Below are 57,671 nucleotides of genomic sequence, written 5' to 3'. Positions count from 1 at the left end.
TGAATACCCAATGGGTAAAGGACGCGATGAAGGTTACCCAGTCTGACGAATTCAGGAATAAATTTAACAAGCATTTTAATGGAACTTATATTCTTTATAACAAGCAATAAATAAGGAGTATTTATGGAGTTGGAAAAAATTAAACAGGCGGTAATCAAAGCCAATTGCGCGCTTGAACTTGATCGTAAAATTGTCGGAGTGAAATTTTTGTTCACCGAAGAAGAGTTCTGTCAAGCAGCTGCAATGTCCATCGAAGCTCCTATGCATTACTGTGCTATGGTTAAAGCAGCTACTGCCGGAAATAGCGTAAAAGCCGCCGCAGCAAAATTTGGCTGCCCGGGAGCGGCAAGAGCGCTTGGTATTATGGAACCTGAAGAATTCTTTGTTTCCGGCCAGCATTACAACAGATTAGGACTTTATCAGGATTTGGTGACTGCCAAAAACGCCCGCAATAACATGACCTTCTGCCAGCATAAGGCATATGGCGTTATGGTAAAGCCGTTAGAAGAATTCCAGGAAACACCTGACATTGTTCTTATCATTACCGACCCATATAATGCTATGAGAATATTGCAGGGCTATACCTATATATACGGTATACATACGGCCTATAAATTATCAGGCAATCAAGCTCTCTGTTCCGAATGCACAGCTTATCCTTTTGAAAGTAACAATATAAATATTTCTATGTTGTGCGGCGGTACCAGGAACAAAGCTGGTTGGAGGGACGATGAACTTGCCCTCGGCCTGCCGTTTAATAGATTTATCGCTGTAGTAGACGGTATTTACAAAACAGTAAATATTATGGAGCCAAACCGCAATAAGTCTAAAATAGAAGAAAAGCTCAAGCAAAATGAACTCGCTGATCTGGAAATAGAGTATAATAAAAACTATTTTACAAAACCAACGGCGAAAATGCTTTAATCGTTGTGAACACTTAAGAAACCCACGATCTCCTCCGATATAAATATAAAGAATAGCTCCACTATTTTACAATTCATCTTTTTAATGCGGCAAAAACTGGGTAAAGGACTACCCAGTTTTATTTTTTCAAGGAGGAGATAAAAAGTGAAGATTGTCAGTTCATCCATTTCCATGGCCAGCCAGCATAGCTTGGTTGAGCAGGACATTCAGCAGGAATCGCTGCAATATTGGTCAGATGGCAGGGACATGCCGCAAAATCAGCAAACGCCTACGGCAGTATTAGCGGTGCCAGCCGATGTGGTCGATATTTCTGACCAGGCCAAGCAAATGGCAGAAGTAAAGCCTATGCAGCCTGAACAGTATGAGCTGAGTGAAGGGGATAAACAGAAAATCCGACTTATTCAAGCATTTATGGAGGCTCTATCAGGTAAAAAAATTAAGTTTGTCTTTCCTAGGATAACCCCTGATGAGAAACTGACTTTAACGCCGGGGGCATTACCCAAAGGCGGGTTGGCAATCGCTCAGGCCCAGTCTAACTACGGTTGGGGCTTGAGATACAATGCCTATCAGTTTTATTCAGAAAAAGAGAGTATGTCATTTAGCGCTGCCGGAGTGGTTAAGACAGCGGATGGGCGGGAAATTAATTTTGCTGCTCAATTAAATATGACACGGGAATTTATGTCTGAGCAGAGTATCAGCATTAGGGCCGGGGACGCCTTAAAAGATCCGCTTGCAATTAACTTCGACGCTCCGGCAATAAAACTAACTACTACTAAATACAGTTTTGACATAGATTCTGACGGGACGGCTGAGAAGATTTCCTTTACCGGCCCAGGCAGTGGTTTCTTAGCTCTAGATGTAAACGGAGATGGCATCATTAACAACGGTATAGAGTTATTTGGCCCTGAAAGCGGTAACGGGTTTGACGATTTATCTAAGTATGACAGTGATGGTAATAACTGGATTGATGAAAATGATGCTATCTATGAAAAGCTGCGTATCTGGACCAAAGACTCCCAAGGCAATGACCAGCTGATGGCATTAGGTCAAAAAGGGGTTGGTGCAATATATTTGGGCAATGCTGATACACAGTTTGCCATGAAGGACAGCACCAATGTGCAGCATGGTCAGCTTAGACGCACAGGAGTATTTTTACGGGAGAATGGTACAGTGGGTACTGTGCAGCAGGTTGATTTAGCGGTATAAGTGAAAAATACAGGACGCATTTTGCGCCCTGTATTTTTATACGACTTTTTCTACGTTGGTGCATTGTGCTGAAGGAATAACGAGGATTTATCGCAACTAGTGCCGAATTGAAGTTGTCAATGAAAAGTGTCTTTTATGATGCCAGTGGAGGAACCGCAATTGAAGAAAACAAGTTGTTTCAGGGAATTTCTAACCATTCGTAACACGATTAGTATCATTGTATTGTTTGGCATTTTTTTGCTTTCAGTTATATGGATAGGTCTCCATTATAAAGTACAAAGCGAGCGTCAACTCACAATTTCCGATGCATTTAAGGATACAGCCAATTTTGCCCGTGCGTTCGAAGAACACACTCTGCGCACCATAAAGGGAGCAGATCAGGCAGTGCTATTTTTAAAGTATCAATATGAGCAAGAAGCTCAGACCATTAACATTCCACAATACATAAGAGAGGGCAGGCTTACTAACCAGCCTTTCGTTTTATTGAGCGTAATGGATGAAGCCGGTGATTTAGTAGTTAGCAGTCAAGTTCCGTTTGTTGCTTCCAATCTAAAAGATCGCGAGCATTTTAAGGTTCATGAAGAGAATGACAGTGGGCAGTTATTTATCAGTAAACCTGTACTAGGGCGATCCTCAGGTAAATGGTCAATTCAAATGACACGGCGAGTGAACAAACCTGACGGTTCATTCGGGGGTGTGGTTGTCGTGTCCGTTGACCCGTTCTATTTTACCGGATTCTATAAACAAGTAGATCTGGGGAAAGGTTCGACCATTACCTTGGTAGGGAAGGATGGCATTGTACGGGCACGGGAATCTGGTATTACTTCAGATGTTGGGCAGGATATGAGCCAGAGTGCATTAATGGAGCATTTGGCCGTTAGGGGGTCTGGTAATTATGTCAGTACCAGCACAATTGATGGAGTCAAACGGATTTATGGCTACCGGGCTTTGAACGATTATCCATTTGTGGTGTTAGTCGGGATCAGCGAAGAGGAAGTCTTTCGGGAACTGAATCAACGGGTCAGCAGTTATTATCAGGTAGCCGGGCTGACTACTACTGTGATTGGCATTTTCATTATCATGCTGCTGTTTATTACAGTACGGCAAAGACGTACTGCCGAAGCACTGAAACAAGCCCATGATAATCTAGAGTTAAAAGTTGAATTAAGGACTCAAGAACTGTTTGTCGCCAATAAGGAACTTACGTCGATGAACGAAGAGCATATCGTTATGAACGAGAAACTTCTGCACATTAATCAGGAAGTTATTACAGCTCTAGCAGCTGTTGAACAAACGCAGAGACGGCTTGCTCAGCAAGAAAAGTTGGCTGGAATTGGTCAACTGGCTGCTGGGGTGGCTCATGAGATTAATAACCCCTTGGGCTTCGTTACCGGCAATGTTGAAACCTTAGAAGGATATTTCTCTGCTTTTGGCAGTGTAATTGCAAAGTATCGGGAATTAGGGCGCGAGCTTGCATCGCTTAAGAATACGTCAATAGATGAAAGACTTGATCAGGTACTTATTTATGAAAAGGAGAAGGAGATAGACTACATTCTGACAGATTTCCCTGAACTATTTCAAGACACGCTTGAGGGACTTGGCAGGATGAGCAAGATTGTTAAAGGAATGCGGCTGTTTTCCCACGTTAATCATCAGGTGGTTGAAGAATATAACTTGATTGATGGAGTGGAAACCACTTTATTAGTCGCTCAGAATGAGTTTAAACACTATGCGATAGTGGAGAAAAGCCTCGCACCTATTCCAACTATAGAAGCATTCGGCAGCGAGATTAACCAAGTGTTGCTTAATATTATTGTCAATGCTGCTCAAGCTATAAGGGCTAGGCATGACGCCGGGACGGGGTTAATCAAAATATCTACATGGCATGATGAGCGATTTGTCTACTGCGCCATCAGAGATAATGGCATTGGTATCACCAAGGAAAACGTGAACAATATCTTCAACCCATTTTTCACCACAAAACCTGTTGGACAGGGAACCGGAATGGGACTGAGTATTTCCTATGACATAATTGTTAACAATCACAAGGGTGAGATACTTGTCGACAGCATTGAGGGTGAAGGGACGAAGTTTACCGTGAAGCTGCCGATCAAACATGAAATAACCAGCAGCAGTTGAACTTTTTAATATCTCCAGATGAGTGTGAACAATTGATACAGGAATAATAAAAAAAGCAAAGAGTAGAAAAGACAAGACAACCTTTGATAATCGGGTGTCTTGTCTTTTTTGCTAAAACGGTTAGGTCTGCACTAAACCAAGTGATATTCCTTTCGCAACGACCTTAGTGCGACTATTTACATCCATTTTTCCAAACAGGTTATTCAGATGAGATTTCACTGTTCCAATTGTAATGTTGAGTTCCAGCGAGATTTCTTCATTTGAGAAGCCTTTGGCCAACAACGCAAAAACTTCCTTTTCCTTTACTGTTAATGGCTCATATATTTCAGTAGAGTCTTGTTTTGCTGACTGAAGCTTATCGGCAGTTCTAAGCGTTTCTTTTTCCCGTGCTCCATTGCCGGTATCTAGATTATAGGTACGGATTGCATCACTAATTACAGATCTAATGGATACCGCAGGGGTAGGTTTGGTCAAAAAGGCGGAAATCTTACCATGATTTATGGCGTCAATGGCCATGTACAGTTCCGCATGCCCTGTCAGCATTATTCTTTGGACCTTCTGATCGATGGCAAGTATTCGGGAAAAAAGCTCAACCCCGTTCATGAAGGGCATGCGATAATCTGAAACAACCACCGCAAAGGGGCCCTGATGGACAAAAAGCTTCAAAGCCTGAACCGGATCCTTTGTTGTTACTATTTCAAAATGCCCATGGAGTATGCGCCGCATTGAGGTAAGACACTTATCATCGTCATCAACAACCAATACTCGAGTGATAGGTGTAGAAGGAGCCATTCATTCATCTCCCAAAAAGCGATATATTTCGATTAAAGAGGCTAAATAATAAATATATTACATTGATGACGATTTTTCCTCTAACTTTAGATATATTTTTATTTTCGCTTAAAAGCGAGTTGAAATTAAGTAAACATAACGAATTAATAATGATGATTTATTTTTGTCATGTATACCTTTTGCCAGATGATGGGTTTAATATTATGGCTTAAAATATATCTATAGCTTCAAATATCACACAGATCCATGAATAGGGAGGGGACAGCAGATGAAACGCATGACCATCGGAACTCAATTGAGTGGGATGTTTGGTATTGTTATCGTAATTTTAGTTGTATTGCTGGGGGTCACAATTTATCAGTTTCAAGTCGCGGCGGCAGCTTATCAGAATATGTTGACTGGCTCTGTCACAAGAACAGTAGAACTGCTAAAAGCTCAAGACAATTTCCACAGTGGGCTTGCTGATACCCGCGGCTATTTAGCTTATGGAGCCGAAAACTACGCCAATTCTGCCATAGAAAACTATAATACAAGCCTTGAAGCTGTTACGCAGTTTACGGCAGGGGTAACTTCACTGGAGGCTAGGCGGGAGGGAGAAAAGTTACAAGTAGAGATAAATTCCTATGTTGAGGATAGTAAGAAAGTATTTGCCCTGAAACGAGCAAACGATCCAGGTTTAGGAACAGCACTAAGCGCCCTCAGGGACAAAACCGTAATTGTGGACAAGCAATTTCAAACTACATTTGATGTTCAAAATACTATTCGCAGCAAACGGATAGAGGAGCTCAATGCTAATCAAAACCTTGTATTAAAGACTGTAATCGGGTTGGGCGTAGCTATCATTGTGGTGGCAGTTGTACTCGTTGTTTGGTACAGCCGTAATCTAGCCAGGCGCGTTAATGTTTTAAGGAGCGAACTGATCGCTGTGAGTAATCTTGACATAAGCACAAAGGATGTACATGCAACCCGCAATGATGAAATTGGTGACATGGCCGAGGCTGTTGTGGCTATGAAAAACTCCTTACGGGATATTGTAAGTAATGTCAGACACGGTGCCGATATGCTAGCTGCATCCAGCGAAGAGTTGACATCTACGGTGGAGGAACAGCTACGCACTTCTGAGGTTATTGCTAACGCTACCGGCGAAATCGCTGCCGGCTCTTCGCAAAATACCAACAACATTACAGAGATATCAGCAGTCATAGAGGAAGTGACCGCCGGTGCAGAGCAGATAAGTGCTAGCGCTGCCGAGGTCAACAATACTGCTCTGCGTGCTGCCACCGACGCCAATCAAGGGATGCAGCTAATCCAGAGAGTCGTTTCACAAAATGACACCATTGAAAAATCGATGAAAGACATTACAGAAGTAGCTGCTTCTCTGGTAGACGGATCTGGAAAAATCCAGGAAATTGTCACTGTAATCAGCAGTATAGCTGGACAGACCAATTTACTTGCTCTTAATGCAGCGATTGAGGCCGCCCGCGCCGGTGATGCAGGCCGGGGATTCGCGGTTGTAGCCGAAGAGGTGCGCAAGCTTGCAGAACAGAGTGCAGGTGCAACAAATCATATTGGCGAAATCATCCGCAAGATGACAGCTGATATTGACTTCTCGGTTAGTGTGGTAAGTAAAGCAAACACAGAGGTCGAGGTCGGGAAACTAGCTGCGGCTGATACCCAGAAGGGGTTTGAGAATATTGTTGATAAACTCGGGCAGGTCCAGTCCGGAATGGCGCAGATTAGTCAGGCTGTTGCAGAGACTGCCAAAGGTATGCAAGTAGTAGTAGCTAATGTGCAAAATATCGGTGCAGTAGCGGAAGAGACTAACGCTAGTACCCAGACGGTTGCCGCGGCAGCCGAAGAGCAGAACGCCAGTCTGAGCGAGGTCAACTGTAGCGCAGAGGCGTTGGCAAAAATGGCTACAGAGCTTAATGAGGCAATTCGGAGGTTTAAGGTTTAACTGGTAGTACAATATCATCAATATTGAAAAAATATCCTTGACAAGGATATTTTTTCTGACTACAATTTAATCAAACGATTAATTAGTAAATTTCAAATCTCATTCATATATTTTTGCAATGACAGGAAGGAGTGGATTTGTGGAAAAGGACACTAAGGAGAAATTAATTGAGGCTGGGGAAAAATTGTTTGCTGAAAAGGGATTATCCGGGGTTTCTATCAGAGAATTGTCCAAAGAAGCCGGAGCTAACAGTGCCTTAATTTCTTATCATTTTGGCGGCAAAGAAGGTCTATATTTGGCTGTCCTCGAATTGCAGTTTTCACCAATTAACATACTGATGAATTCGGTTATGGGGATAGAAGCCACACCTACAGAAAAGATCATTAGCTATGCCCGGAGTGTGGCTATTATTCATGGTAAAATGCCTTTTCTGACTAAATTTATAATGGGGGAAATGCTAAACCCCTCCCGATTTTTTGAACCAGTTATTCGTAAGTATATTCAACGAATTTATGCTTTCTTGACTGCAACACTTACAGAAGGGATTGCCTGTGGTGAATTTCGTAAAGATATGGATGTGAATTCAGGTGCTTTGGCATTGGCTGGTATGATGAACTTTTATTTCATCTCTCGACCTATCACGCGGCATTTTCTGTCAGGAGATCCGAATCAGGCTGAAAATTATGTGGTGCAGGCGGTAGAAATATTTTTGAGCGGGGTGAAAAACCATGATGGTCAATAAGAAGTTGCTTGCTGGTTTCCTGGTGGTTGCTATTGCGGCAGGAGCAGCAGGCTACAAATATCTCAGGCCGGCTGAAACTGGTATTACAGCGACCGGTACAATCGAGGTAACCAGAGCCGATATTATGTCAAAAGTAAATGGCTATATGACCGGACTACAGAGTAAAGCTGGTGATACTGTGATATCCGGACAAAAGATTGCTAAGATTGCCAGAGCCGATTTGGAAGCCCAGGTCATCAGGGACGAAGCGGCTTTAGCTAAAGCTGCCGCTCAGCTCCGGGATCTTGAGGCCGGCCCACGCAGCCAGGAGCGGCAGGAACTTGGTGCCATGCTTGCCTCCAATCGTTCGGTGTATGATAAAGCCAGGCAGGACTATGAGCGGTATCAAAGCCTGTATGGGGCCGGCGCTGTCTCAGCGCAACAGCTAGATACAGCGCGTTCCAGTATGGAGGTGGCCTATAACGCCATGGTGGCAGCAGGCCAGCGGTTTAGTCTGGGAGATGAAGGCAGCCGACCTGAGGCCATCGAGGCGCAGCGACTGGAAGTAGAACGGAGCAAGGCAGTGTTGGCAGCAAGTAAGACACTTGTGGAAGACACAGTAGTGGTTAGTCCGATTAACGGATTGGTTATTACTAAAAACTTTGAAAACGGCGAGTATGTCACCCCTGGTGCGGCCATTCTCACGGTAGGAGACATGAGCGACTGCTGGGTCAAGGTCTATGTTCCGTCAACCCTGCTAGGATTGATCAGTGTTGGTCAGGAAGCCAAGGTAAAAGTAGACTCTTTCCCTGGGCGTGTTTTTAGAGGTGAAATCAAGGAAATCAGCCAGAATGCTGAGTTCACGCCGCGTCAGAGTATTACGCAAAGCGAGCGGGCTAACCTGGTATTTGCCGTAAAAGTTAAAATCGACAACGCGGAGGGGATTCTGAAACCAGGCATGCCGGCTGATGTGGTGCTAAAATGATTTGTCTTACCAATGTAACTAGGCGATTTGGCACACTTACTGCGGTGGATCAGCTCAACCTGGAGGTTAAGGCTGGGACTATTTTTGGCTTAGTAGGGCCGGACGGGGCCGGCAAGACTACCACCATCCGCATGATTACCGGGATTATGTCTCTCACATCCGGCAAGATAAGTCTGTTGGGAAGTGAGAATATCGAGTCTGTAAAAGACCAAATTGGTTATGTGCCGCAAAAATTTAGTCTGTATGGCGATCTGACTGTTATGGAAAATATCCGGGTCATTGGTGCTTTATATGGGGCTGATAACAAGCGGGTTGCAGAACTGGGCACCGAGATTTTAGCCTTTACTAACCTACTGCCATTTAAAGATCGTTTGGCCGATAATCTTTCCGGTGGTATGAAACAGAAGCTGGCGCTAGCTGCCGGGCTGATGCACCGGCCCAAAATTTTTTTTCTGGATGAGCCGACTACCGGCGTAGACCCAGTTTCCAGGCGGGAGTTCTGGCAGATGTTATACCGTCTTAATAAAGAAGGGACGACTATATTTGTTTCTACTCCCTATATGGATGAAGCTGAATTGTGCACTCGCGTAGCCTTTATGAGCCAGGGGCGGATTGTAGCCTCTGATACACCGAAAAACCTGAAAGCCGCATATCCTTTCCGGCTGCTGGAGTTAACAGCTGAGAGTAAATCAGTAAAGAGTGCTCTTGCTAAGTGCCCTATTGTGGAGGTAAATGCATTTGGCGACCATTATCATCTTGTTACAGAACATAGCCCGGAGACTGTTCCTAAGGTTGAGGCAGCATTGCAGGCGGCAGGAATAGAGGGGTACTTATTGCGGGATATTCCTCCTACATTAGAAGATGTTTTTGTGCACCTTGCCGGAGAAGGAGGGGCAGCATGTACGCCATAGAAACAGAGGATCTCACTAGAGTTTTTGGCGATTTTGTCGCTGTCAATCAAGTCAATTTGAAGATCCCTCACGGTAGTATTTACGGATTTTTAGGGCCAAACGGTTCAGGTAAGTCGACTACCATTCGCATGCTGTGTGGAATTCTTGCGCCTACTTCCGGTAATGGCCATATTCTTGGACTTGATCTGGCGACAAAGGGAGAAGCCATCAAGGAAAAAATTGGCTATATGTCGCAGAAATTCAGTCTGTATGATGACCTTACTGTCAGTGAAAACCTTGAGTTTTATGCCGGACTCTATAGTTTACATGGTGCTGAGCGGCAAGAGCGGATAGAAACCATGCTGGTAATGGCCGGTCTTACAGAGCGGCGTCATGAAATGACAGCCAATCTTGCTGGCGGCTGGAAGCAGCGATTGGCGCTGGGGTGCTCCATTCTTCATAACCCACCGCTGCTCTTTCTTGATGAGCCGACCGGTGGTGTTGATCCTAAGTCTCGCCGCATGTTTTGGGATATCATTTACCAACTGGCTCACCAGGGAACAACGGTAATGGTGACAACCCATTTTATGGATGAGGCTGAACATTGTGATGCCATTGGTTTTATCTATGAAGGAAACCTGATTGCAGATAATACCCCAGCCAATCTCAAAAAAGAGCTGCCTGGTATGCTTTTAGAAATTCCGTCCCAAGACCCTATGGGAATGTTTACTGAGCTGGCGGCCCGGCAAAGGGATGTCCTTGACATCTACCCCTACGGCACCAGTGTTCATGTTCTTATCCGTGAGGAACGAATTGCCGACTATAAGGACTATGAATATCGAGTAATCACCCCGTCGCTTGAAGACGTTTTCGTGTACTATGTCAAATCAAAGCGTAAGGAGATGGTCGTGTGATTCGTCTTAGAGCCCTCTTAATAAAAGAGTTTATCCAAATGCGGCGAGACCGGCTGACTTTCGCGATGATGGTAGGACTTCCTATTGTTCAACTACTATTGTTTGGATTTGCTATTAATACAGATGTAAAGCATTTATCGACAATTGTGTTTGACCAGTCGCTGCAGCAGGAGGGGCGGGATTTATTAGCCGCTTTTCAAGCCAGTGAATACTTTGATATTAGGTATGTTGCTAACAATTACCAGGAAGTAACGGAGGCCATTGAAAGCGGCAAAAGCAAGGTAGGAATTATCATCCCCCCTGATTATACAGATAATATTAAACATGGCCGTAGTGCGACCGTGCAGGTTATTGTTGATGCCTCTGATTCGATGGCCGCATCTTCGGCGATTGCATCAGCCCAGTTAATTGGCCAAATCCGTTCGCAAGAACTACTTGTTAAACGAATGCAGGGGGCAATGGGAAAACAGGTGACGCAACCCATTGATATCCGCATCCGTCCCTGGTATAATCCAGACTTTATCTCACCTTTTTACATGGTCCCAGGGATTTTGGGTATTGTACTTACCATGACAATGGTTATGATCACCTCAATGGCCATTGTTCGCGAACGGGAACGAGGTACACTGGAGCAGCTGATCGTAACCCCGCTCAAGTCTCATGAGTTAATGTTAGGTAAAATTATCCCCTATATCTTTGTGGGCTATGTCCAGGCAACACTGGCGCTGGCTGTCGGCGTCCTTGTTTTTGATGTGCCCCTCAGGGGCAGTCTGGCGCTGTTATATGGGTTAACCACGTTGTTTATTATTGCTTCCTTATCGCTGGGGGTACTCATCTCAACGATTGCGAAAACTCAAATGCAGGCTATGCAGCTGTCTTTCTTTATCTTTCTTCCCAGTGTCCTGTTATCTGGGTTTATGTTTCCCCGGGAAGCCATGCCGCAGTTTTTTTACCAACTGGGCCATCTGTTGCCGCTGACTTTTTATCTGGAGATTTTACGCGGAATTGTTCTTAAAGGAATTGGCATTAACTTCCTGTGGTCACAGGTATTTGCGTTAATTGTGTATATTATGGCTGCTTTGTCAATTAGTATCATGAAATTCCAAAAGAAGATTGCTTAGGTATTTCGCCACATACATCTCAATTACACTAGTTTGTCAATGTGCACAATGCCCAGTGAAACGCAATTTTTTCTCAATATATGCCCTGGGGTAGATTAAAAGAAAAATGGTACCATTAAAAATAAGAAAAATAAATACATTATTGACAATGGCGTCAGCAAAAGCGGTTGTATCAATCCGCAGTTGGCGCTGTGTCAATGTAGTGGCTAGAAAAAAACAACCGACTTTGGGTCGGTTGTTTTTTTGTTTACAGGGATATCCAATCTAAAGTGAGGATGTGGCAGCTATTGTTGGTCTTTAATAGTTTAACGGAGTTTTCGCTGGCGAAGTGCTAAACGCAGGCTAAATAATAGCTCTCTATTACTAAAATCCAAACTGGTTATATCCTGTATTCTTTCCAGACGATTGGTAAGCGTATTGCGGTGAATATATAATTCTCTAGCCGAGTCAGTTAGATTTTTATCACACTCAAGGTATTTTTCTAAAGTTTTTATAAGCTCAGTACCGTGAACTTTATCAGTATTCTCTAATTTAGCTAGGGTAGCTCCGCAGACATGGGTAAGCAACGAAGTCGTATCAGAATTTATCAATAAAGTATAGCTGGCAATTTCATGAGGATAGGTAATGTGTCCGTCACCTTTAATGATCCGACCTAAAGTCAGGCAGGTTAGTGCGTCCTGATAGCTTTGGCGGACAGAGCTAATATCTGTAGCGGCTGTGCCGACACCAATTGATATTTTTAAAGTATAGCTGTCGTGAAATGATTTTTGCAGTTTGGCATATAGCTCGTGGTCATGATCGGCTAATCCAGTGGATGCTACCAGTACGACAATCTTGCCTGTTCGTTCAGAGACTAATGACAAAGGGTATTTTGTGCTTACCATTTGCTGTGTTGTTTTGTACAGGCGAGTGGAAATAACCGGAAGGTTTACCTCCTTTTCACTTTCGTCTATTTCAATAATTGAGCACTCCAGTAATTTGGCCTGGGCCAACTTGGAGGTAGCTATAATCTCAGTAGTATTTTGATTTGCTAAGTCTCCAAACAAAATATGTTCAAGAATATCTCTGGAGTGAAGACGACGGCTTTCGGCTACGGCTTTCTGTTTTAAGAAATCAAGAGCGGCTACGGTGCAAGTGTGTTCTAAAGCCATACAATTTATATCCAAGAAGGCATCAGTGGGTTGTAATAGTGAGATATGCCCAAAGAATTCGTTATTTGACATGATAGCAAACGATGTGAGTAAGAGCTCATAGCCGTCAATAGTCAAGCGTTGTGTGTAGGGGGATTTAGCTTGTGACAAATTTGCCTGTAAGTGTTCATTGTGCGCAACTTGGTTTAACAGAATATTCTCAAGCTGTTTAAAAACTTGCTTATTTACCCCTGGAATACCTTCAGGGAGCCAATGATTAAGGGCTGAGCAGTTGATGTCATAGCAACCAACAGGGCATTGGGTAAGTTTTCCCAGGCACGCGATAATAGCATTCAGCCCGCCACCTTTAATAGCTACATTCGTAAGTGTTTTGTGTATTTCATTGGAGCGTTGCAGTAGATAGGATTGTCGTGCCGCAATGCTGCTAATAATCGGATTTAAGATTTCGGCGAAAGATAAATTTAAGGGGAGTTCGAGGATCGGCAGGCTAAGTTGGTCAGCTAAGTCTTTGATGATGAGCGGTATTTCAGGAAGAAACCGTTTAGTTTTGATTGCAAGGCCGGCAATACCAACTGCAGCAAGTTCGCGAATGAGCTGCTCTTGTAAGGCTGGGTCGTCTTTAATCGTGTAGCCGGTTGTTAATATTAAATCACCGGGTTTGGCCCAATTGGATATATCGGGTGCGTCCATGATATTAGCTGATAAAACAATATTATCCAGACCATTAGAACCGGCGGCTAAGGTTACCGACTGATCTTGAAAAAGCTGTAAAACATCTTTGATTGTGAGGTGCATGATTATTCCTCAGTTCTACTTTATTTCGCTATTAGCCAAGCAATGGGCTTATTCGACAATAATTTGTAAAATCCTTGCTGAATGCACCATTAATGAATGAAATATATTGTGTAATATGTGCATTAATCCTAAATTTAAAATCCGTAATCTGGCGTTGAAAAAAGATATGCAATGTGCACAGTTGCCTCTGGTTTATTTGCAAACTATGCACTGGTGGAAAAATAAAAAAATTCAGTATAATTAACCTAGCTTACAAGTTAACATGAGTTGTCCCAAAGCACACACTATGATAAAGTGGCGATTGGGTTTCAACAGTTAAAGTTTTTTATGTATTGGCAATTTCAGGTTATGACGGAGGGAAACCATGAGTACGTTTGATTTTGGACAGGAAACCGAGAAACTTTTAAAATGGCTAGGCAGATTTGGCCAAGATGCCAATGGTGGAGTCTCTCGTTTCCTCTATAAGCCCGAGTGGGTGGAAGCGCAAAAGGCGTTAGAGCAGTACATGCAGCAGGCCGGTTTTGTTGTTCAATATGATGACGTCGGCAATTTGTTTGGACGGCTGGAAGGTTCAGAATATAAGGACGAAACTATCTTAACAGGCTCTCATGTGGATACTGTAAAAAATGGTGGTTTATATGATGGTCAATTTGGGATAATCGCTGGAATTATTGCGCTGGAGTATTTGAAAAAAGAGTATGGACAACCTCTGCGTAATATTGAAGTGGTATCCATGGCCGAAGAAGAAGGCAGCCGATTTCCTTATGTCTTCTGGGGAGCAAAAAATATTCTAGGTATCGCCAAGCGTGAAGAAGTTGAAACAATGGTGGATTTTGAAGGCATACCGTTTATTGAGGCCATGCGCAAAGCCGGCTTTGGTTTCCGGCCAGCAGGCAGTACTGTACGTAAAGATCTAAAAGCATTTCTGGAAGTTCATGTAGAACAAGGTGGCGTGTTAGAGGCCGAAAAAAAATCGGTAGGGATCGTTGAGCATATTGTAGGTCAACGACGCTTTACCATTGAGATTACCGGAGAAGCCAATCATGCCGGTACAACGCCAATGAGTTATCGCAAAGATGCTATCCATGCGGCCAGCCTCATTATTTGTGCGATTATGGATATAACGAAAAGCTATGGCGATCCACTGGTGGCCACAGTGGGTAAAGTGGAGATAAAGCCTAATATTGTAAATGTTGTGCCAGGCAAAGCATTGTTTACATTGGATGCACGCCATACACATAAAGATATTTTGGTTAAATTTACCGAAGAAGTAACTGCGAGAATGCAGGGAATTGCTGTTCAAGCAGGTGTAGAACTCCATATTGATATGTGGATGGACGCCGACCCGGTTCCCATGGATACCGGCATTGTAGGAGTTATGAAGAAACAATGTGAGAAAAATGGACTGAGTTATAAAATGATGCATAGTGGGGCAGGACATGATTCCCAGATTATGGCCTCGCTAATACCAACTGCAATGTTGTTTGTACCAAGCCATAAGGGCATTAGTCATTCGCCACTAGAATATACCGAGCCCCGTGACTTAGCAGAAGGAGTGAAAGCACTAGTGGGGGCGCTGTATGAATTAGCTTATAAATAAAGGAGCGAAGAAATATATGGGATATCCAAAAGATTTACTGATAAGCAGGGCTGTTATAAAGCATGGCAGTTATGCAATCATACCGCCGGAAGGTCTGGTAAACAATGTGATACCAGGTTTTGAAGATTGCAAGGTTTCGATTCTGGCTTCTCCTAAGATGGGTGCAAGCTTTGTGCATTACCTAGTAAAAATGGACAAGGGGGGCAAGAATACCCAGGGCTTTGGCGGTGCAGCAATAGAAACCTTTGTCTTTTGTATGGAAGGAAAAATTAAAGCCTATACCCAGGCGCAAGACGCTGTTCTGGAAGCTGGTGGCTATATGTACTGCCCGCCAGGAGAAAAGCTGTATTTAGAAAACCTGGCTGATGGTGAAGCCAAGCTAATTCTTTACAAACAAAAGTATGAAGCACTGGATGGAGTGCAGCCCTGGGTTGTTGTCGGCAATGTCAATGAAATAGCCGAAAGAATTTATGACGATATGGAGAATGTCAAAATCATTGATCTATTGCCAACCGATTTGGCGTTCGACATGAATATGCATATACTGACTTTTGATCCGGCCGGGAGTCATCCCTTTGTAGAAACTCACGTGCAGGAACATGGGGCCTATTTGTTCTCGGGGGAAGGCATGTATTATCTGGATAATGAGTGGATACCTGTTAAAAAAGGAGATTATATTTGGTTTGGCCCGTATGTGCCACAGGCAGTTTATGCAGTAGGCCGCGAGAAGTTGTCTTATATTTACTCCAAGGACTGCAATCGCGATGCAGCTTTGTAAAATACAAATACTAATAATTTGAGGTGCTGACATGAGAATATCAAGAGCTGAATTAAAAGAATTAATGAAAAGAAAATTTTGCCGAGCAGGGTTGAAAGATGATCATGCCGATATTGTTGCAGATGTACTAGTTCATGCCGATGCCAGGGGAGTTCATTCTCATGGAGCTATGCGGGTAGAATATTATGCCGAGCGAATCTCCAAAGGCGGAACCAATACTAATCCTAACTTTACTTTTACTAAAACTGGCCCGTGCAGTGCCGTGTTTGAAGGCGATAATGCCGCAGGTCATGTTGGCGCTAAGCTGGGTATGGATGAGGCCATCAAAATGGCGAAGGAAACAGGTGTCGCAATTGTTGGAGTCCGTAGCATTGGCCATAGCGGGGCATTGTCTTATTACGTGCAACAAGCTGCCAGAGAGAAATTGATTGGGATTTCCTTGTGTCAGTCTGACCCCATGGCTGTTCCCTACGGTGGCGCCGAGCCATTCTATGGTACGCATCCGATTGCCCTTGGTGCGCCCGGCAGCGACGGGCGCATGATTACGATTGACATGGCAACGACGATAGGGGCCTGGGGTAGAATCCTGCACGCCCGCTCCAAGAACGAGCAGATACCTGATGACTGGGCTGTTGATGAAAATGGCGTGCCTACTACCGATCCGTACAAAGTAAATGCGCTAGTGCATATTGCCGGGGCCAAAGGCTATGGATTAGCCATGATGGTGGATATTCTATCTGGAGTACTCCTAGGACTCCCGTATGGCAACAAAGTTACTTCCATGTATCATGACCTCAGTGAAGGTCGCAACTTAGGACAATTGCATATTGTAATCGATCCAGCCTACTTCACTAGTGCAGAGTCTTTCCTGCAAAATATAACCAACACTATGAATGATATAAATAATCTGAAACCGGCAACCGGCTTTGCTCAAGTCATGTACCCCGGACAATCCAGCGCCAGCCGGGAAGAAGCTTACGAGCGCGATGGCATTGAGATTGTTGACGATATTTATAATTATCTTATTTCTGATGTAATACACAACAATGCCTACGATAATAAAGGGGCTTTTGCCAAATAAAAAGCTTTAGTGCCGATTAACGCGTACCCTCTGTCAAGGACAGATTGGGATATTGTTAAGGGGGAGGTCTTACAGTGTTTAATCTGGTTATTAAAAACGGTAGGGTTGTAACATCAGACAGAGTTTTTGCGGCAAGCATCTGTATCAATGAAGGCAAAATAGCAGCAATCGTTGAACCGGGTGCTGCTGTAGAAGCAGACCAAGTTATTGATGCAAAAGGCAAGTATGTTTTTCCGGGTGCCATTGACAGCCATGCACATCTGAACGATCCGGGCTACAACTGGAGAGAGGATTATTCCCATGGGACAGCAGCTGCAGGAGTAGGAGGCTTTACAACAATCGTTGACATGCCACTTCAGAATGAGCCTGCACTGACTGATGGCAGCATTTTTGACAGAAAGCTTGAGCATGTTTCTCCTAATGCTTATGTGGACTATTGCTTCTGGGGAGGACTAGTAGATTACAATATTGGTACACTGAAGGAACTTGACGATAAGGGCTGTGTTGCCTTCAAATCATTTATCGGTCCAGTTTCTCCAGATTATGTATCTCTTTCGATTGGACAGACGAAAGAAGCATTGGAAATTTTGAAAAGTGTTGGCGCCCGTGCCGGATTCCACTGTGAAGATTATTCAATCATCAAATGGGAGGAGGCAAGGGCAAAGCGCAAGGAAAAGAATGACTGGAAGGATTTCCTTGACTCAAGACCAGTTATTGCTGAGCTGATTGCAACGCAAAACATTATCAGTCTTGCAAGGGAGCTTGATGCCAAGGTCCATATCTGCCATGTAAGTCACCCGCGAGTTGCGCAAGTTATAAGGGAGGCCCAGCTTGACGGTGTCGATGTTACCGCGGAAACTTGCGGACATTACCTTGCATTTTCCGATCAAGATGTAATCAAAAACGGCAGCTTGTTCAAATGTGCACCACCGCTGAGGGATACTGCTGCAGTAGAAGAAATGTGGAAATATGTAAATGACGGCACGTTAAGCAGTATCGGATCAGACCACTCACCCTGTGAACTCAGCGAAAAAAGCGAAGAAGCTCATGGCATATTTGGCGCCTGGGGCGGAATTAGCGGCATCCAGAACACAATGCAGGTGGTTTTTAGCGAAGGTGTGGCCAAGAGAGGCTACAGCCCAACAATACTGGCACGAGCATTAAGTGAAGGACCGGCCAAAACTTTCGGAATATATGGAAAAAAAGGCACAATAGAAGTAGGCTTTGATGCAGACCTTGTTATCCTGGATCCTGAACAGGAATGGGAAATTACGCCTGAGTCATTGTATTATGTTAATCAAATATCAGCATTTGTCGGTTTAAAGGGCATCGGACTTCCTGTATGCACACTAGTCAGAGGGCATGTTGTGGCAGAAGATGGCAGACTTGTTGGTCAGCAAGGTTTCGGAGAATTCGTAAAAAAAATTAAATAAGGAGAGGATGACTTGAGCAAGCGTTATGAAGTAATTATTCGAAACGGGATTCTTGTTTGTCCAGATGGCGTGAAAAAAGCGGATGTTGCTGTTTGTGATGAAAAAATTGTAGAAATAGCAGAAGAAATATCCGGCGATGCAAAAGAAACAATTGACGCAGCAGGAAAATATGTGTTTCCGGGAATAACAGACGGGCATGTGCATTTTAATGACCCGGGAAGAACAGAGTGGGAAACAATCACAACCGGGAGCAGTGCTCTGGCAGCCGGCGGTGGCGTTCTATATTTTGATATGCCGCTTAATTGCAGTCCATGTACGCTTGACGCCAAAAACTTTAATGCCAAACTTGCTGTGGCCCAGCAGGACTCTTTAGTGGATTATGGATTTTGGGGTGGGTTTACGCCCAAAAACTTAGACAAATTTGACGAACTTGCAGAATGCGGTGTAATAGGATTTAAAGCATTCTCGTGCTTTAGCGGTATTGACGAATTTGAACGGGCAGACGATTATACAACTCTTGTGGGCATGGAGAAATTAGCAAGGCTGGGATTGCCGCTGATGGTGCATTGTGAGAATGCGGAAATCACAAGAGATTTGACATCGCTTGCGCTTGCCAATAACAAAACAACAGTACGGGATTATTTTGCAGCCCGTCCGCCAATTACGGAAATAGAAAATGTCTCGCGCATGATTTCATTTGCCGAGGAGACAGGCTGTAAATTAATTATCGCCCATATCAGCACAGCCAAGGCGGTCGAGCTTGTTACACAGGCAAGAAGCAGAGGCATTGACGTCTGCTGTGAAACAATTGGTCATTATTTGATTCTTACCGATGATGATGTAGAACAGATGGGAACAGTGGCAAAATGTTCGCCGCCGATCCGCGATACTAACAACCAAACCAAGATGTGGGCAAAACTGTTAAACGGCGAGATAGCCTTCGTTTCCTCCGACCATTCGCCCTGCGACCCTAAGCTGAAAGACGGGGAATTTTTAAAGGTTTGGGGTGGGATCTCGGCTTGCCAAACAACGCTACCGGCCCTGCTTACTCATGCCCACCATGATCGAAAGGTTCCCCTTGAGGATATTGCAAAATTAACTTCACAAAATGTTAACGAGGTATTTAGAATTCAAGGGAAGGGAAAAATTGCTGTTGGCTACGATGGGGACTTTGCCCTGGTAGACTTGAACAAGCAATTTACACTGCAGGCGGAAGCGCTTTTCTATAAGCACAAAGTAAGCCCTTATGTTGGTAACAGCTTCCGCGGAACAGTGACCCAAACCATTCTCAGGGGAACAACTGTTTTTAAGGATGGCAAGATTGTATCAAAGCCTATTGGCAAACATTTAAGACCTAATTAATAAACCGATGCATTCTCAATAGTACGGAAAATAATAAAAAAGAGAAGGTGTGGTCTTACGATGTATACAAATGCAGAAACTAGCGAGCCTAAAGCGATGGATGTTCAACATGATACGGGTGTAGATGAGTCACTCAATCCGAAAACCGAAGCGGGCAGGACGGTAGGTCCAATAGACTATATGTTTATGTGGCTTGGAGACGGTGTTAATTTAGGTAATATGACGCTTGGATCTAGCTTGGTTGTAGCGGGGATTGCAACGCTAAACATCTTTCAGACATTTGTCGCAGCCATCGTAGCAATTGCTATCATTTCTGGTGTTTTTGCTTTAAATGACAGGCTTGGATACAGAACGGGAATACCCTATGTTGTACAGCTTAGAATGTCCTTCGGAATGAAAGGCTGCATCGTATCATCACTTTTGCGCGGTATTCCCGCCATCATTTGGTATGGTTTTCAAAGCTGGATTGGCGGTACTGCTTTAAATGAAATTGCGAAGATTATTACAGGGGGCGGCTTTGATAACATATTCGCTTGCTTTGTAGCGCTTCAGCTGGTGCAAATTGTCCTTTCTCTCTACGGCTTCCATGCCATTAAATGGGTGGAGTCGGTTATATCTACTGTTATTATGTTAGCGCTTATCTATGTATTTGGAATTCTTCTGACTTCTCATAGTGCTGTTATTACTGAGAAATGGATTCATGCACAAGGCACGTGGGGCTTGCCGTTCTTTGCCTTCATCATGATGTTTATGGGGAATTATGCAGCCATCTTCTTAAGCGCAGCCGACTATTCAAGAGAGTTAAAATCAGGTATTAGTGATGCAAAACGCGGATTCTTATACTTTCTGCCTATTGTAGTCGCTTACGGCTTCGTACTATGCATCGGCGCAATGCTTGCTGCCGCAACCGGCATCTCTAATCCTGTGAAGGCGTTTGCAATAGTGATAGATAACGCCTATATTACCTTCTTTGTCTCCGCATTTATTGTTATGGGTGCAGTTGCAGTAAACATGGTTGCCAATATTATTCCGCCAACCTATGTTATTACCTTGATTACAAAACTAAAATATAAAACGGCTGTTACCATATCCGGACTGCTAGCGCTAGGCGCATGCCCTTGGGTGCTTGTACAGGATTCTTCGGCAGAAGGTCTTGGACTGTTCATTCTCATATACTCCGCATTTTTGGGACCGATAGTTTCTATCTTATTAATCGAATATTACATGTTAAGAAAACAAAAAGTAAATGTTGCAGATTTGTATAAGGAAGACGGCCCATTTGCCGGATATAATCCATGTGCAATTCTTGCAATGCTTATCGGCGCCGGTGCCGCCTTTATGAAAGTGGAGCTGGCATGGGTTATCGGTTTTGTTGTAGCAGGTGTTTCCTATATTCTTCTAATGAAGTATGCATTTAAAGATTCAACATTCAAAAAAGGTACAATATTTGAAGAAAAAAGAAACCTGTCGATGTAATCAAGTCTATAAGTTTTAAGTACCTTTATAAAACTCGTTCTCCGCTGTACTAAATCGCTAATCGATTTGATACAATGGAGAACGAGTTTTTGTTCGGAACAAAGTAAGAGGCCACCAGTTGAATCATAATGCGAATCTATCCCGGCTTTGTAGTGATACCTCGAACCTCGTGATGCATGTGTGTTGAAGAGGACTAACAGGGTTTATTAGACTAGTGTGCATTGTGCCTAGCGAATACTCGTTTCTTTGGTGCAAATGCACTATGAGTATAATTAGAAAATTCATTATAATGAAACTCAAGGAAGGTGATATAGTTATGATCCTGCTTAATGCTGCTGCAATTTCAGAAGATCTCCTTTTGCCAGCGGAAAGTACTGTTGGGCAGATAAAATCAATCCACCGTGACTATATCAATATTCTTACTGCCGACGGAATCGTTACTTTGGTTCGCTCTGGCATGGATCATATTCCCTTTGGAATAGAGGTGGACTTAGCCGGCGGGTGGCTCAATACTGACCTAAAAGAGCAGCAAGCGGTGCTACAACTTGACGACGCTATTATCGTTGGTGAGACCTTGGCAGTACAAGGGTTACAGAGTTGTCCGCGATTTTCCTGCCATTCTTCTTATGATCCTTTAACTGGTGTTGTGGATTGTTTGCCGCGCTTGCGACAACTGCAGCAGTTGTGTAATGACGCCGGTAAGGGAGGCGGCATTATGGCTTATATCGGCCAGTATGATGCCGAAATATTTTGTCGGCGAAGGAAACCCCCAGATTTGACCGGGGCTAGAATACCGCGGCAAGTCGAGCTGTTGGTTACCGGTATTCTAGATAATAAGGAGTATTTAATTGGTGAAGGTATATGTGGCCTGCTTGGTGTGGGACCAGGTTCAACCCCTTCCGGAGACGATTTTCTGCTGGGCTTTCTCAGTGGTATCAGTCATGTACAGCCAGTACGTTGCCAGCACGCGGCTAAAATAATGGCACAGCATCTGGTGCAGAACGCTCCTCGCTTAACCACCTTTATGTCAATTGAGTATATCAAGTATGGTGTAAAAGGCTTGTATCATCAGCGGTTTGGTGAAATGATTCGTTCATTTGGCGCCGGAGTCGAGCAAGAAATGATTAGTAAAGCCCGGAATTTAATGCAACTAGGACACTTTTCCGGTGTCGATTTATTAGTAGGTTTTGTGTACGGCGGTTTTACCGCGTTAGCTGCAGGTACAACCACCGATGAGAAAGGAGTCGCATATGAAAATCTATAATGTAGTACGAAAAAATAACTATTATGATTCGGTTACCCTCATGCTTATTTCCAAACAGCTAAAGCAGATGGAAGGTTTGGATGATGTTTCGGTTATGATGGGAACACCGGCCAATCGGGTCATTTTACAAGAGGCTAACTTATTAGGGCCAGAGGGAGAGGCAGCCGGTCCCAATGATTTAATTCTAGCATTCCGGGCTCTGGCAGATATTGATGTGCAGTGGGTATTAAGCAAAATTGATGAGCAGATGGGTAAGAAAGCTGCGACCGGCAAGAATGCCGAGCAGCTGATCATACGTTCTGCTGTAAAGGCTTATCAGGAGGATACTGAATCGAATTTGGCATTTATTTCTGTACCAGGTGAATATGCGGCCATCGAAGCAGAGCGGGCTTTGAAGTATGGAAAAAATGTATTTTTATTTAGTGACAATGTTTCTATGGAAGACGAAGCAAACTTAAAAACAATAGCAGCTGAAAAGGGTTTGCTCGTTATGGGGCCTGACTGCGGTACCGCGATCATTAATGGTAAGGGTATTGGTTTTGCAAATAAAGTAAAATCAGGTGATATCGGCCTGATTTCAGCTTCTGGCACCGGCTTGCAGGAAGTGATTTGCTTATTAGATGCCATGGAACTAGGAATTAGTCAGGCCATTGGCACAGGTGGCCGGGATTTAAAAGAAGCGATCGGCGCAGCTACTATGCTGCAGGCGATAGAACTGCTTATTAATGATAACAGCACCCAAACCATTGTTCTTATCTCGAAGCCGCCGGCTCAATCGGTAGTGGAGAAGATTATGACAAAGTTGGCTGGGACTAGTAAACAGGTTGTTCTCTGCTTCCTCGGCAGTTTTATTGCTAATGCACCGTCTAATGTCACGATTGCTGCTACTTTAGAAGAAACGGCGATAAAAACGGCGCTGCTTTGCGGTAAGCAACCGGAGTTGCTAACCGTTGAGGCTAAACTTATTGACTGGGCTGAAGAGGCTAAAGCTAATTTGGCTCCCAAACAGCAAAACGTGCGCGCTTTGTATGCCGGCGGGACTTTGTGTTATGAAGCAATGTTGGTATTAAGCGAAACGTTGGGACCTGTATATTCAAACATTCCTTTACGCAAGGAACTGTTGACGAATGATGTTGTGGTAGCAGGTCAGCATACTGCAATTGATCTGGGTGACGACCAATTTACCATGGGTAAACCACATCCGATGATTGACGGATCGCTGCGCAATGAATATATCATGAATGTTGCGAACGATCAGCAAACTGCCGTATTATTGATTGATGTGGTAATTGGCTATGGTGCCAGTGAAGATCCGGCAGGGGAATTAGTTCCAGTAATCGAAAGTGCCAAACAGGCGGCCGCTGCTTGTGGCAATACTTTGGCGGTAGTGGCATATGTCTGCGGAACTAGCCAGGATGAGCAAAATAAGGAAGCGCAAGTTGCTAAACTGCTGCAAGCCGGAGTGTTGGTTACCACGACAAATGCCGAAGCGGCTAGACTGGCAAGAATGATAGTCGGTGAACGGAGGAATAGCTGAGATGTCAAATAACTTGTTGAATCAAAAACTAAACGTTGTAAATATTGGATTAGAACTTTTTTCGCAGACACTTGTCAAGCAAGATGTACCAACAATGCATGTTTCCTGGCGTCCGCCGGCCGGTGGCAATAAGGCAGTAGCTAAGCTGCTGGATAAGTATGAAGAGCGTATTAATGCAGCCAACGAAGTAGTAATCAAAATGTATAACGATGCACAGCCGATACTTACTGGTGTCAAACCGGCCCATACGGTTCTGAAGGGTCTGACAAAAGAAACTATTTTGCACGCCGGACCACCTATCCAGTGGGAGGATATGTGCGGGCCAATGCAAGGCGCAATTCTAGGTGCTGTACAATTTGAGGGCTTGGCTGAAAATGACGAGAAAGCGGTGCAGTTGATTAAAAGTGGCCAAATAAAACTGGCACCCAACCATCATCACGGCTCAGTCGGGCCAATGACAGGTATGATTACCTATCACATGCCGGTATTCGAGGTTCGTAACGAAACGTTTGGGAATGTGGCGTATTGCTCTATTAATGAAGGACTTGGTAAAGTAATGCGATTCGGCGCCAATGACCCTGAGGTAATTGAGCGACTGATCTGGTTTAGGGACAGCTTAGGACCGGCACTTGATCAAGCCATAGCGTTATGCGGCGGAATCAACCTGAAGGTTATTATGGCTCAGGCCGTAGCTATGGGTGATGAGATGCATCAGCGTAATATTGCTGCTTCTTCCTTATTTGCCAGGAAAATCTGTCCACAGATTGCTCAGCTTACAATGGATAATGACGAGAAAGCTAAGATTACCAAATTTATCTGTAACAATGATCAGTTTTTCCTCAATTTGGCCATGGCGGCTGGTAAATCGATCACTGATCCGGCTAAAGGCATAAAAGATAGTTCGATCGTTACAGTCATGTGCCGCAACGGCACAGAGTTTGGTGTCAAGGTCGCAGCAACTGGTGAAGAATGGTTTACTGCACCAGCCAATATGCCGGAAGGCTTATATTTTCCTGGATTTGGCCCGGAAGATGCCAATCCGGACATGGGCGATAGTGCAATCATTGAAGTAATCGGTCTTGGCGGTATTGCCATGGCGGCATCACCGGCGGTAGTTCGGTTTGTGGGAGCTGGTTCGCAAGAAGATGCTGTTCGCTATACCAAGGAAATGGGCGAGATTTCCTATGCAAAGAGTACGCAGTTTTTACTGGCCACAATGAATTTTGAAGGCGTTCCGCTGGGCATTGATATTCGCAAGGTGGTTGAAACCGGTATTGTACCGGTTATTAATACCGGCATGGCGCATCGGAAGCCTGGGATAGGGCAGATTGGAGCCGGCGTAGTCAAAGCTCCGTATGGCTGCTTTGAGAAAGCGTTGGAGGCATTTGTCGGAAAACTGGCAGATTAGGTTGGTGGATTATGTCGATTAATGTTTTGCAGTGGTTTACTGCCCTGGTGCCTATTTTAGTGTTGCTCATACTTTTGCTTCGCTGTAAATGGGGTGGTGATGAGGCGGCCTCGGCTGGCCTCTTGTCTTCCATCCTGATTGCGTATCTGGTTTTTGGCGGTGGGGCAGATATGATTGCTTTGGCTGTTGCCAAGGGAATGTGGTCCTCACTCTCTATCATTTTAGTAGTATTTCCGGCGTTAATAATCTATGAAGTGTCACGGGAATCAGGCGCATTTGCGGTAATTCGCGCCGGGATGCAGCAGTTTACGCCCGACAAGGTACTTCAAGTACTGGCTGTTGGCTGGATTTTTGTCGGCTTTCTTCAGGGAATTACCGGCTTTGGCGTCCCGGTAGTTGTAGGAGCACCGCTCTTAATCGGTATGGGTGTTAAGCCCTTAACAGCCGTGCTGATTACTTTGCTGGGGCAGGCATGGGGTAATACTTTTGGGACCTTAGGATTAGCGTGGGATGGATTAATTAGTCAAGTGGATGTAAGTGACCCGCTGACCTTCACCCGAACCATTCTTTGGTCTACTGGAATGCTCGGTATTGTTAACCTAATTGCAGGACTTTTGATTGCTGGTTTAGCCGGTGGTTACAAGGGGATGAGACGTAATGCGGTTACAGTAATCCTGCTGGGATTGTTGCAAGGGGCTGGACAAATGGGTTTGGCTTTGCTAAATCCAATGTTAAGTAACTTTGTTGTCGTATCATTGTCGTTAGGCTTGATTTTTATGATTGGCAAACTCGACTATTATCGCCACCCGGTAGAGCTGCATGATCCAGCCGAAGAAAAGCCTGATGAAAGTGTAATGGGCCAAAAAATGAGTATTCAACAGGCGTTTATTCCTTATTTGTTTTTGGTTATAGTTGCGGTTGCTGTGCTATTAAATGACAGTATCAAGGGTTATCTCGGGCAGTGGAAACTCGCGTTATCCTTTGCCGAAAAAACAACATTACTGGGCTATGCAACACACAGCTATCCTGCCTATGCACCGATTGCGCCGCTGACTCATTCCGGGGCCTTCCTACTATTGGCGGCAATCATTGGTTACGCATGCTATAAGCGGTGGGGCTATATACAAGCAGGCGGAGTACAGCGTATTATAAAAAACTCGCTGAACAAAACGATACCTTCAGCCATTGCTGTTATTGGTTTGATCGCTATGTCGAAAGTGATGGATGATACCGGTCAGACTACCGTGCTGGCCCAAGGAGTCGCGGCAGTGACAGGCGGAATTTACCCGATACTTTCTCCGTTTATCGGGTTGTTGGGCTCATTTATGACCAGTAGCAATTTATCTTCTAATATATTATTTGGCAGCTTTCAACAGAAAGTTGCACTGATGTTACAGATAGACAAAGCACCACTGTTGGCGGCACAGACGGTGGGTGGCGCTATCGGTAGTATTATTGCTCCCAGTAAAGTATTGTTAGGGACAACTGCGGCAGGGATATTGGGCCGGGAAGGCGATGTTATCAGTAGGTTTTTAGTAGGAGCAATGCTGCTTTGTGCGGTATTTGGCGTAGTTATTTTTATATCTTATCAATTCGGGTGGTGAGGAAAATGCAACAGCTAGTGGCATTCTTGCCGGTATTTATCATCTTTGCTTTTCCGTTATTGTACTTTGGCGGTCATTTGGGTAGCAGTGTATGCTCCGCTGCAGGGATATTGGTTTTGTTCCTGGGTATGTCAGGGCCGCTTATTAAACGCATGATATAATTATGAGAGGTAAAGGTGGACAATATGCAGAAAGGTATTTGTGTTGTAGCCATCGGCGGAAACGCGATTCTTAGTGAGACAGATCAGGGAACGATCAATGAACAAATTGAAAACATCCGAATTGTTTGCACAAAAATAGTTGGGCTCATCCAGCAGGGTTATCAGGTTATCGTTACTCACGGTAATGGGCCGCAGGTGGGGCAAACCTTGCTAAGACATAAGCTGTCTGCCAATATTGTTTCCGAGGGTACACTCGATGCCTGTGGCGCAGAGACTCAAGGGCTGCTAGGGTATTTGATCCAACAGGTATTGCGTAATGAACTGGATAAGGCTGGATTATCTTTAGACGTAGCTGCTATTGTTACCCAGGTGCTGGTAGATAAACAAGATAAAGCCTTCCAAGAACCAACCAAACCGATTGGACCTTTCTATTCAAAGGATGAGGCTGAGGAAGTTTCCCGGAAATACGATAGGAAAATTGTCGAGGACAGCGGGAGAGGCTACCGTATGGTAGTACCATCACCGATACCGGTTGATATTGTCGAAAAAAATACAATTCTATCATTACTTAAATCTGGTAATGTGGTTATCGCTGCCGGAGGCGGCGGAATACCTGTTGTCAGACAGGATAATGGTTTGGTTGGTATAGCGGCCGTGATTGACAAAGATGCGGCTTCGTCACTCTTAGCTAGGATGGTTGGTGCGGACTACCTGCTGCTGCTGACTGGCGTTGAAAAGGTCTGCATTAACTATCGTCAGCCGAATGAAAGCCAATTAGATTTTTTACCGGTATGGCAAGCTGAAAAATATTTGGCAGAAGGCCAGTTTCCGGAGGGGAGCATGGCACCTAAAATCAGGGCAGCAGTCGAGTTCGTGAAATATGGCGGCACGAAAGCTATTATAACCACCTTAAATAATATTTGTGCGGCATTACAAGGTGAAACCGGAACTGCTATTGGACTAGGTGACCAGCCCCCTGTGGCAGGATATCCTGCAGGTGCTATTGCTGAAAAAACAATAATGGAGTCTTGTGTGATGTAACTATATTCATACGGACTTTAGTGAGCAGGCAAAAACGGTATTGCAAATGTAAGTATAAGACAAAGAAGCAGGATGTGACTGAAAAAATCACGTCCTGCTTCTACATACCTTTATTGGCTTTACTAAATAAAAAGGAGATATGATAGCATGTATAAAGACTTGAATACTTCAGTACGTACCCTGATGACACCAGGCCCGGTTGAGGCCGAACCACGAGTGTTAAGAGCCATGTGCACTCCCATTTTAGGACAGTTTGATCCAGAGTTTACTGAAATTATGAATGAAACTATGGCGATGATCAGGTCCGTGTTTCAGACCGAGAATCAATGGGCCTTTCCGATTGACGGTACTTCCCGGGCTGGTATCGAAGCCGTTCTCGGCAGCATTATTGAGCCTGGCGATCGGGTGTTGATTCCGATTTATGGCCGATTTGGCCAACTGCTTACAGAAATAGCCGAGCGTTATGGGGCCGATGTAGTGAATATCGAGACCGATTGGGGACAGGTGTTTAATCCGCAAGTGGTTATTCAAGAAATGCAAAGAGTTAAACCCAAAATTGTGGCAATGGTTCACGGAGAAACTTCGACCGGTTGTATGCAGCCGTTACAAGAGATTGGTGCGGCATGCCGGGCACTGGATATCCTTTTTGTAGTCGATGCAGTTGCCACAATTGGCGGAACAGCAGTAAAGGTGGATGAATGGAAAATTGATGCTGCCATTGGTGGTACCCAAAAATGTTTATCTGTTCCCTCTGGTATGGCACCGATTACCTTCAATGCCAGAGTGGAAGCCATATTATTAGAACGTAAAAAAATTGAAAGAGGTCTCGCAGATCCAAGTACCTATCAAAAGCTGCAGACGCGTGTGATCCGCAGCAACTATTTTGATCTTAGCCAGCTCATGGACTATTGGAGCCCGGCGCGGTTAAATCATCACACCGAGGCTACATCGATGTTGTATGCGCTGCGGGAAGGATTGCGTATTGTGTTAGAGGAAGGGCTGACGGTAAGGTTTGCCAGACATAAATTGCATGAGCAAGCGCTGGTGCAAGGGCTTAAGGCTATGGGGCTGGAGATTTACGGTGACCCCAATTGTAAATTACCTGTAGTTACATCGATCAGAATACCGGCAGGGATAGATGGTGAGTCGGTTCGCCATAGGCTGTTGCAGGATTTCCAAATAGAAATTGCCAGCTCGTTTGGTCCTTTAAAGGGAAAGATTTGGCGGATAGGTTCTATGGGCTATAGTTGCCGTAAGAAAAATATTCTGCACGTGTTAGGAGCGTTAGAGGCAGTGCTCATTAGACATGGAGCAAAGGTATATGCTGGCCGAGCTGTACAAGCTGCGTTAGATGTTTATGACAACATAGAAGTATGATACTAAACATTGCATAACAACACAAAGTAAAAGCAGTAGAAAGTAGTTGTAAAATAGGGCCTGACTGCTAAACGAAAGAGTTGTTTTATAAAAAGCAAAAAGTGAGAGCATCCTTTTGGATGCTCTCACTAATAACGGTACGTTATTTGCTATATGTTTGTAGGTAATTTAGCCCTAATTGTTCGTACATCTCCAGGTGCTGAACGAGTGCAACTTCTTGAGTACTACTTAAGTCGTCGACAATGTCAATACCAACAGCCTCTTTGAGAATACTTTCAATTTCAAAAGTGCAATAGCCTAAAAAGGCAAGGCGTTTAATTAGCCGTAAGATATGTTGTTTCATAACCGATTCCTCCTAATTCTAGATTTTAATTGGTAATTCATTACGTCTTTGAACGCAATCAGCCGCGATTACCATCGACTACTACCAATTTACTAATTAGAACAAAGAGCTACTCGGATAATTACTTTTTCTAAATAGAGTTTTGCAACCACATGGCCAATAATCTATATTAATATATCATTAACTTGATTAATAGTCAAGTGTGAATTTTTACTAATTACCTGGGGTGCTATTTGCTGGTTTGGACAGAGCTTGTTCGCCGTTGGCAATTTTTATCCAGGTGCGTACAGCATCACTGATAACAAACACAACAAGCACAATCATAATGCCGCTAGCGGCAGCCAAGAGGTAGTTACTCTTAGGGAGGTAATTGGTGGTAATGTTTAGATAACCGGCAGCCACTGTAGTGATCGCAAGGAAGCACATTGGGATAATTGTTGTCCACGTATAGCGTCCTTTGCCCATTCTAAACAGTACAGTAGTACCGATGGCCAGAGACATACTGGCCAGAAGCTGGTTGGCAACGCCAAACAGCGGCCAGATGGTGGAAATGGAACCACCGTATACCAGATAACCCCAGGCAAAAGAGATGGCGGCACTTGTGATTACGATACCAGGAGTCCAGTGTACATCTTTTAACGGTTTATAGACCATACCGCCAAGTTCTTGGAGCAGGTAGCGGCCAACGCGAGTACCGGCGTCAATGGTGGTCAGGATAAACAGTGCTTCAAACATGATTGCAAAGTGATACCAGAAAGACAGGAGGCCCTGCATACCAGGAATTTTACTGAAGATGTGAGCCATGCCGACAGCCAGTGATACGGCTCCGCCCGGACGACCGGCGACATTTTCGCCAACCATTTGAGAGAGTGCATCAAGCTCATTAATCTGCATTCCAAGCTTGGCAAAGACGGCAGGGGAAGTATTGATGGCAAAATAGTCTGCCGGGAACAGGCTGGTAGCCGCAATGAGGGCCATGAGGGCAACAAAGGATTCGACCAGCATGCCACCAAAGCCTACTGCCTTGATCTCTGCTTCGCTTGTCAGCATTTTAGGGGTGGTACCGGTGCTAATTAAGGCATGGAAACCTGAGATAGCACCACAGGCGATTGTGATGAACATGAAGGGCCATACGGGGCCTGGGATGATAGGACCGCCACCATTAATGAATGGCGTGAGAGCTGGCATATGAATTTCTGGCTGAACAATAAGGATGCCAAGAGCCAGAGCTAGTATTGTACCGATTTTCATATAGGTGCTGAGGTAGTCGCGAGGAGCAAGGAGCAGCCATACCGGCAGCGCGGCAGCTACGAAACCGTAAACAGCCAGCATAATGGATAACTGGGTACGGTTGAAGGTGAAGTAAGGGGCCAGCCAGGATTCCTGTACCATCGGGCCGACAAATACGCCTAGCAGAACAAGGGTTACGCCGATGAATGAGGCTTCGCCGATACGGCCAGGGCGAAGATAACGGAGATAGATTCCAACAAAAATCGCGATAGGAATTGTAACAGCTACTGTGAAAGTACCCCACGGGCTGTCATACAGGGCGTTGACTACTGCGATTGCCAAACCGGCCATGGTTATAATGAGGATAAAGAGTACGGCAATGCTTGTTGCCAGGCCTGATGCTTTGCCGAGTTCTTTTTTTGCGATTTCGGCAACAGATAGGCCATCGTGACGAACTGAGGCAAATAGAATGACCATGTCGTGCACGGCCCCGGCGAATACTGCGCCAATTAACAGCCAAATGGTTCCAGGCAAATAGCCGAACTGGGCGGCTAGTACAGGGCCTACTAGCGGGCCGGCACCAGCAATGGCGGCAAAGTGGTGACCAAAAGTCACCCATTTGTTGGTGGGTACATAATCGCGGCCGTCATTGTGACGCACCGCTGGGGTGGTCCGGTTGGGATCAAGGGTAAGCACTTTGGCTGCCATAAAGGCACCGTAGAAACGATACGCTAAGGTTAAAACAAGTGCAGCGACAATAACTAAAGAAATACCGTTCAAGTTAGTTCCTCCTTTTGAATTATATAGAACATTTGCAAACTTATAATAACTTGCCAGATCGATTTTGAATACATAATTTCTTTCAACAGAACAAATCAGGCGGTCAATGGAAATATACGAGGGCAAAAAGAAATGGCGCCAAGCTGGCGCCTACTTAAGTCCTAAGAGTTCTTTGATATCTTTAATTTGTCCTTTGCCGACAGGTACCTCAATCGTATTGCCGCCTGGGGTAGGCAGTTTAAGCCAATATGTCCCTTTAAACCAGGGAATAACCTCTTTGACTTTTTCCATGTGCACGAGATAGCTTTTATGCACTCTGAGTATTGTTGTTCCACGCAGGCGTTCCTGCAGCTCTGACAATGTGCCTGCGTAGCAATATTCACCTGTCTCAGCTACTACTGTGACTGAGCCAGTTTGGGTATGGGCATAGATCATGTCGCTGTAGTTTACTAGCACAATTTTTCCGTTTTTTTCGGCAGCCAGCTTGTACACAGGGGGTTTGGCAGCCGTTGTTATTGCTTGGTCAATGCGGGTGGCAGCTGCCTGCCAATCTTCTGGATAATATTTTTGCAGGCGCTCAGCGGCAGCTGCTACCCGTTCGCCATCAAAGGGTTTTAATAGATAATCAATAGCGCCAACTTCGAAGGCCTTTATTGCATATTCATCATAGGCAGTGGCAAAAACAATAAGTGAGTTAGGGGTCGCGGTTCTCAAGGCTAGTGCTGTATCAACCCCGCTCATGCCGCGCATCTGGATATCTAAGAAAACTACATCAGGCCTGTGCTGAGCAGCCAAGCCCACTGCTGCGGGGCCATTGTCAGCTTCCCCTACTACAGTAATACCTGGTAGCTTGGACAGTAAAAATTTAAGCTCATCTCGTGCCGGTAGTTCATCGTCAACAATAATGGCTTTAAGCACAGTCTTCCACCTCATCATTAAGGCGTTTAGGCAAACGCAGAGTAATTGTAGTACCATGGCCAGGCTTACTGGTAAGTGTCAGGCCATAATTGCCGCCGTACTGACCATACAGGCGTTCATGGACATTAATAAGACCAATACTTTCACCACTGGGATATTCCAATGGGTTATTCGTAGCTAAGTCCATGCCTACTCCGTTGTCGGCAATGCTGATTTCAATAGCTTGGCCGCAGTCGGCAGCTTTAAGAAATATTGAGCCGCCCTCAGGCTTGGGCTGTAACCCGTGCTTGATGGCATTTTCGACTAATGGCTGGATGGTAAGTGACGGAATCCTGTAATGACCAAGGCCAGTTTCGATGGCTTCTGTTACTACCAGTTTTTCGCCATGGCGAGCTTGCTCGATCGAAAGATACGCCCGAACTTGGGCCAATTCTTCGTCAATGGTAATGTTCTGGCCAGTCTTGTGCAGCGTATAGCGGAAGATCGCGCTTAATTTGATCAAGAGCTCTCGGGCTAAATCAGGCTTGGTTCGCACAAGTGAAGTAATCGTATTAAGGGTGTTGAATAAAAAATGCGGGTTGATTTGGGCATGAAGTGCTTTCATTTTGGCTCTGGCCGCCATTTTAGCCTGGCGGTCAATCTCGGTAAGTTCAAGCTGGGTAGAAAAGAGGTGAGCCAGGCCGGTCGCAAAGACAATGTCTGACTGACCGACACCATTGCCTCTTGTATAATAAAGTTTCAAGGCACCAATCACCCTGTCAGCACACTTGAGCGGTACAATAATGGCGCTTGCCAGTCGGCAGTCGGGGTGGACACAGCCGATTCCAGCTTTATCTCGGGCAAGTTGCATCTGACCTGTCACGAGTACTTGGCGGGTGGAGGTTGTTAAACTTGTCTCAGACGGAGGAGCATGGTGAGAGCTCTCGGCTCCAGCGAAAGCCAGGACGCGGTCAGCATTAGTGATGGCTACGGCATCATAACCGGCGGTTGCAAAAATAATTCGAGCTGTTTCGTGAGCCGATTCAGCATTGAGGCCGCGCCGCAAATAGGGTAAGGTTTTATTGGCAATATCAAGTGCCTTGTGTGATTGCTCAGCACCGACTTTTTCTTGGGCATCCATAGCTGTTTTAATGATAAGCATAAATACCGCCAGGCCTAGCGAGTTAGCAACAATCATAGGCAAAGCAATTTCGCTGACAAGCTCCCAGGCTAAGTTGTAAGGGCGGGAGGTTAAAAGGATAATACCCATCTGCATAATTTCACCTAACATACCGGCCACAAGAGCCAGCCACCATGGGATGGGGCGCCCTGGGTACAGGCGGTGTATCATGCCGGCGAAAAGACCTTCGCACAAATTGGCCAAGGCGCAGGAAAAAGCGGTAAAACCACCTAAGAGGTATCGATGCCCGCCGGCGATGATTCCTGCTGAAACTCCCATGAGTCGGCCCCCGATTAAGCCGGCAGCCATGACGCCGACAACACGTGAATTAGCAATAGCGTCATTTACAGGTATGCCGGCATATGTGCCCATAATGCCGACAAGTCCAAAAAAAATCGTAAGAAGTATAGCATCCCTGTTCGTATTACGGCGGTTAATCAGCCGCCTAAATACACTGGTTTGAGATAGCACAAAAGCAAGCGTGGCAGCCACGCTCATTCGTTCAATCATTTCTAACAGCAAATGTTCGGACATACATATCCCTCCATTGTTTCAGGATAGCATTTTTCCTGACAGCTGACAATCATTCCTGAGAGGGGAAAAGTAAGTATGTTTTGGTATATACTAAACTGTTGTTGTAATATCAATAAGAATGAAAAGCAAGCTCATATTCTTAAAAACACGAAGAAGGTGCTCACTATGATAGTAATAAGTGGTTTGATGATCGGTGTCTTGACTGCCATTATGGTGTCATTAAACGGTATATTAAGTACTTACCTTGAAATGTACAACTCCGTTCTTATCGTTCACGTTGCTGGTCTGATGACTGTGATTATTACGCTGCTTATTGTACGGGAGGCAGTGAATAAGGGGAGTAGTGCTCCGTTATATCTGTATTGTGTCGGTATATTCGGAGTGCTTATGGTCGTATTGACTAATATCTGTTTTCAATCGATTGGCGTTGCTTTAACAGTAGCTACCGGCCTTTTGGGCCAGTCGGTACTATCGGCTTTGATTGATCACAATGGTTGGCTGGGAATGCCTCAACATAGGTTTACTGCCCGGAAAATTCCGGGTTTGGTGCTTATATTGACTGGTACGGCTATCATGATCGTATATTAGGTGTTACCATGATGTTTGCGATTATTCTTGGGGTTGTGATTGGTTGTATTGGTATCCTGAACATGGTGGCTAATGCCAAATTGGCCGAACGAATTGGAATCTTTCACGGAACGCTGATCAACTATTGCGGCGCGTCAGTCATTCTGTTATTTATTATTTTTAATAATCATATTAGCTGGCCATCACCAGCAGAGCTGGGGGCTGTACCGTGGTGGGTTTATTTTGGTGGCCCTATCGGGGTAGCAGTAGTTGCTGGTCTTAATGTCATTGTCCCGCGTCTGCCTGTCATGTTCTCTGCGCTGATTACCTTCTTGGGCCAGATGACGGCAAGTATCATTATTGACTGGATGCTTGGGCACAACAGTTTTGTAGGCAATGTCGTAGGCGGCGTACTTATCGCCTGTGGGCTGCTGTATAACAGCTATATTGGCAAGGAGCAATGATGAAACGCAGCTTGGAGTATCTGGGCGGCTGTCTGGTTATACTATGACCGGAGGCGATGGCCGTGAAAAACGAATTTGGTCAGGTTATTCCAATAGTTGCTTGGCGGAAGGCCGGCAGTTATATAGCTTCATCGAGCCGGGCAGACTCAGAGCAAACAGTTAAGGCGCTGGTTTATCATGAGGACGACGATTATATTGTGACTTTTGGTCAGCCGCCATATCTGTGGCGCAGGCATAGCTCGCTTGAAGAAGTTGAACAGACCTATTTTTATTATGATTGGTCTGTACCGCTGGTGGATGACAATAAGGTTAATGGCCCGATACTCATAGGAAAATTGTAGATTTAGCTGCAGATAAAAATCTCCCTGATCCGTTCATGGGAGATTTTTTTATTATATAATATAAGGATATGAATGTAGCCTGACCTAGCACTAACGCTGAGGAATGGAAAAAATTGACTTTAATAACTAGATTATGGTAAATAATACCAGTTATTAAGTGTGCTACTAGTTTAGCAGGGGTAATCGTGATATAATAAACGGTGTTAATGTGCTTAAAGGAGCTAAATGTTACCCATGACTAATATAAAAAATGTCTATGATGAAGTCCGAGTTTTTTTCAATGAAGAATCGGAATGGGATTCTGCGATAAAACGCGAATGGATTGAAGGTTTTTTGCGGCAAAAAGCCTGGCAGGGGGCTACTGATGATACCCTAAGGGATGCATGGCGTAATCTTCATATGTTCGTATTGTATTTGGCCTATTCAGGCGAGACTGTCGTTGACGAGATGACGGCTTCTGAGTATAGTTTAGCCGTTGAATGGATGATTGTACAAATAGAAGATTTTAAGCCTAATATCAAGACCGTACGACATCTATTTGATGTACTGCAGGAGTTTTACAGCTATCTGGCTGCTAAGAAACTAATTGCTGAAACAACCGAATTGCAGCAAGCTGCTGAATTTATGACTGGGGGCAAACGTCTTAAATTTATTGAGGCTGGGACCGAAGAAGAGGAATTACAGGGGCTATTTGACGAAGGGGAAGCGAGCTCAACTAAAACACTGCTGACTATGCCTAAAGATCTCGGGAGAATTGTCGGCGAGGCAGTTGAGCGTCTGATGCTTAAGTTTAGCGCCTATTTCCAGCAGGAAAACTTTGTTGATGACTTTGATCGAGCGCTTATGCTCTATCTTGGGCCGTTAGGGCAAATGCCGGAAGACGAAAACGACGACGAGTTTTGGCTGGGGTTTTGGGACTATTTTCTATTTGACTATCATCTGTTATCAAATGACCGGACACCGCTTGTTCAGTTTAATATGGATTACAGTGACCGCCTATCTGCTGAAGAACGGAAGATACTGCAAGAGCTTATGGGCGCCAAGTTCACTGTTTTTTATGTAGAAAGTGTGATCAATCAGGATTGGGTTGAATGTATTAACCTTTTAACAGAGGAAAAATTCCGTTTGCCTAACCCTAATTATGATTATAAGCTTGTGAAGAAACTGCTGTTTTATGGTCATGTTTTTCTGCAACAAGAGGAAAAAGAACTGGTTATGATTAATTTTATTACCAGTGTTGAAATAAGCAACAATTTACGCCGGAGGATTAAAGAAGAAATCATCAGGCAAAAAGCTATGTTGGAGCTGCAGCAGTCTGGAACTACCTGGAGTGATTTTGTGCAGCGGCATGCCAATGCGGTGCGTCACACTATTGATCTTTTGGCTACTTGGGCCAGAGTCAATGTTACCTCATATGCACAGGTTGAACGCAAGTTCCCGCAGCCGCCGAGCGATGGTAATGCCATTATTATCAATAGTGAGGTTACCGAATTAATCGGGAGATTCATGCCCCAATTTGGCTATTCGCGTCATGATGCAGTTTTGGCGCAAAAGATGTGGCAAGATTTCGCACATATGGGAACAGTTAATGTTCGGAAGCCTGCAGCCTGGGCCTCGGCTGTTATTTTTTCTTATTCGCAGATTAATTCTGGCGAATCTGAGGTGCCGGCTGAGACATTGGCTGAAGAAATGGCCGTAAGCAAGTCCAGTATTAGCGTTAACCGCGCTAAAATATTTGAGGTATTGAAACTGGAACGTTATGATCCCAGGTATCTGAGTGAAGAAGGAATGGTTGCATTGCTATATGATTTGCAGTAAGTGCTAGGAGGGGTAGAAAATGGAATGTCCTAACTGCAGTGCGCAAATTGAACCTGAAGCCAGCAGATGCCAGCACTGCGGACATGAGTTGGCAGTTAAGGTACTAAGCCGTCAGGAACGTGATAATTTTAATGGGATTACGATTGAGGAAAAAGGCGATAGTGACAATCGACGTCAGTATGCGGGCTCGGGCGATCGACCACGGGTTAAGCAAGTAAATATTGCTTTTGACTCTTCCAGCTGGACTGGCAAACTGATTGTGGCCGCAATTTTGGGGTTACTGGTATTCTTTTTCCTGCCGCTATTCATGTTTGTGGTGTTAGCGGCTGGCGCGGTACTTGTAGTTGTTTGGTTATTGCGGATGTTTAGCAGATAGAGAATAGATAAAGAAAACACGCAGGCGCAATTGTGCCCGCGTGTTTTTTAATGACATAATAACTTATTCTTTAATTTTTGATATTCTTGAGTAAAATATACGCCATTTTGCGCTTCGCGGTGGTCAAATCCATAGGCACGACGGCTGACAGCTAGTACGGGCGGGGCTTGAATCCGTTTGGCCACAGCCATGCCGGTATAGAGACGCCACCAACGCTCAAGATCATCAATAAACTCACGCGGGCCAGGGAAAAGCTTAGCTATTAAACCTGCTTGACAGCCTAGTTTCTGCTCAAGTACACCAGTGCCCTCGCTATACCACACTAAGATATCTTCTGGGGTAACTCTGTTCCAATATTCCATAAAGGCGCGGAATAAAAAGTCATGGTAGGGATACATGATTGGATCGCCCTTGCCTTCATCAACCGACTGCTCAAAGGAGAGCTCGGCACTTGGCACCAGGTCGATAATAGCCTGGGGGATTACTTTCCGGCCATAGACCTGGGTGTTTAAATAATTTGCTAATTGATAGACTTGATGCTTCCACAAATCAGCCAGGGCAGCCAAGAAGCCGGCTTGGTCACCATAAAGAGTAGAATAGCCGACAGTTAGTTCGCTCTTGTTAGCGTTGCAGGTAAACCCGCCACCAAAAGCTGCCGAAATGCCTGCCAGCAGGCGGGATGACCGGTCGCGGGCCTGGATATTCTCTAATACAAAGGAAGATACCGAAAGGTGATTTTGCTCACCTGTAGCCAGATTGGTTACAGGTGTACCGCTTATTTGGCCAGCCGTGTGCTCCACTGCTTGCTCAATTGGCATCACTGTGTATAAGCAACCAAGATTGCGAGATAATTGTGCAGACAAGTCTTGTGTTGTTTTCGAGTTAAACTTGCTCGGCATGTTGACAAGCAGAATGTTGTTTGGTTTTACAATACTGGCATACAGGGCGGCGGCTACCGCCGAGTCAATACCACCTGACACCCCGATTACTATCTTGGTCATGCCAATGGCCTGCAAAAATTGCTTGACACCATAACTGATCGACTGATATAAGCTGTCAATGGTAAAGTCGTCAGGGACACTGACTGGTGCGAGGTTCTGGCCGCCAGTGGCAACATCTATCTCTAGATAAGTAAGTGTTTCGGTAAACGGCTGGCAGTAAGCAATGATTTGACCGGTGCTGTTGTATACTGTACTGAACCCGTCAAAGGTATATACTGTTTTACCGTTGTTTTGAAGGCCGGTGTTATTAACATAGAGTAAGGGGACGCCTGTTTCCTGTGCCTGTCTGGAAAATACCCTGTTGCGTTTGTTGTTTTTCCCCAGTGTAAACGGCGAACTGGAAATATTAATGATTAAATCCAGTGGGCCATTGGCACTTAAAGCAGCAATTGGATCAACGCTGTAATCGTCATTCCAGCCGTCCTCGCAAATAATGCAGCCCAAGCTATATTCTTTTTCCCTTATTAATATTTTAACAGGAGTTAGTAATGTCTCTACATCCTGTTTAAGTTCAAGTGCTAGTTTACGCAAGCTGAAAAAATGCCGCGTATCGTCAAACTCCCGATAATTGGGCTGTAGTGTTTTAATGCGTGTGGAAATAAGCTGACCATGTTGGGCTATAAAGCAGGCATTGTGTTTGCGTACCCGGCCATCGTCCCCACGCTTATTCCACTGGGGGGCAATATTCCCGAAGATGACGCAGATGTCCTGGGATGCAGCCACTATCTTCTGGCCAAAAGCCTCACAATCGCGAAGGTATGCCTGTTGTTCCCAGGCGTCGCCTAGTAAATAGCCAGGAATGGCCATTTCGGGGAAGATAATGATATCAGCCTGTTGGCTTTGAGCAGCACTAATCATGGTTAACATCTTTTGGGTATTCAAGTCTGGCCTGCCAGGAATGACTTCCATCTGACCTAAAGCAATTTTGAGCAAAAACCATTCACCTCAAATCGTACAAATGACATGCAGTGTTCTTTTCGCTGCCAGCCAGCGCTTGTCCTTCAAAAAAATGCTAATAGGACTGTATTATTTGTTACTATGGTAACAAATAGACTTACTGTTATAAAGGAAAGTTATGCACTCCCCAGACAATGTTCGAATCTTGCGTGATATTCTATTCAAACAACAGTCGGTTGAGTCAGCGTGAGTAAAATAATACAATATAATTAAGAAAGCCACCATGAATGAAATGGCAGCTTTCTATTAGCGTACTACATAATGAATATATACTTCAGGATGTTCTGATAGATCAACTACCGATCCGTCATCAAGCTGAACCATGGATGAAGAGGGTTTCTTTTTATTGATAAATACCACTCGGCCCTCACGCCCATCAGTGAGCATCACCCGGTTACCTGAGAGAAAATCAGCCATGGTATCAGCAAAGGTGATACATGCCTTAGGATCAAGTCGGTAAACCTCATCCCAGAGTTTCTGCAGGCTGCAGTAAGGGCTTAGCATGGACTGCGGGTTCTCACGATTAATGGTCAGGCCTTCGTCATATAAATCTGCTACAGCAATTATTTTGGCATATGGATGGATGTAATAATCAGTAATTCCACCAGGATATCCACTACCGTCCCGCCGCTCATGATGCTGAAAAACGGCGGCCGTGATGCTTTGAGATATATCGGGGATTTTGCTGACAAGCTCATAACCGTAGGAAACATGCTTCCTATATTGCTCATATTCTTCTGGTGACAGTTTATAAGGCTTATGTAAGAGTTCAGGAGGTAAGAGTGACTTGCCGACATCATGCAATAAACCGGCCAGAGAAATTGCGTTCACTTGTTCTGGCGGGAATTTTAGCCAAGTGGCAATAAGGGCTGAGATGGCGCTGACGTTAACACTGTGATACATGGTGTAATCATCACAGGGCGGCAGGTTGTAGAGCCGGTCAATCACATTGCCAGCTTCGGTAACACTTTCCGCAATATCAGCGGCTGTGGCAGTAAAGGTGTCAAGCGGAACTTTCTGTGTAGCTCTGATATCATCAAATGCTTTTTGCACAACAAGGACTGACTGGTTGTATGTATTGAGGAACTTCTGAATTTTCGGGTCGACAATAGGATTGGCAGCAGTGACTTCCGCATAGACAAAAACCTTTGGAATCTGCCAGTTACCCAATTTTTGAATATTATGCTGGCTGATAATACTATTCTTAGCAAACAGAATTTTTCCGTCGGCTGAGCAGATATCATGCGCTAGCTCCATTCCAGGAACTAGAAAATCAGTCCGGTGTTCGATAATCTTACGTTTTTCATCAGTAATTTCACGCATAAGCACCTCGATACAATTGTTACACAGAAGGAGAAAAAACGACAAATATATTAGAGAATATTTCCACATAATAAGGAGAAATCCTCTATGTTTTCTAAATAAATTTGAATGGAAAAATTTGCTGATTTATGTTGGAAACAAGCAGGATTTTTATAATTAGTGGATAAGTATTATACGAAGATATTTGGGAGGTGTTACTAATGACCAATTGTTCGACAATCATGGCCATTATCCAAGACAACCGTGTGGAGACTGCTATAAAGGTCCAAGATGTGCTGACTAAATACGGTTGCCATATTCGGGTACGTCTCGGACTGCATGATGCCGCTGTGTGTGGTTGTACTAATAGTGGCATCATATTACTTCAGTTATGCGGCGAGGAAGTGCCGGTCAATCAGATTGAGCAGGAACTTAAAGAAATTCCCGACGTAAAAGTAAAATACATGACACTCGATTAAGAGAGTATGGGCGCGGCTTGCCGCGCTCGTACTGTTTATTGACAAATTGAGGAAACAATTATATACTGTGAAAAAATGCAAAAGCTATGGACAAAAATTCTAATTGGAGGGACTGATCGTGACAACAAACGTGTATTTTATCCCAGTGGCTGATGGTTTGACGACAAGTGAACAAGCTAAAGCCATGGCCAAAATTTTTGAAGCCTCCGGTGCTGCTCAGGCAATCAGTAGTAATGATTTTGTTGCAATAAAAGTTCATGTAGGTGAAAGGAAAAATACAACCCATGTTAAGCCTGAAGTGATAAAAGAATTGGTGCAAAAGGCTAAAGCAATGGGCGGTCAGCCCTTCCTTACAGAAACCTCTACTTTATATAAAGGTGAGCGTGAAAACGCTGTAAAACATATCTTGCATGCCCATAACCACGGCTTTAGCATCGAAAATGTAGGTGCTCCGTTCATTATGGCTGATGGATTGGCCGGCAATACTGAACATGAGGTTATAGTTGATGGAGAGTTGCATAAATCGGTAAAAGTAGCAAGAGAAATTCTAAATGCCGATTCTTTATTAGTTGTTTCACATCCGACCGGCCATCCTGCTGCAGGTCTGGGGGCCTGTATAAAAAATATGGGTATGGGGCTGGCTAGCCGCATGGGAAAAATGCGTCAGCATTCGGCCATGCTGCCTGAAGTCAGGGATAAAGCATGCCAGTTTTGTCAAAAGTGCATCAAATGGTGTCCGCAGGACGCTATTGTTGAACAAGGTGGCAAAGCATTCATTGTGACCGAAAAATGTATTGGCTGCGGCGAGTGCCTGGCTGTGTGCCGATTTGATGCTGTAAAGTACGACTGGAATGCCGAATCCGGTTTCATGCAGCGGAGTATGGCGGAACATGCCTACGGGACAGTGATTGGCAAACCGGGAAAGTGCTTCTATTTTAATGTGCTGATTGATATGACCAAGGATTGCGATTGCTTTAGCGTTAAACAGTCGAAACTAATCCCGGATATTGGGATATTAGCGTCCAGTGATCCGGTAGCGATCGATAAGGCGACCGTTGATCTTACTGCTAAGGCTCACGGCAAATCGTTGGCTGAAATGTCGTATGCTGAGCATGATGCGATGATTCAAATCGGGCATGCCGCAAAAATTGGTATGGGCTCGCTCGAATACAAGCTTATTACTATCGAGTGATGCCATGAAGACAAATGCTGCTAGAATATTAGATGGTCTTAAAATTGAATATGAGCTTAGTGAATACAAGGTAGATGAAACTGATTTAAGCGCGCAAAATGTCGCAGATAAGATTGGTATGCCACATGGTCAGGTCTTTAAGACCTTGGTGGCTAGGGGCGACAAGACAGGTGTTATCATGGCCTGTATTCCTGGCGCTGCCGAATTAGATCTCAAGGCATTGGCCGCAGCCAGCGGTAATAAAAAAGTAGAGATGGTGCCGCTAAAAGAGGTGCAACCGCTGACTGGATACGTAAGAGGCGGAGTTTCGCCGCTTGGGCCGAAAAAACGCTATCCGGTGTTTTTGGATGAAAGTGCCTGTAATTGGCCAATAATTGCCGTTAGCGCCGGTATCAGGGGCTGTCAGATTGTTGTTGCTCCTGATAAACTGGCACAGGCCATAAATGCTAAATTGTGTACAATTGCCCGCAACTGATATGGCCTATGATTTAAATGTCCGGGGGGAGTCTTTTTCTATGAAAATTGCTATTAATGAAAGCATTAGCCACGTTGTTCCCAATTGCAGGTTAGGTTATCTAACCATCAATAACGTCGTTGTCAGGGGAACACCGCCTGCCTTGAGCCAGGAGTTTGCCCAACTGCAAGCAGAAGTGGCTAAAGCATATAACCTAGAGGTATTGACGAAGGTTCCCCGGGTTTTAGCAGTTCGTTCTATGTATAAGAAGCTTGATTTTGATCCGTCCCGTTATCGTCCAGCGTCTGAAGCGCTGGTGCGGCGGGTGCTGCAAAAGAAGGATTTATATTATGTAAATAGCGCGGTGGATGTAAATAATTATTGTTCGATAAAATACTTATTGCCGTTTGGCCTATATGATTTGGACCAAATAACTGGGGATGTTGTGTATATGCGGGCTCACGAAGGCAGTTATATTAATATAGCCGGTAAGACTGTCTCGACGGAGAATAAGCCGTTCCTGACAGACGGTGAAGGTGTGTTCGGCAACCCTACATCAGATGCGCGCCGAACCGCAGTTACGCTGGCAACCCGCAATCTCTTGGCGGTTGTCTACGCCGATGAAAGCGCCGGTGCTGACGAGTTGCAGGAAATACTTGATTTTGTCGCTGAGATGCTTGTTTGCTATAATGGCGGGACGGTTACAGGAAAGTATATTGCTCATACAGAGTAATTGTCGTTATATTTGCCCTACAGGAAGGAGTAATTTATTATGTATGTTAGTACACGCGGTGCAGCCGAGAAGCTGACGGCGGCTCAGGCCATTGCTCGGGGAATAGCCCCTGATGGGGGGTTGTTTGTACCAGAAGCCATTCCATCGGTAGACGGGGAATTTTTAACCAGACTGACTCCTCTTACGTACCAAGTGCGAGCTGAAGCCATTTTACGCTTGTTTTTACCTGATTATACTGCTGCTGAACTAACAGATTGTGTAGCAGGTGCTTACAGCAGCGAAAAATTTTCGAATACTGATGTAGCTCCGGTCATAAAGATAACTGATGGAACTTTTGCTTTGGAATTGTGGCATGGCCCGACCAGTGCTTTCAAAGATATGGCGTTGCAGCTATTGCCCAGGCTCTTATCCTGTGCGCTCAAGAAAATTGGCGAACAAGCTGAGATTGTTATTTTAGTTGCAACATCAGGCGATACCGGTAAAGCGGCTCTTGAAGGTTTTAAGGATGTTGAGCAGACGCGGGTCATGGTGTTTTACCCTGAGGATGGCGTTAGCCAGATCCAGCGACTACAGATGATTACCCAGGAAGGCAATAATCTCAGAGTCATGGCGGTAAAGGGGAATTTTGATGACGCCCAGACAGGGGTTAAGCATATTTTCAGCGACAGTGCCTATAATGCCTCACTTGCTGAACATGGTTATAAGCTGTCGTCGGCCAACTCGATCAACTGGGGGCGGCTTGTTCCTCAAATTGTATACTATTTCAGCGCCTACGCCGATTTGGTAAGGGATAAGCACATCACGCAGGGGACTTTGGTTAACTTTGTTGTTCCGACAGGTAATTTCGGTAACATTCTGGCCGGTTATTACGCCAAGTTGATGGGATTACCGGTTAATAAGCTAATTTGTGCGTCAAATAGTAATAATGTACTGACAGATTTCCTCACAACAGGCGTGTATAGTCGCAACCGCCAGTTCCACAAAACCTATTCCCCCTCAATGGATATCCTTATCTCAAGCAATTTGGAAAGGCTGCTATACCATATAGCAGGGGGGAATTCGGCAGCAGTCAGTGAGTGGATGGCAGAATTAAATAGCACAGGTCAATATAGAGTTTCCGATGAGCTTTTAGCTACCATCCAGAAAGCATTTCCGGCAGGTTGGGTAGGTGACGAGGAGACGGCCGCTACAATTGGTCAGGTATATAAGGAGCATGGCTATGCTCTTGATCCGCACACTGCGGTTGCGTGGAAGGTTGCTGAAAAATACCGCCGTCAATCAGGTGATGTTACCCCTGCTATTATAGTTTCTACAGCCAGTCCGTTTAAGTTTAATGAGACAGTACTTACCGCTTTAGCTGGCAGTGACAGCCTTGCCGGTAAATCTGAATTTGCCGTCTTAAATGACTTGGCTAAAATAATTAACAGACCAGTGCCCCCGGCACTTGCTGAACTTGAACATAAGCTTGTTCGCCATCCACGTGTATGTGAGAAGCAGGATATGCCAAGTGTCGTAAAAATTGAGTTGGATATCTAATAATGTTACACTATTGAGTTGATTAGTAAATACTACATGCAAAAAAAACATAAAAAAATAACAAAATAATGATTCTGTATACAAAATACTTATGTTATAATGATATAGGCTAGCCGAGAACTGCGATATGTGAAAGGGAGTATGGAGCATGAACGGGAATGTACATTATAACTTAAGTCCAGCACAATTAGTAGAAGCAGCTATTAGGCGGGGCGAGGGACAACTCACTGCCACTGGCGCGCTGCAAGTTACCACTGGCAAATATACAGGCCGCTCGCCAAATGATAAATTTGTTGTTGACTCGCCTGCGGTGCATGATAAAATTGCTTGGAATGCTAATAAGCCGTTTTCAACTGATAAATTTAATCAGTTGTATAATCGAATGATGGCCTATGTGCAGAACCGGGAAGTATTTATTTTTAATGGTTTTGCTGGTGCTGAGCCTAAAAACCGGATTAGTGTTCAGTTTGTGAATGAATTTGCCTGGCAAAATTTATTTGTGCACCAGCTGTTTATCCGTCCAGCCTCAGTACAGCTCGAAGCTACTCCTGACTATAAAGTAGTTTGCCTCCCTGGGTTTAAAGCTGATCCAGCCATTGATGGTACTGCTTCAGAGGCTTTTATTGTTCTTAATTTTGAACAGCGGTTAGTACTTATCGGCGGCACCCACTATGCAGGGGAAATGAAAAAATCCATATTTACTGTTATGAACTATATCTTGCCTGAGCGAGACATTTTATCTATGCACTGCTCGGCCAATGTAGGTACCAAAGGAGATTCGGCCTTATTTTTCGGGCTAAGCGGTACCGGCAAAACGACCTTGTCAGCCGATCCAGATCGCCATTTGATTGGTGATGATGAGCATGGCTGGAGTGATGAAGGCATTTTCAATGTTGAAGGTGGCTGTTATGCTAAGTGTATTGGTCTCAAACATGAGACAGAGCCGCAGATTTGGGAAGCCATTCGGTTTGGGGCTGTGTTGGAAAATGTAGTGATTGATCCGGCAACCCGCATGCCAGACTTCGCTGATGACTCGATCACAGAAAATACCAGGGTAGCTTATCCGGTAGACTATATACCTAATGCACTCATTCCCGGGGTAGCTGGCCATCCGAAAACAATTGTGTTCTTAACAGCCGATGCCTTTGGGGTGTTACCGCCAATTGCCAAGCTGAATGCTGAGCAAGCCATGTACCATTTCTTGTCAGGTTACACCAGCAAGCTTGCTGGTACCGAGCGCGGCATTACTGAACCCCAAGCTACCTTCTCCGCTTGTTTTGGCGCACCGTTTTTGCCACTGTCGGCCCTGAGGTATGCTGAACTCCTGGGAGAAAAACTCAAACGTCATGAAACCAACGTATTCTTAATTAATACAGGCTGGTCAGGTGGACCCTACGGTGTTGGCAGCCGCATGAAGCTGTCCTATACCCGTGCAATGGTAACAGCAGCCATCGAGGGGCACCTCGAACAAGTGCCATACCAGCTTGATCCTATATTCAATGTTTATGTGCCGGCAAGCTGTCCGGGCGTACCTTCTGAAATTCTTGTGCCGCGTAATACCTGGGTTGATAAAGCGGCTTATGATCGTAAGGCCCAGGAATTGGCCCAGTTATTTGTTAAAAACTCCGGCAGCTTCAGTCAAGCTATTCCGGCTGAAATTGCTGCCGCCGGACCCAAGGGTTAGTATAAAAGCCGCCGTTATCAATAAACGGCGGTTTTTGTATGTCTCTTTACTATCCTGATATAAAGTATAACTTTCTCCTGGATAAGGGCAACATCGACTTCCGCCGTCGCCAGAGGCTCGGCGCAAGCCGTGTTTTCTTTATCCTGTAAGAAAGTATAACTTTCCGTCTGGATAAGGGCAACATCGGCTTCCGCTTTCGCCAAAGTCTCGGCGCAAGCCGTGTTTTCTTTATATAGCTGGCAGTTTTTGTTTAAGGCTAAGTACTGGGGAGAATAAGTCCCCTAATTTAGCCGCCCGATCGAGTACCTGCGCTGCTTCAAAGGTTAGAAAATCGGGATTTTTTCCTTCTACTACGCTAGCAACTTCTTCCCAGGTCACTGGCGTGGATATTGTAGGACGTTCTTTGGCACGGAGCGAATAAACACAAACCGTTGTTTTGTGTTCATCATTTTGACTCCAATCGATAAAGACTTTACCTGTGCGCAGCACCTTCTTCATATTGGCGACAATCCGGTCAGGATATTTTTCCTGAAAGCGGGTAGCCAGCACCCTAGCAAAGTTCTTGGTTGTATCGTAATTAACTGGTGTATTAAGCGGTACATATATTTGCAATCCTTTGGAACCTGAGGTTTTGGGGAAACTTTGCAGTTTATGCCTGTCGAAATAGTCTTTTAAGAGTAGGCCGACTTGGGCGCAGTCTACAATTGTAGCAGGCGGACCTGGATCAAGGTCGAACACAAGGAGCGAAGGTTGGTTTATTGCTGGAGCCACAGATAGCGAGGTGTGTAGCTCAAGTGCTGCCAAATTAGCAGCCCATACCAATGTTGGCAAATCAACTGCATTGCAGAAGTTGATATTGCGGTTATTGCCACCGCTCCACACAGGTATAGTTTTAATCCATTCAGGGCGGTGGGCTGGGCATTCTTTTTGGTAGAAGAACTTGCCTTGTGCACCATTAGGATAACGCTTCATAGTTAGCGGCCGGTTGGCAAGGTGGGGTAGGAGAACAGGCGCAATGCGAATATAGTAGTCAAGCATTTGTCCTTTGGTAAAGCCAGTGGCGGAATAGAATATTTTGTCAAGGTTGCCGATCTTAAGCTTCCGGTCGGCTATATCAATCGTTGTTTTACCCTTGTTGTCACTGGGCACTTGCTTTTTTCCTCCTGTCTGCTGCCACCGGCTTCTCAGCCTTGTTCGGCTTTGTTCTTTTTCCACCGCTGTTTTTGTCTTTTATGGCCGAGATGCTGGCCTCAAGAGCAGCCATCAGGTCAATTACTTTGCCGCCTTCTTTAATTTCAGGCTGACTAATCACTGTTTGGCCTTCGGCCTTCTTCTCAAGCATGTCCAGGACTTGTTGATGGTACTGGTCGTGGTACTTGGCAGGTTCAAACTCAGTAGACAGTGACTCAATCAGTTGCTCAGCCATAGCCAGCTCCCTTTTATCCGCTTCAGGCACTTCTAACGGCAGTTCTTCTAGTTGGTCAACAGCAAGCACTTCATCGGCAAAGTGCATTGTAGATAGTGCCAGAGCTTTGCCGGCAGAACGAATGGCGGTAAGGTATTCTTTATTACGCATAACTACTCGGGCGATTGCAACCTTGCCGGTTTTCTGCATAGCAGCCAGTAAAAGAGAGTAAGCTTTGCCGGCGCCTTTATCGGGGGTGAGGTAATAGCAGCTGTCATAATATAGGGGGTCAATCTGGTCGAGCTGTACAAAGTCTTCAATAGCAATAGTACGGGCGTTTTTAGGCTGGATGGCTTCAAGATCATCGCTGGTGACGACTACATATTGCTCTGGCGAGATTTCATAGCCTTTGACAATATTGTCGGTTGGGACCTCTGCGCCGTCAGAGGGGCAAACTTTTTTTAGACGAATACGACAACCATCAGATTTGCGTAGTTGATTAAATTGGATAGATTTCTTTTTTACGGCGTTGTACAGCTTGACCGGGATATTGATAAGGCCAAAGCTGATTGAGCCGCTCCACATCGGTCGGGGCATAGGCGTTACCTCCCGTGGTTAGTCTTCGCGTATTACCTGACGCGGGTCTTTGTCATTTCGTAGGCCCTTAAAGGATGGATGCCTGAGGGTATGGTTGGGTGTCCATTCAGTAAACTCAAACTCCCCGACCAATACCGGATCAACAAACTGTGCGCCTTTTACAGGTGGAGCTTGAGAAAACGGACTGGCTTCAATGCTTAGCGGTGTCAGCACTTTGGCTAGTTCTGCCAAGCTAACCTGAGTAAAGCCGGTGCCGACTTTACCTGCATATATGAGATGTTGAGGAACATCTCCGGCTTGTGCTGCCTCAGGGGTAAGATTATAACAGCCAATAAGAAGTGCACCGATTTGTCCTTGGCGGGCACCCTGGCCTGGCACCCAGCCGCCGATGACTAGTTCTTGGCGGCGTTGATTTTTGATTTTGAGCCAAGCTCCGGTGCGCTTACCCGCTTGATAGAAGCTGTCCAGGCGTTTGGCAATAATGCCTTCCAGGCCCAACTTACGGCTGGCCGTTAAAATGGTTTGGCCATCACTTGTCTTATAGCCAGGTGTTTGCCAGTAAGTACCGTCAAGAGCAAGGCTTTCTAGTATGGCCCGCCGCTCAGTGTAGGGCTTGTCTAAAAGCAGACTGCAATCTAAGGATAAAATGTCAAAGATAACGTAATGAGCAGGAACCTGCTGCATCATTTCGGCGATGATTTTCTCGTCTTTCAAGCCCATACGGTGCTGTAACCGGGAGAAAGAGGGGAGTCCAGCCGGGTCAAATGCAACAATTTCGCCATCTAAAATCAGTTCGGTATGATTGCTGCCGATTGACTCAGCTAAGGCTGCAAGTTCGGGATATTGATGAGTAATGTCTTTAAGGTTGCGGCTCATAAGGCGGGACTTATTCTTTTCCAGATAAAATATGGCTCTGATGCCATCCCATTTGATTTCGAAGCTATAGCTATCTTGTTCGTTAGGCAACTGGCCAGGTTTAGCCAGCATTGGTTTGAATGTCGGCATAACGTCCCTCATGAAGGCGTATTTGCTATTAGTTTTCGCATGCATGCTAAATCTATTCGAAAGAACCGAGAATACATAGAAATGCGTAGATATGCGATTTGCATGTATTCGGGCAATAAAAAACAGGCCGGATGTTATCCGACCTGTGATTGACGATTAGTAATTATCTGTTGGATTGGAAGCAATCGCGGCAGTATACAGGTTTTCCGGCAGTAGGGCGGAAAGGAACCTGGGTTTGAATGCCACAAGCGCTGCAAGTAGCGTCGAACATTTCGCGTTGGGGACGAGTGTTGCCGCCGCCCATACGACCACCGTTTTGACGTTTTCTAGCTGCACGGCAATCCGGGCAACGGGAAGGATCATTTTGGAAGCCTTTCTCAGCATAAAAAGCTTGCTCTGATGCTGTGAAAGCAAAAGCTGCGCCACATTCCTTACAGGCAAGATCCTTGTCTTGATAATCCATGTTTAACCAACCTCCGTAATATGTGTTTGACTCAAACAATTGCTGGTCGGTTGGTCAAGACACGAAGTAGCGAGCCATCGAGAGCAATTATGTTTTGTCATATAATCAATATAACGCGAAGTCCAAAAATTGTCAAGAGAAGGTTGATAATTTTTCCAGTTCATCCAGCATGGCCGAAAACCTATTGAGCGTAAGTTCAACAGGTTGCGGTGTTGACATATCGACGCCAGCCTGCTTCAGTATATTAATCGGATAATCTGAACCACCGCTTTTTAAGAAGCCGACGTATTTTTGTTGAGCATCTTCGCCCTCGTTAAGCATTTTTTCAGCCAGAGTGGTGGCTGCCGCATAGCCAGTAACATACTGATAAACATAAAAGTTCCAATAGAAATGTGGGATTCTGGCCCATTCGATGTCTATTTCAGGGTCAACCACCATGTCAGGGCCATAATATTTGACGTTTAGTACATGCCACATTTCATCAAGCAAATCAGCTGTGAGTGTCTCTCCGTCCTCTGCCTTGCTATAGATGCTCTTCTCAAACTCGGCAAACATTGTCTGGCGATAGACAGTGGCCCGCACCATTTCAAGGTATTGGTTTATTAGATAGAGTTTCTTTTGCTTGTCGGTTGTTGTTTTTAAAAGAAAATCATTGAGTAGAATTTCGTTAGTCGTTGAAGCCACTTCGGCGGTAAAGATGGTATATTGGGAAGTGGCATATGGCTGGGTGGCCTGACTATAATAGCTATGAATGGCATGACCCATCTCGTGAGCTAGCGTGCTGACATCTTCAAGGCGGTCATTATAATTTAAGAGCACGAAGGGATGGGCGCCATACACGCCCCAGCAATAAGCACCTGTTTGCTTACCTTTGTTTTCATAGACATCGATCCAGCCGGAAGTTAGGCCCTTGTTTAAAATATTAGTATACTCAGGGCCGAGTGGAGCTAGGCCGTCACGTACTAATTTTAGCCCCTCAGGGTAGGTTATGTTGAATTTTATCTCCTGTGCCAAGGGGGTGTATAGATCATACATGTGGACACTGTCAAGGTTTAAGGCCTTTTTCTTAAGGGCAATGTAACGGTGTAGTGGTCCCAAATTGTTATTGATAGTGGCAAGTAGGTTGTCGTAGACGCTTAGCGGGATATTGCCATCAGACAAAGCTGATTTTAGGGTAGAGTCGTACTTGCGGGTGCGCGCGTAAAAGATATTTTTCTTAACATTGCCTGCCAGTGTGGCAGCAAAGGTATTGCGGAATGTATTGTAAGAGCCGAATAAGCCGGTAAAAGCGTCTTTGCGCACACGACGGTCAGTTGACATGATCAGTGAACGATAGCGGCCTTCACTCAAAGCGATGGTTTTGCCATCCTCACCCGTGATGTCGGGAAACGTCATATCGGCATGAGCCAGCATATTAAAGATATTTTCCGCAGCCTGTGTTGCTTCGGCTGACCGGGAGAGGATTTCTTCTTCAGCAGGTGACAAAACATGCTGCTTTTGGCGAGTCAGATTGTCAAAATAAAAACTGTATTCAGCCAGTGATTGTTCACGACGGAAAGAGGATAGTACCTCGTCTGGCATGGCTAAGATCTCCGGTTCAATAAACGAAGTGGCTGCGCTTGCTTCGGAAAGCAGGCCTTCAGTTTTGCCAACAAGTGCCTGATATTTAGCATTTGCTGTGTTTTCATCCCGCTGCAAGCGGGCATAAGCAAATAGCTTACCAGCGAGAATATTTATTTCATCCCGCAGCTTTAGGCAGGTTGTCAGTTTTTCGGCTGAGTGGGATAAGGTTTCCTTATAATCGGCTATTTTTGGCAGGGTATTTTTAACTTTATCAAAGTCGGCTTGCCATAATTCTTCACTGCTATAGATATCTTCAATCCGCCATTTGTGGTCAGCCTGTATTTCATCGCGGGATGGCAGTCCTGTAGTCGGTTGCGACATAACAACACTTCCTTTTCAGAAACTTATTCGATAACTTATAATATATATTAGCGTAGTATGGTAGTATTTCCTGGTATAGCATGCCCAAAGGGAAATATTTTCTATACTTTGAAGTATTTTAAGATACCGTCACAAATACTCTCGGCAGCATTATCCCGGCCATCCACACTAGATAAGAGCATCTCTTCAACAGGATTGGAGATAAAAGCTGTTTCAATAAGTATTGATGGCATGTTGGTGTAGCGCAGCACGTAAAAGCTGGCAAAGCGTGCGCCACGATTTTTTGTACCTAATTTGTCAGCCAGGTTGCGCTGCACCAGATTGGCGAGTTTTACCGACTCCTTGTTGCCATAGTGAAAAGTCGTAGTACCAGCCGCCGTATTGCTGGTAAAAGCATCATTATGGATACTGATAAATAAATCAGCTTCAGCCTGGTTGGCAGCCTCTACCCGGGCGCTCAGCTCTTCGTTGGCTGTTGCTTCGGCAAAAGCTACATTGGTATCTGAATCTCTGGTCATAACCACTGTGGCTCCGTTTTTTTCAAGTTTTTCTTTGAGCAGCAAAGCAATGGCTAACGTATTGTCTTTTTCCATTGTTCCAGTGGGGCCGAGGGCACCAGGATCACTGCCGCCATGCCCAGGATCCACACAGACAACTTTACCGGCAAGGCGGGCATTCTCATCTTCGTTTCTTTCATCTGTAAGATACTCGGTTGGTAACGGCGGCATGGAGGAGTTCTTGGAGTTGATAAGAACTAATTCCTTTTGCGCGTCATAACGGATTCCCCAGTTGAGAACTTGTGCCATATTGCGGAGAGTTATTAATAAATCACGGTTGACTCGAGCGCTGCCTGGTAGGTAGCGACCATCGATCATTATCCGCATGCTAATCACCTTCCTCATGGTTACCTTGTTCTATCTTATGCGGAGCCGCTTTGGGTGGTGAATGCCGCGACGTACAAGTGGTGGCAGGATATTTGACAAGGTGGACCGAAACAACTATACTTGCAGGGAGATTATGGTACTGGGAGACTGATTGTGAACGTATTGCTATCAACGTTAAATGCAAAATATATACATTCATCTTTGGCGCTGAGATATTTAGCGTCCTATTGTCAGGTGTCTGGGCGAAATGTAACTGTGCGTGAATATACCGTTAATAATGGTTTGCTTGAGATCTTGAGTGATATTTATGCTTGTCAGGCTGATGTAATCGGTCTGGCCTGTTATATTTGGAATATTGAAGCCAGTCTGGAGCTGGCTGGGCTAATTAAAAAGGTACAACCAGCAGCAGTTGTTGTACTGGGGGGGCCAGAAGTCTCTTATCAGCCTGAGGACATATTAGCTGCTCATGCAGCAGTTGATTATATAGTGCTAGGTGAAGGCGAGCAGACGTTAGAGATATTGTTGGCAGCGCTGGGTAAAGGGCAGACTGCAGCAAGTATTCCAGGCGTGGCCTATCGCAGCGACGGAGGAATTGCTGCTAGTCAGCCTCAGGTGGTTGCCAACCTTAATACTATTCCATTTCCTTATGCCCATGAGGACATGGCGCTGCTTAGTGAGAAAATATTGTATTATGAGAGCTCACGCGGGTGTCCATTTTCTTGTCAATATTGCTTATCAAGTGCTACTGCGGGCGTGCGGTTCTTAGGGCAGGAACGAGTAATTAGCGACTTGCAATTTTTTGTTGAGCATGATGTGCGGCAGGTTAAGTTCGTTGACCGTACTTTTAATGCCCGCAAGGAGCACTACTTTCCAATATTGAAGTTTCTCGCGGCGCAAACTTGCCGGACTAATTTCCATTTTGAGATTGCCGCTGACATTTGGGATGAGGAAGTACTGGAGTTTCTACGTCACGTCCCGCCAGGACGGTTTCAGTTTGAGATTGGTATTCAATCAACCAACGAACAAACGCTTACTGCAATCAAGCGGCACAACAACTGGTCGCAGATTGTTGAAAATGTAAGCAGGGTCAGAGATTATGGCAATATCCACTTGCATCTTGATTTAATAGTGGGTCTGCCACACGAAGACATAGCTGTATTGGCCAAGTCATTTGATGATGTTTACGGCCTTCAGCCAGATATGCTGCAGATTGGTTTTCTTAAATTACTCAAAGGGTCAGGCATCAGACAAAGAACTGCTGATTACGGCTATGTTTACATGGATAGTGCGCCATACGAAGTCCTTGCAAGCAACTACCTGGACTATGGTCAAATCAGACGACTCAAGATTTTAGAAGAAGTGTTTGAACAGGTATACAATAGCGGACGTTTTAAATACAGCCTGCCCTGGTTTGTTGCACTTGTCGGTGGCGGGGCGTTTAATTTCTACTATAAACTTGCCTGTTATTGGGAGCAGCATGGTTATCATCTGGTTGCACACAGTGCAAAGACATTGTATAAACATATGGCTGAATTTTGCGCTGTTTTTTATCCTCATGCAGAGTACGAGTACCGAGAGTTTTTAAAATTTGATGCGCTTATGAGTGAGCATGGGGCGGTACGGCCAGAGTTTTTGTCATGGAACCAGATGAATCAGGCATCAACCGATAAATGGGCAGAATACAAAACTGCATTTTGGCGAGATAACGAACGTGTCCGGCGGTATTTGCCTGACTTTGTATTTACCACATGGCGGGACCTCAAGAAGAATTTTCACATTGAGGTGTTTGGGGTGGATATACCCACCTATCTACAAGATGCTGAAAAGTTGGGCAATCGCGAAGTGGCGGTGCTTTTTTCTTATCAAAACTCGAGAATATCTTATCAGGTGATTAATCATGATGACTTCTGGTCTTAGATATAACCCATATTCTGAATATCTCCGCCAACGGTATGGTGAAAAGGTGTATAAACTGCCTGTTAGCCTGCCGGTGACCTGCCCCAATCGTGACGGTGAATGTGGACAGGATGGCTGTGTATTTTGTGGGGAGATTGGTGCAGGCTATGAAAATCTTCCTGCTTCGCTGACAGTCAGCGACCAGTTGGCAGCCAATAAGGCTCATATTGCGCCTAAATATAAAGCTAAAAAATTCATTCCCTATTTTCAAAATTTCAGCAATACCTATCTGCCTGTAGAGCAGCTAAAACGCCATGTTATTGAAGCCTGCCAGGAAGATATAGTAGCCATTGCGCTGGCTACTAGACCAGATTGTATTAATGATACCTATCTGGAGATGTTGGCTGATGTGCGAGAAGAGTATGGCATTGATATTAGTATTGAACTAGGTTTGCAGACAGTTAATTATCATACTTTGGCAAAGATTAACCGCGGACATACGCTTGCTGAGTTTATTGATGCTACGCAGCGGATTAAACACTGGTCAATGGATGTGTGTGCTCATCTTATTTTAAACCTCCCTTGGGATGATATGGATGACTCGATAGAAAGTGCCAAAATACTCTCAGTAATGGGGGTTGACCAAGTCAAACTGCATGCCTTGTATGTTGTTAAAAATACTGTAATGGCTGAGTGGTATCAGAAAGGTGAAATTACGCTGATTAGTAAAGAGGAATATGTTGAGAGAGTAGTTACCTTTCTGGAATACCTTCATTCTGATATTGTCATCCAGCGTTTAATTGGCCGTGCACCTGAGACGAATACGCTGTTTACCAATTGGCAGACTGGCTGGTGGAAGATACGCGAGGCGATTGAGGAGCAATTACTAGCGAGAGATACCTATCAAGGGAAAAAATGTAAATATCTAAATGGCCCGGCTGTGAGAAAATTTTTATAGATAAGCAAAATCACAGTCTTTTGCAACTGTGGTTTTGGTAAATTAAAGAGAAATGCATTTTGTCTGAGTTATTAGAAAAAACTTACTGTTCTGTGTTTAAATAAAGTTATTTACAAAGATAGCTAGAGTTGTTAATATTATACTGCAGTTTGACAATTAAGGAGAGTGTAGTATTAATAATGAGAAAGCTTCAATTGTTAGAGCAGATAGATAAACTTTCATCTCTGCTTCATAGTGACGATCTAAACGAACTAAACTTTACCTCAGGTACAATCAGTGAAATGCGTCAGAAACTCGATATACTGTCTGAAGAATATATTGCATGCTACTGCTAAACATCGTTTATACGATGTTTTCTTTTTTTAGAGTATGATTATTGACATAGTGTAAGGTACATGTTAACATAAACAAGTCGCTTTTATCGAGTAAGTATGCGACGAATCTGCCAAAATATGAATATTGACACAGTGTGATGTGCGTGTTAATATATAAAAGTTGATTGCGTCAAGCAACGACAACGATTGCTAAAAAGATATATTGACACAGTGAAAGTGGTGTGCTAATATATAAAAGCTGTCGAATTCAGCAGCAATGCGAGTGCGACAAAAACGTTCCCTGAAAACTGAACAATGTAAAGTAATGCATCATAAAAATGCCAGATGTGCGTGCGTGTCGCAAGACACAAACCAAAAACAAATTTTGATTTATATTGAGCCATTAAATGGCTCCAATAAATATAACTTTATTGGAGAGTTTGATCCTGGCTCAGGACGAACGCTGGCGGCGTGCCTAACACATGCAAGTCGAACGGAGTAAGTAGCAATACTTACTTAGTGGCGAACGGGTGAGTAACGCGTAGACAACCTGCCTCTAAAATGGGGACAACACCGCGAAAGTGGTGCTAATACCGAATGTGGTATCTCGGTTGCATGAC

General features: G+C 44.7%; 52 protein-coding genes and 1 rRNA gene (1 of these 53 running past the window's edge). 38 read left to right on the top strand and 15 right to left on the bottom strand.

What is annotated here, in order from left to right; all coding sequences use genetic code 11:
- The 4 genes from B9A22_RS17410 to B9A22_RS17395 form a co-directional block, all read left to right on the top strand.
- Positions 1 to 110, top strand: partial view of a MetQ/NlpA family ABC transporter substrate-binding protein gene (locus tag B9A22_RS17410; RefSeq protein WP_084577221.1) — the 3' portion only. 742 nt of this gene lie to the left of the window's left edge; 110 of the gene's 852 nt are visible here — the last part of the coding sequence; its start codon lies off the left edge, out of view; its stop codon occupies positions 108 to 110.
- Positions 111 to 129: 19 nt separating this feature from the next.
- On the top strand, positions 130 to 924 hold the full coding sequence (locus B9A22_RS17405) for a DUF169 domain-containing protein (protein ID WP_217805977.1): 795 nt from the start codon (positions 130 to 132) through the stop codon (positions 922 to 924).
- Between the two features lie 144 nt (positions 925 to 1,068).
- The gene (locus B9A22_RS17400) at positions 1,069 to 2,130 is read left to right on the top strand and encodes a hypothetical protein (protein WP_084577219.1); all 1,062 of its coding nucleotides are present in this window, start codon (positions 1,069 to 1,071) and stop codon (positions 2,128 to 2,130) included.
- Positions 2,131 to 2,289: 159 nt separating this feature from the next.
- Entirely contained in the window at positions 2,290 to 4,269 is a 1,980-nt protein-coding gene (locus B9A22_RS17395) for an ATP-binding protein (protein WP_176215573.1), read from the top strand.
- Between the two features lie 120 nt (positions 4,270 to 4,389).
- Here the strand turns inward: B9A22_RS17395 and B9A22_RS17390 are convergent, their stop codons facing one another.
- Positions 4,390 to 5,061 (bottom strand): response regulator transcription factor, encoded by a 672-nt coding sequence (locus B9A22_RS17390; RefSeq protein ID WP_084577217.1) that lies wholly within the window; start codon positions 5,059 to 5,061, stop codon positions 4,390 to 4,392.
- 268 nt (positions 5,062 to 5,329) lie between these two features.
- Here B9A22_RS17390 and B9A22_RS17385 point away from each other — a divergent pair, with 268 nt between their 5' ends.
- The 6 genes from B9A22_RS17385 (at position 5,330) to B9A22_RS17360 (ending at position 11,649) form a co-directional block, all read left to right on the top strand.
- Positions 5,330 to 7,018, top strand: a complete 1,689-nt coding sequence (locus B9A22_RS17385) for a methyl-accepting chemotaxis protein (RefSeq protein ID WP_084577216.1) — start codon at positions 5,330 to 5,332, stop codon at positions 7,016 to 7,018.
- A gap of 139 nt (positions 7,019 to 7,157) precedes the next feature.
- The gene (locus tag B9A22_RS17380) at positions 7,158 to 7,760 is read left to right on the top strand and encodes a TetR/AcrR family transcriptional regulator (protein WP_176215572.1); all 603 of its coding nucleotides are present in this window, start codon (positions 7,158 to 7,160) and stop codon (positions 7,758 to 7,760) included.
- Positions 7,747 to 8,724, top strand: coding sequence for an HlyD family secretion protein (locus tag B9A22_RS17375; RefSeq protein ID WP_245824036.1), 978 nt, complete (start codon positions 7,747 to 7,749; stop codon positions 8,722 to 8,724). Before B9A22_RS17380 ends, B9A22_RS17375 begins: the two co-directional genes overlap by 14 nt.
- Positions 8,721 to 9,635, top strand: a complete 915-nt coding sequence (locus tag B9A22_RS17370) for an ABC transporter ATP-binding protein (RefSeq protein WP_084577214.1) — start codon at positions 8,721 to 8,723, stop codon at positions 9,633 to 9,635. The genes B9A22_RS17375 and B9A22_RS17370 overlap by 4 nt, the downstream gene beginning before the upstream one ends.
- Positions 9,623 to 10,528, top strand: coding sequence for an ABC transporter ATP-binding protein (locus tag B9A22_RS17365; RefSeq protein ID WP_084577213.1), 906 nt, complete (start codon positions 9,623 to 9,625; stop codon positions 10,526 to 10,528). The genes B9A22_RS17370 and B9A22_RS17365 overlap by 13 nt, the downstream gene beginning before the upstream one ends.
- Positions 10,525 to 11,649: an ABC transporter permease gene (locus B9A22_RS17360; protein ID WP_084577212.1), complete on the top strand. Its 1,125-nt coding sequence runs from the start codon at positions 10,525 to 10,527 to the stop codon at positions 11,647 to 11,649. Before B9A22_RS17365 ends, B9A22_RS17360 begins: the two co-directional genes overlap by 4 nt.
- A 305-nt stretch (positions 11,650 to 11,954) precedes the next feature.
- On the opposite strand, the gene B9A22_RS17355 is transcribed toward B9A22_RS17360, so the two are convergent.
- The gene (locus tag B9A22_RS17355) at positions 11,955 to 13,595 is read right to left on the bottom strand and encodes a PucR family transcriptional regulator (RefSeq protein WP_084577211.1); all 1,641 of its coding nucleotides are present in this window, start codon (positions 13,593 to 13,595) and stop codon (positions 11,955 to 11,957) included.
- Between the two features lie 364 nt (positions 13,596 to 13,959).
- Between B9A22_RS17355 and allC the strand changes: the two genes are divergently transcribed.
- From allC to B9A22_RS17295, 13 genes are all read left to right on the top strand, one after another.
- Positions 13,960 to 15,195, top strand: a complete 1,236-nt coding sequence (gene allC / locus B9A22_RS17350) for an allantoate deiminase (protein ID WP_084577210.1) — start codon at positions 13,960 to 13,962, stop codon at positions 15,193 to 15,195.
- Between the two features lie 16 nt (positions 15,196 to 15,211).
- A complete protein-coding gene (gene allE / locus B9A22_RS17345; RefSeq protein WP_084577209.1) occupies positions 15,212 to 15,973 on the top strand; it encodes a (S)-ureidoglycine aminohydrolase in 762 nt (253 codons plus the stop codon).
- A gap of 31 nt (positions 15,974 to 16,004) precedes the next feature.
- Positions 16,005 to 17,054, top strand: coding sequence for an ureidoglycolate dehydrogenase (gene allD, locus B9A22_RS17340; RefSeq protein WP_084577208.1), 1,050 nt, complete (start codon positions 16,005 to 16,007; stop codon positions 17,052 to 17,054).
- Between the two features lie 74 nt (positions 17,055 to 17,128).
- The gene (gene allB / locus B9A22_RS17335) at positions 17,129 to 18,487 is read left to right on the top strand and encodes an allantoinase AllB (protein WP_084577207.1); all 1,359 of its coding nucleotides are present in this window, start codon (positions 17,129 to 17,131) and stop codon (positions 18,485 to 18,487) included.
- A gap of 12 nt (positions 18,488 to 18,499) precedes the next feature.
- Entirely contained in the window at positions 18,500 to 19,849 is a 1,350-nt protein-coding gene (allB, locus tag B9A22_RS17330) for an allantoinase AllB (protein ID WP_084577206.1), read from the top strand.
- A 60-nt stretch (positions 19,850 to 19,909) separates the two neighbouring features.
- Positions 19,910 to 21,325 (top strand): NCS1 family transporter, encoded by a 1,416-nt coding sequence (locus B9A22_RS17325; RefSeq protein ID WP_084577205.1) that lies wholly within the window; start codon positions 19,910 to 19,912, stop codon positions 21,323 to 21,325.
- 262 nt (positions 21,326 to 21,587) lie between these two features.
- The gene (locus B9A22_RS17320) at positions 21,588 to 22,589 is read left to right on the top strand and encodes an oxamate carbamoyltransferase subunit AllH family protein (protein WP_139796293.1); all 1,002 of its coding nucleotides are present in this window, start codon (positions 21,588 to 21,590) and stop codon (positions 22,587 to 22,589) included.
- A complete protein-coding gene (gene fdrA / locus B9A22_RS17315) occupies positions 22,576 to 24,126 on the top strand; it encodes an acyl-CoA synthetase FdrA (RefSeq protein ID WP_176215571.1) in 1,551 nt (516 codons plus the stop codon). The genes B9A22_RS17320 and fdrA overlap by 14 nt, the downstream gene beginning before the upstream one ends.
- Before the next feature lies 1 nt (position 24,127).
- Positions 24,128 to 25,534, top strand: coding sequence for a YlbE family protein (locus B9A22_RS17310; RefSeq protein ID WP_084577203.1), 1,407 nt, complete (start codon positions 24,128 to 24,130; stop codon positions 25,532 to 25,534).
- 11 nt (positions 25,535 to 25,545) lie between these two features.
- A complete protein-coding gene (locus tag B9A22_RS17305; protein WP_084577202.1) occupies positions 25,546 to 27,138 on the top strand; it encodes an L-lactate permease in 1,593 nt (530 codons plus the stop codon).
- Positions 27,139 to 27,143: 5 nt separating this feature from the next.
- Complete coding sequence (locus tag B9A22_RS25545) at positions 27,144 to 27,299, top strand: hypothetical protein (RefSeq protein WP_176215570.1); 156 nt, start codon at positions 27,144 to 27,146, stop codon at positions 27,297 to 27,299.
- A 24-nt stretch (positions 27,300 to 27,323) separates the two neighbouring features.
- The gene (gene arcC, locus B9A22_RS17300; RefSeq protein ID WP_084577201.1) at positions 27,324 to 28,340 is read left to right on the top strand and encodes a carbamate kinase; all 1,017 of its coding nucleotides are present in this window, start codon (positions 27,324 to 27,326) and stop codon (positions 28,338 to 28,340) included.
- A 147-nt stretch (positions 28,341 to 28,487) separates the two neighbouring features.
- Complete coding sequence (locus B9A22_RS17295; protein WP_084577200.1) at positions 28,488 to 29,717, top strand: pyridoxal-phosphate-dependent aminotransferase family protein; 1,230 nt, start codon at positions 28,488 to 28,490, stop codon at positions 29,715 to 29,717.
- Positions 29,718 to 29,859: 142 nt separating this feature from the next.
- Here the strand turns inward: B9A22_RS17295 and B9A22_RS17290 are convergent, their stop codons facing one another.
- From B9A22_RS17290 to B9A22_RS17275, 4 genes are all read right to left on the bottom strand, one after another.
- Positions 29,860 to 30,060, bottom strand: a complete 201-nt coding sequence (locus tag B9A22_RS17290) for a hypothetical protein (RefSeq protein WP_084577199.1) — start codon at positions 30,058 to 30,060, stop codon at positions 29,860 to 29,862.
- Between the two features lie 213 nt (positions 30,061 to 30,273).
- The gene (locus tag B9A22_RS17285) at positions 30,274 to 32,070 is read right to left on the bottom strand and encodes a carbon starvation CstA family protein (protein WP_084577198.1); all 1,797 of its coding nucleotides are present in this window, start codon (positions 32,068 to 32,070) and stop codon (positions 30,274 to 30,276) included.
- Between the two features lie 150 nt (positions 32,071 to 32,220).
- Complete coding sequence (locus tag B9A22_RS17280; RefSeq protein ID WP_084577197.1) at positions 32,221 to 32,988, bottom strand: LytR/AlgR family response regulator transcription factor; 768 nt, start codon at positions 32,986 to 32,988, stop codon at positions 32,221 to 32,223.
- Entirely contained in the window at positions 32,981 to 34,681 is a 1,701-nt protein-coding gene (locus tag B9A22_RS17275) for a sensor histidine kinase (protein ID WP_084577196.1), read from the bottom strand. The genes B9A22_RS17280 and B9A22_RS17275 overlap by 8 nt, the downstream gene beginning before the upstream one ends.
- A gap of 165 nt (positions 34,682 to 34,846) precedes the next feature.
- Here B9A22_RS17275 and B9A22_RS17270 point away from each other — a divergent pair, with 165 nt between their 5' ends.
- The 5 genes from B9A22_RS17270 (at position 34,847) to B9A22_RS17250 (ending at position 38,247) form a co-directional block, all read left to right on the top strand.
- A complete protein-coding gene (locus B9A22_RS17270) occupies positions 34,847 to 35,269 on the top strand; it encodes a DMT family transporter (RefSeq protein WP_176215569.1) in 423 nt (140 codons plus the stop codon).
- A gap of 8 nt (positions 35,270 to 35,277) precedes the next feature.
- Complete coding sequence (locus B9A22_RS17265) at positions 35,278 to 35,712, top strand: DMT family transporter (RefSeq protein ID WP_084577194.1); 435 nt, start codon at positions 35,278 to 35,280, stop codon at positions 35,710 to 35,712.
- 62 nt (positions 35,713 to 35,774) lie between these two features.
- Entirely contained in the window at positions 35,775 to 36,053 is a 279-nt protein-coding gene (locus B9A22_RS17260) for a hypothetical protein (RefSeq protein WP_084577193.1), read from the top strand.
- A gap of 234 nt (positions 36,054 to 36,287) precedes the next feature.
- A complete protein-coding gene (locus tag B9A22_RS17255) occupies positions 36,288 to 37,871 on the top strand; it encodes a hypothetical protein (RefSeq protein WP_084577192.1) in 1,584 nt (527 codons plus the stop codon).
- 19 nt (positions 37,872 to 37,890) lie between these two features.
- Positions 37,891 to 38,247 (top strand): zinc ribbon domain-containing protein, encoded by a 357-nt coding sequence (locus B9A22_RS17250; RefSeq protein WP_084577191.1) that lies wholly within the window; start codon positions 37,891 to 37,893, stop codon positions 38,245 to 38,247.
- A 47-nt stretch (positions 38,248 to 38,294) separates the two neighbouring features.
- On the opposite strand, the gene nadE is transcribed toward B9A22_RS17250, so the two are convergent.
- Both nadE and B9A22_RS17240 read right to left on the bottom strand, forming a co-directional pair.
- Positions 38,295 to 40,181: an NAD(+) synthase gene (gene nadE, locus B9A22_RS17245; protein ID WP_084577190.1), complete on the bottom strand. Its 1,887-nt coding sequence runs from the start codon at positions 40,179 to 40,181 to the stop codon at positions 38,295 to 38,297.
- Between the two features lie 270 nt (positions 40,182 to 40,451).
- Positions 40,452 to 41,528, bottom strand: coding sequence for an HD-GYP domain-containing protein (locus tag B9A22_RS17240; protein WP_176215568.1), 1,077 nt, complete (start codon positions 41,526 to 41,528; stop codon positions 40,452 to 40,454).
- 200 nt (positions 41,529 to 41,728) lie between these two features.
- Between B9A22_RS17240 and B9A22_RS17235 the strand changes: the two genes are divergently transcribed.
- The 6 genes from B9A22_RS17235 to pckA all read left to right on the top strand — a co-directional run bounded on the left by B9A22_RS17235 (position 41,729) and on the right by pckA (position 47,585).
- Positions 41,729 to 41,986: a CPF_0552 family protein gene (locus B9A22_RS17235; protein WP_084577188.1), complete on the top strand. Its 258-nt coding sequence runs from the start codon at positions 41,729 to 41,731 to the stop codon at positions 41,984 to 41,986.
- A gap of 118 nt (positions 41,987 to 42,104) precedes the next feature.
- The gene (locus B9A22_RS17230; protein WP_084577187.1) at positions 42,105 to 43,178 is read left to right on the top strand and encodes a DUF362 domain-containing protein; all 1,074 of its coding nucleotides are present in this window, start codon (positions 42,105 to 42,107) and stop codon (positions 43,176 to 43,178) included.
- A gap of 4 nt (positions 43,179 to 43,182) precedes the next feature.
- Positions 43,183 to 43,653 carry a Cys-tRNA(Pro) deacylase gene (ybaK, locus tag B9A22_RS17225; protein WP_084577186.1) on the top strand — a complete coding sequence of 157 codons (471 nt, stop codon included), beginning with the start codon at positions 43,183 to 43,185 and terminating at the stop codon, positions 43,651 to 43,653.
- A 40-nt stretch (positions 43,654 to 43,693) separates the two neighbouring features.
- Positions 43,694 to 44,365 (top strand): B3/B4 domain-containing protein, encoded by a 672-nt coding sequence (locus tag B9A22_RS17220; RefSeq protein WP_084577185.1) that lies wholly within the window; start codon positions 43,694 to 43,696, stop codon positions 44,363 to 44,365.
- A gap of 39 nt (positions 44,366 to 44,404) precedes the next feature.
- Positions 44,405 to 45,901, top strand: a complete 1,497-nt coding sequence (gene thrC, locus B9A22_RS17215; RefSeq protein WP_084577184.1) for a threonine synthase — start codon at positions 44,405 to 44,407, stop codon at positions 45,899 to 45,901.
- 148 nt (positions 45,902 to 46,049) lie between these two features.
- Entirely contained in the window at positions 46,050 to 47,585 is a 1,536-nt protein-coding gene (pckA, locus tag B9A22_RS17210; RefSeq protein ID WP_084577183.1) for a phosphoenolpyruvate carboxykinase (ATP), read from the top strand.
- Between the two features lie 17 nt (positions 47,586 to 47,602).
- On the opposite strand, the gene B9A22_RS17205 is transcribed toward pckA, so the two are convergent.
- The 7 genes from B9A22_RS17205 to B9A22_RS17175 form a co-directional block, all read right to left on the bottom strand.
- Positions 47,603 to 47,788: a hypothetical protein gene (locus B9A22_RS17205; RefSeq protein ID WP_084577182.1), complete on the bottom strand. Its 186-nt coding sequence runs from the start codon at positions 47,786 to 47,788 to the stop codon at positions 47,603 to 47,605.
- Positions 47,789 to 47,813: 25 nt separating this feature from the next.
- Complete coding sequence (ligD, locus tag B9A22_RS17200; protein ID WP_217805976.1) at positions 47,814 to 48,734, bottom strand: non-homologous end-joining DNA ligase; 921 nt, start codon at positions 48,732 to 48,734, stop codon at positions 47,814 to 47,816.
- On the bottom strand, positions 48,724 to 49,587 hold the full coding sequence (gene ku, locus B9A22_RS17195) for a non-homologous end joining protein Ku (protein WP_084577181.1): 864 nt from the start codon (positions 49,585 to 49,587) through the stop codon (positions 48,724 to 48,726). The genes ligD (B9A22_RS17200) and ku overlap by 11 nt, the downstream gene beginning before the upstream one ends.
- Before the next feature lie 18 nt (positions 49,588 to 49,605).
- Positions 49,606 to 50,592: a non-homologous end-joining DNA ligase gene (gene ligD / locus B9A22_RS17190; RefSeq protein WP_084577180.1), complete on the bottom strand. Its 987-nt coding sequence runs from the start codon at positions 50,590 to 50,592 to the stop codon at positions 49,606 to 49,608.
- 163 nt (positions 50,593 to 50,755) lie between these two features.
- A complete protein-coding gene (locus B9A22_RS17185; RefSeq protein WP_084577179.1) occupies positions 50,756 to 51,055 on the bottom strand; it encodes a zinc-ribbon domain containing protein in 300 nt (99 codons plus the stop codon).
- Positions 51,056 to 51,187: 132 nt separating this feature from the next.
- Positions 51,188 to 52,999 (bottom strand): oligoendopeptidase F, encoded by a 1,812-nt coding sequence (pepF, locus tag B9A22_RS17180; RefSeq protein ID WP_084577178.1) that lies wholly within the window; start codon positions 52,997 to 52,999, stop codon positions 51,188 to 51,190.
- 101 nt (positions 53,000 to 53,100) lie between these two features.
- Positions 53,101 to 53,883 carry an N-acetylmuramoyl-L-alanine amidase family protein gene (locus B9A22_RS17175; protein WP_084577177.1) on the bottom strand — a complete coding sequence of 261 codons (783 nt, stop codon included), beginning with the start codon at positions 53,881 to 53,883 and terminating at the stop codon, positions 53,101 to 53,103.
- 153 nt (positions 53,884 to 54,036) lie between these two features.
- Between B9A22_RS17175 and B9A22_RS17170 the strand changes: the two genes are divergently transcribed.
- The 4 genes from B9A22_RS17170 to B9A22_RS17160 all read left to right on the top strand — a co-directional run.
- Positions 54,037 to 55,800 (top strand): B12-binding domain-containing radical SAM protein, encoded by a 1,764-nt coding sequence (locus tag B9A22_RS17170; protein ID WP_084577176.1) that lies wholly within the window; start codon positions 54,037 to 54,039, stop codon positions 55,798 to 55,800.
- A complete protein-coding gene (mnmL, locus tag B9A22_RS17165) occupies positions 55,784 to 56,737 on the top strand; it encodes a tRNA modification radical SAM protein MnmL/YtqA (protein ID WP_084577273.1) in 954 nt (317 codons plus the stop codon). The genes B9A22_RS17170 and mnmL overlap by 17 nt, the downstream gene beginning before the upstream one ends.
- 179 nt (positions 56,738 to 56,916) lie before the next feature.
- The gene (locus B9A22_RS25540) at positions 56,917 to 57,072 is read left to right on the top strand and encodes a hypothetical protein (RefSeq protein WP_176215567.1); all 156 of its coding nucleotides are present in this window, start codon (positions 56,917 to 56,919) and stop codon (positions 57,070 to 57,072) included.
- A 407-nt stretch (positions 57,073 to 57,479) separates the two neighbouring features.
- Positions 57,480 to 57,671 (top strand): 16S ribosomal RNA (locus B9A22_RS17160); the annotation flags it as partial.

The sequence above is a fragment of the Sporomusa malonica genome, assembly GCF_900176355.1.
GTDB lineage: Bacteria > Bacillota > Negativicutes > Sporomusales > Sporomusaceae > Sporomusa > Sporomusa malonica.
Note: the sequence above shows the minus strand (reverse complement) of the source record. Positions and strands in the feature narration are given on the sequence as shown.

What these genes read in the sequence shown, in the direction of transcription:
- B9A22_RS17390 (WP_084577217.1), bottom strand. Translation starts at nt 5,061, where the DNA reads ATGGCTCCTTCTACACCTATCACTCGAGTATTGGTTGTTGATGACGAT.
- B9A22_RS17385 (WP_084577216.1), top strand. Translation starts at nt 5,330, where the DNA reads ATGAAACGCATGACCATCGGAACTCAATTGAGTGGGATGTTTGGTATT.
- B9A22_RS17375 (WP_245824036.1), top strand. Translation starts at nt 7,747, where the DNA reads ATGATGGTCAATAAGAAGTTGCTTGCTGGTTTCCTGGTGGTTGCTATT.
- B9A22_RS17370 (WP_084577214.1), top strand. Translation starts at nt 8,721, where the DNA reads ATGATTTGTCTTACCAATGTAACTAGGCGATTTGGCACACTTACTGCG.
- B9A22_RS17365 (WP_084577213.1), top strand. Translation starts at nt 9,623, where the DNA reads ATGTACGCCATAGAAACAGAGGATCTCACTAGAGTTTTTGGCGATTTT.
- B9A22_RS17355 (WP_084577211.1), bottom strand. Translation starts at nt 13,595, where the DNA reads ATGCACCTCACAATCAAAGATGTTTTACAGCTTTTTCAAGATCAGTCG.
- allC (WP_084577210.1), top strand. Translation starts at nt 13,960, where the DNA reads ATGAGTACGTTTGATTTTGGACAGGAAACCGAGAAACTTTTAAAATGG.
- allE (WP_084577209.1), top strand. Translation starts at nt 15,212, where the DNA reads ATGGGATATCCAAAAGATTTACTGATAAGCAGGGCTGTTATAAAGCAT.
- allD (WP_084577208.1), top strand. Translation starts at nt 16,005, where the DNA reads ATGAGAATATCAAGAGCTGAATTAAAAGAATTAATGAAAAGAAAATTT.
- B9A22_RS17325 (WP_084577205.1), top strand. Translation starts at nt 19,910, where the DNA reads ATGTATACAAATGCAGAAACTAGCGAGCCTAAAGCGATGGATGTTCAA.
- B9A22_RS17320 (WP_139796293.1), top strand. Translation starts at nt 21,588, where the DNA reads ATGAGTATAATTAGAAAATTCATTATAATGAAACTCAAGGAAGGTGAT.
- fdrA (WP_176215571.1), top strand. Translation starts at nt 22,576, where the DNA reads ATGAAAATCTATAATGTAGTACGAAAAAATAACTATTATGATTCGGTT.
- B9A22_RS17310 (WP_084577203.1), top strand. Translation starts at nt 24,128, where the DNA reads ATGTCAAATAACTTGTTGAATCAAAAACTAAACGTTGTAAATATTGGA.
- B9A22_RS17305 (WP_084577202.1), top strand. Translation starts at nt 25,546, where the DNA reads ATGTCGATTAATGTTTTGCAGTGGTTTACTGCCCTGGTGCCTATTTTA.
- B9A22_RS25545 (WP_176215570.1), top strand. Translation starts at nt 27,144, where the DNA reads ATGCAACAGCTAGTGGCATTCTTGCCGGTATTTATCATCTTTGCTTTT.
- arcC (WP_084577201.1), top strand. Translation starts at nt 27,324, where the DNA reads ATGCAGAAAGGTATTTGTGTTGTAGCCATCGGCGGAAACGCGATTCTT.
- B9A22_RS17295 (WP_084577200.1), top strand. Translation starts at nt 28,488, where the DNA reads ATGTATAAAGACTTGAATACTTCAGTACGTACCCTGATGACACCAGGC.
- B9A22_RS17290 (WP_084577199.1), bottom strand. Translation starts at nt 30,060, where the DNA reads ATGAAACAACATATCTTACGGCTAATTAAACGCCTTGCCTTTTTAGGC.
- B9A22_RS17275 (WP_084577196.1), bottom strand. Translation starts at nt 34,681, where the DNA reads ATGTCCGAACATTTGCTGTTAGAAATGATTGAACGAATGAGCGTGGCT.
- B9A22_RS17270 (WP_176215569.1), top strand. Translation starts at nt 34,847, where the DNA reads ATGATAGTAATAAGTGGTTTGATGATCGGTGTCTTGACTGCCATTATG.
- B9A22_RS17265 (WP_084577194.1), top strand. Translation starts at nt 35,278, where the DNA reads ATGATGTTTGCGATTATTCTTGGGGTTGTGATTGGTTGTATTGGTATC.
- B9A22_RS17255 (WP_084577192.1), top strand. Translation starts at nt 36,288, where the DNA reads ATGACTAATATAAAAAATGTCTATGATGAAGTCCGAGTTTTTTTCAAT.
- B9A22_RS17250 (WP_084577191.1), top strand. Translation starts at nt 37,891, where the DNA reads ATGGAATGTCCTAACTGCAGTGCGCAAATTGAACCTGAAGCCAGCAGA.
- B9A22_RS17240 (WP_176215568.1), bottom strand. Translation starts at nt 41,528, where the DNA reads ATGCGTGAAATTACTGATGAAAAACGTAAGATTATCGAACACCGGACT.
- B9A22_RS17235 (WP_084577188.1), top strand. Translation starts at nt 41,729, where the DNA reads ATGACCAATTGTTCGACAATCATGGCCATTATCCAAGACAACCGTGTG.
- ybaK (WP_084577186.1), top strand. Translation starts at nt 43,183, where the DNA reads ATGAAGACAAATGCTGCTAGAATATTAGATGGTCTTAAAATTGAATAT.
- B9A22_RS17220 (WP_084577185.1), top strand. Translation starts at nt 43,694, where the DNA reads ATGAAAATTGCTATTAATGAAAGCATTAGCCACGTTGTTCCCAATTGC.
- thrC (WP_084577184.1), top strand. Translation starts at nt 44,405, where the DNA reads ATGTATGTTAGTACACGCGGTGCAGCCGAGAAGCTGACGGCGGCTCAG.
- pckA (WP_084577183.1), top strand. Translation starts at nt 46,050, where the DNA reads ATGAACGGGAATGTACATTATAACTTAAGTCCAGCACAATTAGTAGAA.
- ku (WP_084577181.1), bottom strand. Translation starts at nt 49,587, where the DNA reads ATGCCCCGACCGATGTGGAGCGGCTCAATCAGCTTTGGCCTTATCAAT.
- ligD (WP_084577180.1), bottom strand. Translation starts at nt 50,592, where the DNA reads ATGCCGACATTCAAACCAATGCTGGCTAAACCTGGCCAGTTGCCTAAC.
- B9A22_RS17185 (WP_084577179.1), bottom strand. Translation starts at nt 51,055, where the DNA reads ATGGATTATCAAGACAAGGATCTTGCCTGTAAGGAATGTGGCGCAGCT.
- pepF (WP_084577178.1), bottom strand. Translation starts at nt 52,999, where the DNA reads ATGTCGCAACCGACTACAGGACTGCCATCCCGCGATGAAATACAGGCT.
- B9A22_RS17175 (WP_084577177.1), bottom strand. Translation starts at nt 53,883, where the DNA reads ATGCGGATAATGATCGATGGTCGCTACCTACCAGGCAGCGCTCGAGTC.
- mnmL (WP_084577273.1), top strand. Translation starts at nt 55,784, where the DNA reads ATGACTTCTGGTCTTAGATATAACCCATATTCTGAATATCTCCGCCAA.
- B9A22_RS25540 (WP_176215567.1), top strand. Translation starts at nt 56,917, where the DNA reads ATGAGAAAGCTTCAATTGTTAGAGCAGATAGATAAACTTTCATCTCTG.